At 73.1% G+C, this 56,149-nt stretch carries 56 protein-coding genes and 1 riboswitch (1 of these 57 cut by a window edge); of the genes, 28 read left to right on the top strand and 28 right to left on the bottom strand.

The features are described 5' to 3' along the window. Positions 1-354, top strand: the 3' portion of a protein-coding gene (locus GTY56_RS01510; protein ID WP_161361708.1) for an endonuclease/exonuclease/phosphatase family protein. 579 nt of this gene lie to the left of the window's left edge; 354 of the gene's 933 nt are visible here — the last part of the coding sequence; the start codon falls outside the window, past its left edge; the stop codon is at positions 352-354. Between the two features lie 69 nt (positions 355-423). After that, positions 424-1,098, top strand: coding sequence for a class I SAM-dependent methyltransferase (locus GTY56_RS01505; protein ID WP_161361706.1), 675 nt, complete (start codon positions 424-426; stop codon positions 1,096-1,098). Between the two features lies 1 nt (position 1,099). Here GTY56_RS01505 and GTY56_RS01500 read toward each other — a convergent pair whose 3' ends face one another. Together GTY56_RS01500 and GTY56_RS01495 are read right to left on the bottom strand one after the other, a co-directional pair. Next, on the bottom strand, positions 1,100-1,474 hold the full coding sequence (locus GTY56_RS01500; protein WP_161361716.1) for a fic family toxin-antitoxin system, toxin component: 375 nt from the start codon (positions 1,472-1,474) through the stop codon (positions 1,100-1,102). 4 nt (positions 1,475-1,478) lie between these two features. After that, on the bottom strand, positions 1,479-1,718 hold the full coding sequence (locus GTY56_RS01495; RefSeq protein WP_161361704.1) for a toxin-antitoxin system HicB family antitoxin: 240 nt from the start codon (positions 1,716-1,718) through the stop codon (positions 1,479-1,481). 134 nt (positions 1,719-1,852) lie between these two features. Between GTY56_RS01495 and GTY56_RS01490 the strand changes: the two genes are divergently transcribed. The 8 genes from GTY56_RS01490 to mug all read left to right on the top strand — a co-directional run bounded on the left by GTY56_RS01490 (position 1,853) and on the right by mug (position 11,198). Then, on the top strand, positions 1,853-2,674 hold the full coding sequence (locus tag GTY56_RS01490; RefSeq protein WP_161361702.1) for an ABC transporter ATP-binding protein: 822 nt from the start codon (positions 1,853-1,855) through the stop codon (positions 2,672-2,674). A gap of 4 nt (positions 2,675-2,678) precedes the next feature. Next, a complete protein-coding gene (locus GTY56_RS01485; protein WP_161361700.1) occupies positions 2,679-5,246 on the top strand; it encodes an FtsX-like permease family protein in 2,568 nt (855 codons plus the stop codon). A 54-nt stretch (positions 5,247-5,300) separates the two neighbouring features. Beyond that, on the top strand, positions 5,301-5,726 hold the full coding sequence (locus GTY56_RS01480) for a GNAT family N-acetyltransferase (RefSeq protein WP_161361698.1): 426 nt from the start codon (positions 5,301-5,303) through the stop codon (positions 5,724-5,726). Positions 5,727-5,902: 176 nt separating this feature from the next. Continuing rightward, positions 5,903-7,243, top strand: coding sequence for a hemolysin family protein (locus tag GTY56_RS01475; RefSeq protein WP_161361696.1), 1,341 nt, complete (start codon positions 5,903-5,905; stop codon positions 7,241-7,243). Beyond that, complete coding sequence (locus GTY56_RS01470; protein ID WP_161361694.1) at positions 7,240-8,253, top strand: CNNM domain-containing protein; 1,014 nt, start codon at positions 7,240-7,242, stop codon at positions 8,251-8,253. Before GTY56_RS01475 ends, GTY56_RS01470 begins: the two co-directional genes overlap by 4 nt. A 62-nt stretch (positions 8,254-8,315) precedes the next feature. After that, complete coding sequence (locus GTY56_RS01465) at positions 8,316-9,095, top strand: SGNH/GDSL hydrolase family protein (RefSeq protein ID WP_161361693.1); 780 nt, start codon at positions 8,316-8,318, stop codon at positions 9,093-9,095. Positions 9,096-9,187: 92 nt separating this feature from the next. Then, on the top strand, positions 9,188-10,630 hold the full coding sequence (purB, locus tag GTY56_RS01460) for an adenylosuccinate lyase (protein WP_107457300.1): 1,443 nt from the start codon (positions 9,188-9,190) through the stop codon (positions 10,628-10,630). A 22-nt stretch (positions 10,631-10,652) separates the two neighbouring features. Next, the gene (gene mug, locus GTY56_RS01455; RefSeq protein ID WP_161361692.1) at positions 10,653-11,198 is read left to right on the top strand and encodes a G/U mismatch-specific DNA glycosylase; all 546 of its coding nucleotides are present in this window, start codon (positions 10,653-10,655) and stop codon (positions 11,196-11,198) included. A gap of 27 nt (positions 11,199-11,225) precedes the next feature. Here mug and GTY56_RS01450 read toward each other — a convergent pair whose 3' ends face one another. The 3 genes from GTY56_RS01450 to GTY56_RS01440 are packed head-to-tail and all read right to left on the bottom strand — an operon-like array spanning position 11,226 to position 13,361. After that, the gene (locus GTY56_RS01450; RefSeq protein WP_161361690.1) at positions 11,226-11,657 is read right to left on the bottom strand and encodes a hypothetical protein; all 432 of its coding nucleotides are present in this window, start codon (positions 11,655-11,657) and stop codon (positions 11,226-11,228) included. Between the two features lie 55 nt (positions 11,658-11,712). Next, positions 11,713-12,438: an ABC transporter permease gene (locus tag GTY56_RS01445; RefSeq protein ID WP_161361688.1), complete on the bottom strand. Its 726-nt coding sequence runs from the start codon at positions 12,436-12,438 to the stop codon at positions 11,713-11,715. Positions 12,439-12,440: 2 nt separating this feature from the next. Next, positions 12,441-13,361: an ABC transporter ATP-binding protein gene (locus GTY56_RS01440; protein WP_161361686.1), complete on the bottom strand. Its 921-nt coding sequence runs from the start codon at positions 13,359-13,361 to the stop codon at positions 12,441-12,443. Between the two features lie 108 nt (positions 13,362-13,469). Here GTY56_RS01440 and GTY56_RS01435 point away from each other — a divergent pair, with 108 nt between their 5' ends. The 4 genes from GTY56_RS01435 (at position 13,470) to GTY56_RS01420 (ending at position 17,057) form a co-directional block, all read left to right on the top strand. Continuing rightward, entirely contained in the window at positions 13,470-14,639 is a 1,170-nt protein-coding gene (locus tag GTY56_RS01435; RefSeq protein ID WP_161361684.1) for a sensor histidine kinase, read from the top strand. A 14-nt stretch (positions 14,640-14,653) separates the two neighbouring features. Further along, positions 14,654-15,313, top strand: coding sequence for a response regulator (locus tag GTY56_RS01430; protein ID WP_161361683.1), 660 nt, complete (start codon positions 14,654-14,656; stop codon positions 15,311-15,313). 87 nt (positions 15,314-15,400) lie between these two features. Further along, positions 15,401-16,546, top strand: a complete 1,146-nt coding sequence (locus tag GTY56_RS01425) for an ROK family protein (RefSeq protein WP_161361681.1) — start codon at positions 15,401-15,403, stop codon at positions 16,544-16,546. 91 nt (positions 16,547-16,637) lie between these two features. After that, complete coding sequence (locus GTY56_RS01420; RefSeq protein WP_161361679.1) at positions 16,638-17,057, top strand: nuclear transport factor 2 family protein; 420 nt, start codon at positions 16,638-16,640, stop codon at positions 17,055-17,057. A 215-nt stretch (positions 17,058-17,272) separates the two neighbouring features. Here GTY56_RS01420 and GTY56_RS01415 read toward each other — a convergent pair whose 3' ends face one another. Further along, a complete protein-coding gene (locus tag GTY56_RS01415; RefSeq protein WP_161361678.1) occupies positions 17,273-18,034 on the bottom strand; it encodes a UTRA domain-containing protein in 762 nt (253 codons plus the stop codon). Positions 18,035-18,204: 170 nt separating this feature from the next. Then, positions 18,205-19,089 carry an RNA polymerase sigma-70 factor gene (locus GTY56_RS01410; RefSeq protein WP_161361676.1) on the bottom strand — a complete coding sequence of 295 codons (885 nt, stop codon included), beginning with the start codon at positions 19,087-19,089 and terminating at the stop codon, positions 18,205-18,207. A 157-nt stretch (positions 19,090-19,246) separates the two neighbouring features. On the opposite strand from GTY56_RS01410, the gene GTY56_RS01405 reads away from it, so the two are divergent. From GTY56_RS01405 to GTY56_RS01385, 5 genes are all read left to right on the top strand, one after another. Then, positions 19,247-19,411: a hypothetical protein gene (locus GTY56_RS01405; RefSeq protein ID WP_202509606.1), complete on the top strand. Its 165-nt coding sequence runs from the start codon at positions 19,247-19,249 to the stop codon at positions 19,409-19,411. Between the two features lie 107 nt (positions 19,412-19,518). After that, the gene (locus GTY56_RS01400; RefSeq protein WP_161361674.1) at positions 19,519-20,349 is read left to right on the top strand and encodes an alpha/beta fold hydrolase; all 831 of its coding nucleotides are present in this window, start codon (positions 19,519-19,521) and stop codon (positions 20,347-20,349) included. A 40-nt stretch (positions 20,350-20,389) separates the two neighbouring features. Next, complete coding sequence (pdxR, locus tag GTY56_RS01395; RefSeq protein WP_161361672.1) at positions 20,390-21,832, top strand: MocR-like pyridoxine biosynthesis transcription factor PdxR; 1,443 nt, start codon at positions 20,390-20,392, stop codon at positions 21,830-21,832. A gap of 127 nt (positions 21,833-21,959) precedes the next feature. Next, positions 21,960-23,510, top strand: coding sequence for an alkaline phosphatase D family protein (locus GTY56_RS01390; protein ID WP_161361670.1), 1,551 nt, complete (start codon positions 21,960-21,962; stop codon positions 23,508-23,510). Between the two features lie 109 nt (positions 23,511-23,619). Further along, entirely contained in the window at positions 23,620-24,873 is a 1,254-nt protein-coding gene (locus GTY56_RS01385) for a GNAT family N-acetyltransferase (RefSeq protein ID WP_161361668.1), read from the top strand. Positions 24,874-24,882: 9 nt separating this feature from the next. Here GTY56_RS01385 and GTY56_RS01380 read toward each other — a convergent pair whose 3' ends face one another. Then, on the bottom strand, positions 24,883-26,100 hold the full coding sequence (locus GTY56_RS01380) for a trans-sulfuration enzyme family protein (protein ID WP_161361714.1): 1,218 nt from the start codon (positions 26,098-26,100) through the stop codon (positions 24,883-24,885). Positions 26,101-26,167: 67 nt separating this feature from the next. On the opposite strand from GTY56_RS01380, the gene GTY56_RS01375 reads away from it, so the two are divergent. Both GTY56_RS01375 and GTY56_RS01370 read left to right on the top strand, forming a co-directional pair. Then, positions 26,168-26,659 (top strand): Lrp/AsnC family transcriptional regulator, encoded by a 492-nt coding sequence (locus tag GTY56_RS01375; protein WP_107457283.1) that lies wholly within the window; start codon positions 26,168-26,170, stop codon positions 26,657-26,659. 31 nt (positions 26,660-26,690) lie between these two features. After that, positions 26,691-28,382, top strand: a complete 1,692-nt coding sequence (locus tag GTY56_RS01370; protein WP_161361666.1) for a DUF885 domain-containing protein — start codon at positions 26,691-26,693, stop codon at positions 28,380-28,382. Here GTY56_RS01370 and GTY56_RS01365 read toward each other — a convergent pair whose 3' ends face one another. After that, positions 28,383-29,216: an SDR family oxidoreductase gene (locus GTY56_RS01365; RefSeq protein WP_161361664.1), complete on the bottom strand. Its 834-nt coding sequence runs from the start codon at positions 29,214-29,216 to the stop codon at positions 28,383-28,385. A 60-nt stretch (positions 29,217-29,276) separates the two neighbouring features. Next, on the bottom strand, positions 29,277-29,795 hold the full coding sequence (locus GTY56_RS01360; RefSeq protein ID WP_161361662.1) for an immunity 21 family protein: 519 nt from the start codon (positions 29,793-29,795) through the stop codon (positions 29,277-29,279). A gap of 431 nt (positions 29,796-30,226) precedes the next feature. On the opposite strand from GTY56_RS01360, the gene GTY56_RS01355 reads away from it, so the two are divergent. After that, the gene (locus tag GTY56_RS01355) at positions 30,227-31,138 is read left to right on the top strand and encodes a MerR family transcriptional regulator (protein ID WP_161361660.1); all 912 of its coding nucleotides are present in this window, start codon (positions 30,227-30,229) and stop codon (positions 31,136-31,138) included. A gap of 108 nt (positions 31,139-31,246) precedes the next feature. Here GTY56_RS01355 and GTY56_RS01350 read toward each other — a convergent pair whose 3' ends face one another. Both GTY56_RS01350 and GTY56_RS01345 read right to left on the bottom strand, forming a co-directional pair. Next, positions 31,247-32,683 carry an MFS transporter gene (locus tag GTY56_RS01350; protein ID WP_161361658.1) on the bottom strand — a complete coding sequence of 479 codons (1,437 nt, stop codon included), beginning with the start codon at positions 32,681-32,683 and terminating at the stop codon, positions 31,247-31,249. Next, positions 32,680-34,230 (bottom strand): DHA2 family efflux MFS transporter permease subunit, encoded by a 1,551-nt coding sequence (locus tag GTY56_RS01345; RefSeq protein WP_161361656.1) that lies wholly within the window; start codon positions 34,228-34,230, stop codon positions 32,680-32,682. The genes GTY56_RS01350 and GTY56_RS01345 overlap by 4 nt, the downstream gene beginning before the upstream one ends. A 133-nt stretch (positions 34,231-34,363) precedes the next feature. On the opposite strand from GTY56_RS01345, the gene GTY56_RS01340 reads away from it, so the two are divergent. After that, a complete protein-coding gene (locus tag GTY56_RS01340; RefSeq protein ID WP_161361655.1) occupies positions 34,364-35,011 on the top strand; it encodes a TetR/AcrR family transcriptional regulator in 648 nt (215 codons plus the stop codon). 160 nt (positions 35,012-35,171) lie between these two features. Here GTY56_RS01340 and GTY56_RS01335 read toward each other — a convergent pair whose 3' ends face one another. The 12 genes from GTY56_RS01335 to GTY56_RS01280 all read right to left on the bottom strand — a co-directional run bounded on the left by GTY56_RS01335 (position 35,172) and on the right by GTY56_RS01280 (position 48,741). Next, positions 35,172-36,473, bottom strand: coding sequence for an MFS transporter (locus GTY56_RS01335; RefSeq protein ID WP_161361652.1), 1,302 nt, complete (start codon positions 36,471-36,473; stop codon positions 35,172-35,174). Beyond that, on the bottom strand, positions 36,470-37,597 hold the full coding sequence (locus GTY56_RS01330; protein WP_161361651.1) for a PLP-dependent cysteine synthase family protein: 1,128 nt from the start codon (positions 37,595-37,597) through the stop codon (positions 36,470-36,472). Before GTY56_RS01330 ends, GTY56_RS01335 begins: the two co-directional genes overlap by 4 nt. A 137-nt stretch (positions 37,598-37,734) precedes the next feature. Next, a complete protein-coding gene (locus GTY56_RS01325; RefSeq protein WP_161361649.1) occupies positions 37,735-38,073 on the bottom strand; it encodes a hypothetical protein in 339 nt (112 codons plus the stop codon). Positions 38,074-38,899: 826 nt separating this feature from the next. Then, entirely contained in the window at positions 38,900-41,893 is a 2,994-nt protein-coding gene (locus GTY56_RS01320; protein ID WP_161361647.1) for an AAA family ATPase, read from the bottom strand. After that, complete coding sequence (locus GTY56_RS01315) at positions 41,890-43,053, bottom strand: exonuclease SbcCD subunit D (protein WP_161361645.1); 1,164 nt, start codon at positions 43,051-43,053, stop codon at positions 41,890-41,892. The genes GTY56_RS01320 and GTY56_RS01315 overlap by 4 nt, the downstream gene beginning before the upstream one ends. A 364-nt stretch (positions 43,054-43,417) precedes the next feature. Next, positions 43,418-44,044 carry a YigZ family protein gene (locus GTY56_RS01310; RefSeq protein ID WP_161361643.1) on the bottom strand — a complete coding sequence of 209 codons (627 nt, stop codon included), beginning with the start codon at positions 44,042-44,044 and terminating at the stop codon, positions 43,418-43,420. 68 nt (positions 44,045-44,112) lie between these two features. Beyond that, complete coding sequence (locus GTY56_RS01305) at positions 44,113-44,397, bottom strand: hypothetical protein (protein ID WP_161361641.1); 285 nt, start codon at positions 44,395-44,397, stop codon at positions 44,113-44,115. A 123-nt stretch (positions 44,398-44,520) separates the two neighbouring features. Further along, positions 44,521-45,063 carry a SixA phosphatase family protein gene (locus GTY56_RS01300; RefSeq protein ID WP_161361639.1) on the bottom strand — a complete coding sequence of 181 codons (543 nt, stop codon included), beginning with the start codon at positions 45,061-45,063 and terminating at the stop codon, positions 44,521-44,523. Continuing rightward, the gene (locus tag GTY56_RS01295) at positions 45,060-45,776 is read right to left on the bottom strand and encodes a hypothetical protein (protein WP_346345395.1); all 717 of its coding nucleotides are present in this window, start codon (positions 45,774-45,776) and stop codon (positions 45,060-45,062) included. Before GTY56_RS01295 ends, GTY56_RS01300 begins: the two co-directional genes overlap by 4 nt. A gap of 105 nt (positions 45,777-45,881) precedes the next feature. Next, the gene (locus GTY56_RS01290; protein WP_161361637.1) at positions 45,882-46,679 is read right to left on the bottom strand and encodes an ATP-binding cassette domain-containing protein; all 798 of its coding nucleotides are present in this window, start codon (positions 46,677-46,679) and stop codon (positions 45,882-45,884) included. Further along, positions 46,676-47,728 (bottom strand): iron chelate uptake ABC transporter family permease subunit, encoded by a 1,053-nt coding sequence (locus GTY56_RS01285; RefSeq protein WP_161361635.1) that lies wholly within the window; start codon positions 47,726-47,728, stop codon positions 46,676-46,678. Before GTY56_RS01285 ends, GTY56_RS01290 begins: the two co-directional genes overlap by 4 nt. Further along, the gene (locus GTY56_RS01280; protein ID WP_161361633.1) at positions 47,725-48,741 is read right to left on the bottom strand and encodes an ABC transporter substrate-binding protein; all 1,017 of its coding nucleotides are present in this window, start codon (positions 48,739-48,741) and stop codon (positions 47,725-47,727) included. The genes GTY56_RS01285 and GTY56_RS01280 overlap by 4 nt, the downstream gene beginning before the upstream one ends. Before the next feature lie 70 nt (positions 48,742-48,811). Continuing rightward, positions 48,812-49,001, bottom strand: a riboswitch (cobalamin riboswitch). A 79-nt stretch (positions 49,002-49,080) separates the two neighbouring features. On the opposite strand from GTY56_RS01280, the gene GTY56_RS01275 reads away from it, so the two are divergent. Next, entirely contained in the window at positions 49,081-49,509 is a 429-nt protein-coding gene (locus tag GTY56_RS01275) for a CoA-binding protein (protein WP_161361632.1), read from the top strand. Between the two features lie 128 nt (positions 49,510-49,637). After that, positions 49,638-50,861, top strand: a complete 1,224-nt coding sequence (locus tag GTY56_RS01270) for a 4-hydroxybenzoate 3-monooxygenase (protein WP_161361630.1) — start codon at positions 49,638-49,640, stop codon at positions 50,859-50,861. A 1-nt stretch (position 50,862) separates the two neighbouring features. Here the strand turns inward: GTY56_RS01270 and GTY56_RS01265 are convergent, their stop codons facing one another. Next, complete coding sequence (locus GTY56_RS01265; protein ID WP_161361628.1) at positions 50,863-51,222, bottom strand: ArsR/SmtB family transcription factor; 360 nt, start codon at positions 51,220-51,222, stop codon at positions 50,863-50,865. A gap of 63 nt (positions 51,223-51,285) precedes the next feature. Here GTY56_RS01265 and GTY56_RS01260 point away from each other — a divergent pair, with 63 nt between their 5' ends. Further along, positions 51,286-52,356 (top strand): cation diffusion facilitator family transporter, encoded by a 1,071-nt coding sequence (locus GTY56_RS01260; protein WP_161361626.1) that lies wholly within the window; start codon positions 51,286-51,288, stop codon positions 52,354-52,356. 164 nt (positions 52,357-52,520) lie between these two features. On the opposite strand, the gene GTY56_RS01255 is transcribed toward GTY56_RS01260, so the two are convergent. Then, on the bottom strand, positions 52,521-53,078 hold the full coding sequence (locus GTY56_RS01255) for a YbaK/EbsC family protein (RefSeq protein ID WP_161361624.1): 558 nt from the start codon (positions 53,076-53,078) through the stop codon (positions 52,521-52,523). Positions 53,079-53,121: 43 nt separating this feature from the next. Continuing rightward, a complete protein-coding gene (locus GTY56_RS01250) occupies positions 53,122-53,694 on the bottom strand; it encodes a cupin domain-containing protein (protein ID WP_161361622.1) in 573 nt (190 codons plus the stop codon). Between the two features lie 98 nt (positions 53,695-53,792). On the opposite strand from GTY56_RS01250, the gene GTY56_RS01245 reads away from it, so the two are divergent. After that, positions 53,793-54,650: a DMT family transporter gene (locus tag GTY56_RS01245; protein ID WP_161361620.1), complete on the top strand. Its 858-nt coding sequence runs from the start codon at positions 53,793-53,795 to the stop codon at positions 54,648-54,650. 8 nt (positions 54,651-54,658) lie between these two features. On the opposite strand, the gene GTY56_RS01240 is transcribed toward GTY56_RS01245, so the two are convergent. Beyond that, positions 54,659-55,456 (bottom strand): DapH/DapD/GlmU-related protein, encoded by a 798-nt coding sequence (locus GTY56_RS01240; RefSeq protein WP_161361618.1) that lies wholly within the window; start codon positions 55,454-55,456, stop codon positions 54,659-54,661. 110 nt (positions 55,457-55,566) lie between these two features. Here GTY56_RS01240 and GTY56_RS41050 point away from each other — a divergent pair, with 110 nt between their 5' ends. After that, the gene (locus GTY56_RS41050; protein WP_161361616.1) at positions 55,567-56,094 is read left to right on the top strand and encodes a gamma carbonic anhydrase family protein; all 528 of its coding nucleotides are present in this window, start codon (positions 55,567-55,569) and stop codon (positions 56,092-56,094) included. Positions 56,095-56,149 lie beyond the last annotated feature (55 nt).

Here is a 56,149-nt window from a genome sequence, read left to right as displayed (position 1 = left end):
GTCGCGGTGTACGTGGTCCATCTGCCCTCCGTGCGCCTGGGCCCGACGGGGCTCGCCTCGGCGGCCCGCGACGAGAGCGCGGCCCTCCTCGGGGCCCGGATCGCCGCCGACCCGGCCGGCCGGCTGCTGGTGGCGGGCGACCTCAACGGCACGGTGCAGGACCGCGGCCTCGCCCCGCTCACCTCCCGGCTGCACGCTCCTCCCACGGGGTTCGCGTTCAGCTGGCCGGCCGGCCTGCCGGTGGCGAGGATCGACCAGGTGCTGGGGCGAGGGGCCGAGGTGGCAGAGGTGTCGGCGCTGGAGGCGACCGGCAGCGACCACCTTCCGGTGCTGGGCCGCGTACTCCTGCGGTAGACGGCAGGGGTGCGCCGGGCCCGCAGCGGGGAGAATCCGGGTGAAGCCGGCCTCGCAAGGAGGTTTTCGATGCCACTCCGCTCCGGCAGGGTTCCCCGGGACGCCGTGCACCATCCGCTGTTCGCCCGCTGCTACGCCCGGGCCAGTGTGGCCGCCGAGACCCGGATGGGCATGGGCCGGATCCGCGACAGACTCCTCGGCGGGCTGTCCGGACGGGTGATCGAGATCGGCGCGGGCAACGGGCTGAACTTCGCGCACTACCCGGTCACCGTCGCGGAGGTCGTCGCCATCGAACCCGAGCGGCGGCTGCGGCACCTGGCCGTGGAGGCCGCGCTGCGCGCCGAGGTGCCGGTGGACGTCGTGCCGGGTGCGGCCGAGGCACTGCCGGTCAAGAGCGAGGGCTTCGACGCGGCGGTGCTGTCGCTGGTGCTGTGCAGTGTGCGGGACGTGCCCCGGGCGCTCGGGGAACTGCGGCGGGTGCTGCGGCCGGGCGGCGAGGTGCGGTTCTTCGAGCACGGCCGGGGCGGCGGCCGGGCGATGGGCTTCACGCAGCACGCGCTGGACCGGACGGTGTGGCCGCTGCTGAGCGGGGGCTGCCATGTGGCACGGGAGCCGGTCCGGGCGCTGCGGGACGCCGGGTTCGAGCTCGGCCCCTACCGGCGGGTGCTCATGCCCGAGCAGGGGCCGACGCTGCCCACCTCGTACTGCGTGCTCGGCACGGCGTGGCGCCCTGCCGAGGGGTGAGTCACAGGCTCCACCGGCGCAGCTCCTGCTCGATGTCCCGGACGGACGCCTCGCCGCTCTTGACCAGCCGGGCGAGGTCGCGGACCTGCTCGGGCGAGGTGACGACCTTGACACCGCCGGCGACGAGGTACGCGTAGGCGACGGCGGAGGCGAACAGGGCGTTGGAGCGCTCCAGCGCGGGGACGTGCAGCAGGAGCTGGAGCAGGGCGGCCGCGCGGGCGTACGGGCTGTCGTAGACGGGGACGTCGAACACGGCGGCCTTGTGGCGGGCGACGGCGGCGACGAGGGCTCCCCAGTCGGTGACCTGAGGGTCTCCGGGGGTCTTCTGCTCGGCGAGCATCAGCAGCCAGGCGAGGTCGATCTCGAGGTTGTCCAACGGTTCAGCGGCGACCTTCGCGCGTGCCCTCACGCTCTGCGCCGAACTCCTCGGCGAAGACGGACTCGTACTGCTTCATGAAGTCGGCGGCGGCCTCCACGAAGGTGTGGCCCACCTCGCCGGTGTCCTGCCTGACCAGCTCCTCGATGTAGCGGTTGACGCTCATCCCGCGGGCCAGGGCGCGTTCCCGGGCGGCGCGGGCGGTGCCCTCGTCGACGCGCACGTTCAGCTGGGTCTTCGCCATACCTCGAAGCTGGCGCGCAGGCGCTAGCACCGGCAAGGGCGTGTCCGACCCGCGGAGGATACCGACTGTGGGCCGGGTCACATTACCCTCGGGCAGGGCCAGGAGGTCCTGACGTCCACCCGGAGGAGGCGGCCTTGTCCACACCCGCTGCGGAGCACGCTCCCGGCCTCGCGCCGGCCGACGGGATCGCGGCCCGGGCCCGCGGTCTGACCAAGGCGTACGGCTCGGGCGAGACGACCGTGCTCGCACTCGACTCGGTGGACGTGGACGTCGCCCGGGGCCGGTTCACCGCCGTGATGGGCCCCTCGGGCTCCGGGAAGTCCACGCTGATGCACTGCCTGGCCGGGCTCGACACCGTCTCGGCCGGTCAGGTGTGGCTCGGCGACACGGAGATCACGGGGCTGAGGGAGCGTGAACTGACGCGACTGCGCCGCGACCGGATCGGGTTCATGTTCCAGTCGTTCAACCTCATCCCGACCCTGAACGCCCTGGAGAACATCACCCTGCCCATGGACATCGCCGGCCGGAAGCCCGACGAGGCGTGGCTGGACCGGGTGATCGACACCCTGGGCCTGCGGGACCGGCTCGGGCACCGGCCGTCGCAGCTCTCGGGCGGGCAGCAGCAACGGGTGGCCTGCGCCCGGGCGCTGGCCTCCCGTCCCGAGCTGATCTTCGCGGACGAGCCGACCGGCAACCTCGACTCGCGCGCCGGCCTGGAGGTGCTCGGCTTCCTGCGCGAGGCGGTGGACCAGCTCGGGCAGACCGTCGTCATGGTCACCCACGACCCGGGGGCGGCCGCCCACTCGGACCTGGTGCTCTTCCTCGGGGACGGCCGGATCGTCGACGAGATGCGGCGCCCCACGGCGGAGGCGGTCCTGGAGCGGATGAAGAGGTTCGACGTGATCCGCACCCGCTACGAGGACGCCGGCGCCCCGGTGTCGTCCGAGGAGAACTGAGCCCGTGCTCAAGGCGACCCTGCGGGGCTTCCTGGCGCACAAGGGACGGCTGCTGCTCTCCGCGCTCGCCGTCCTGCTGTCGGTCGCGTTCGTCACGGGGAGCCTGATCTTCTCGGACACCGTCAGCCGCACGTTCGACCGGCTGTTCGCCTCCACCGCGGCCGATGTCACGGTCAGCCCGAAGGAGGACCTCGACGAGGCGGTGCCCTCCGGCCGGACGGCCACCCTGCCGGCCGCGCTCGCCGAACGCGTCCGGCAGATCGACGGGGTCGCGGCGGCCCGGGCCGACGTGGAGGTGAGCGGCCTCACCGTCGTCGACGAGGCGAACGAGCCGGTCGGCCCGACCACCGGGGCGCCGACGCTCGGCAACGCCTGGAACCCGAACGAGCGCAGCCCCGTGAAGCTGACGTCGGGCCACGCACCGCGCGGTCCCGCCGAGGCGCTGCTCGACTCCGAGACCGCGGGCCGCAAGGACGTGCGCATCGGGGACACCCTCACCGTCATCGCGCCTCCCGGGTCGTTCCAGGTCCGGGTGGTCGGCATCGTCACCTTCACGACCACCAACCCCGGCTCGGCGCTGATCTACTTCGACACGCCCACCGCGCAGACGAAGCTGCTGGGCCGGCCGGGGACGGCCACCGCCATCGCGGTGGACGCGGCGGAGGGCGTCGGCGACGACCGGCTCAAACAGCGCGTGGCCGACGCGCTCGGCCCGCACACCTACGACTTCAGGACGGCCGGCGAGCAGGCGGAGTCCGATGTCGAGCAACTGGGCGGGTTCCTCGACGTGATCAAGTACGTGATGCTCGGCTTCGCCGGGATCGCCGTGCTGGTCGGCGTGTTCCTGATCGTCAACACCTTCTCCATGCTCATCGCCCAGCGCACCCGCGAGCTGGGCCTGCTGCGGGCGCTGGGCGCCGACCGGCGGCAGGTCCGGAACTCGGTGCTCACCGAGGCCCTGCTGCTCGGGCTGGTCGGCTCCACGCTGGGGCTCGCCGCGGGCATCGGGCTCGCGGCCGGGCTGATCGGGCTGATGGGCCTGCTCGGCATGAACATCGACGCCGACGAGATGGAGATCGGCTGGGTCACACCGGTGGCGGCCTACGTCGTCGGGCTCGGCGTCACCTTCGTCGCCGCGTACCTCCCGGCGCGGCGGGCCGCGGGCGTGTCGCCGATGGCCGCGCTCTCGGACGCCGAGGTCGCCGGGGTGGGCCGGCCGCTGCGGGTGCGCGCGGTGGCGGGCGCCGTCGTCGGGGTGGCCGGTGCGGCGGCGCTCGCGGGCTGCGCGGTGTCGCGGCAGACGTCGTCGGCTGCGTCCCTGCTGGGGCTCGGTGTGGTGCTCACCCTGATCGCGACCGTGATCGCCGGGCCGCTGCTGGTGCGCCCGGTGATCCGGGTGCTCGGCGGGGCCTTTCCCGCGCTGTTCGGGCCGGTCGGCCGGATGAGCCAGCGCAACGCCCTGCGCAATCCGCGCCGTACCGGGGCCACGGCCGCCGCCCTGATGGTGGGGATCGCCCTGGTGGGCGGGATGTCGGTGGCGAGCGAGTCGATGACCGCGTCGTTCGACCGGCAGATCGACAAGACGCTGGGCGCCGACTTCGTGGTCCAGAACTCCAACTTCCAGACGTTCCCGCGGGAGGTGACCGAGAAAGTGCGCGGCACCGAGGGCGTGGGCCTGGTGGTGCGCGGGCGGTTCACGCCGGTCGCGGTGCGGCTCCCGGACGGCGACCGGGTGGAGACCACGGCCGCGGGCTACGATCCGCGGCTCGACGAGGTCGCCAACATCACCTACGCGCGAGGGGACTCCGCGGCCGCGCTCGCGAGCGGGCACCTGGCCATGGACCGGGACTTCGCCCGCGACCACGGCGTGCGGGTCGGCAGCACCCTCCCGATCCGGTTCCCGGCCGGACGCTCGGCCGAGCTGACGGTCGGAGCGCTCACCGACCAGGACTCCGCCGAGGGGTTCGGCACCCAGGGCGGGCTGTTCTTCGGCATGGGCACCCTGGAGCGGTACGCGCCGGGCGGGCAGGACTCCGCGCTGTACGTCAACGCCGCCCCCGGCACCGGCGACGGCGAACTGCGCGCGAACCTGGAGGAGACCCTGGAGCCGTACCCGCAGGTGCAGGTGCGGGACCTGGCCGACTACAAGCAGCTGGTCCGGGACCAGATCGCCGTCCTGCTGTACCTCGTGTACGCGCTGCTCGGGCTGGCGATCATCATCGCCGTGCTCGGCGTGGTCAACACCCTCGCGCTGTCGGTCGTCGAACGCACCCGGGAGATCGGCCTGCTGCGGGCGATCGGGCTGGCCCGGCGGCAGCTGCGGCGGATGATCCGGCTGGAGTCGGTGGTCATCGCGGTGTTCGGAGCGGTCCTGGGGCTGGTGCTGGGGCTGGTGTGGGGGGTGTGCACCCAGCAGGTGCTGGCGCTCCAGGGCATGACGGCGCTGGCGATCCCGTGGCTGACGATCGTGCTGGTGGTGGTCGGCTCGGCGGTGGTCGGGGTCGTGGCGGCGCTGCTGCCGGCGTTGCGCGCGTCCCGCATGAACGTCCTGGCGGCCATCGCGCACGAGTGAGTCCGGATGGTGAAACGGTCTGCCGCGGGCCGGTGCGAGTGATGTGATCTTGCGATGACCGACTTGCGTATCCGGGCCGCGACGCCCGAGGACCTCGATGCCGTGCTGGCCTTCTGGAAGGCGGCCGCCGAGGGCACCAGCATCAGCGACGACCGCGCCGGTGTGGAGCGGCTGGTCGCGCGGGACCCCGAGGCACTGATCCTGGCCGAACGTCACGGCGAACTGGCCGGCACGGTGATCGCCGGGTTCGACGGCTGGCGCTGCCATCTGTACCGGCTGGCCGTGCATCCGGACCACCGTCGCCAGGGCATCGCGACCGCGCTGCTCGCCGCCGCCGAGGAGCGGTTCGTACGGCTCGGCGGGCGGCGCGCGGACGCGATGGTGCTCACGCGCAACGAAACCGCGCACCGGACGTGGGGTGCCGCCGGATACGGGGCAGAGGAGCAGTGGCGACGCTGGGTGAAGCCGCTCACCGCGTAGTCACGGCCGCGAGACCGTGATCACGACCGCAGGCGGACTTTGCCCATCCTTTACTCTTGAATGGCCACTCGGTCCTGCATGAAAGGTTGTGAGCCTCCGCCCATGGGCGAGCCTCCCCGTGCGCGACATCGCGCGTTCCGCCCCGTCCTGGAGAACCATGGATGGGGGGTGAACCGATGACCGAAGTGCTCCTCCTCCTGGCGGCGATCGCGCTCTCGCTCGCCTGCGGCGCCTTCGTGGCGGCCGAGTTCTCCCTCACCACGGTCGAGCGCGCCGAGCTGGAGCGGGCCGTCGAGCGTGGCGAGCGCGGTGCGCAGGGGGCGCTGAAGGCCGTACGGAGTCTGACGTTCCAGCTCTCCGGCGCGCAGCTCGGGATCACCGTCACGAACCTGGTGGTCGGGATGCTCGCCGAGCCGTCGATCGCCGCCCTGATCGCCGGGCCCCTGGAGGACCTCGGCGTCTCGCGCTCGGCGTCGCACAGCATCGCGCTGGTGATCGGCACCGCCTTGTCCACGGTGTTCCTGATGGTCGTCGGCGAGCTGGTGCCCAAGAACTGGGCGATCTCCTCGCCGCTGACCGTCGCCAAGACCGTGGGCAACGCCCAGCGCGGGTTCAGTGCCGCGTTCCGGCCGTTCATCACGCACCTCAACAACACGGCGAACCGGGTGGTGCGGCGGATCGGGGTGGAGCCCGCCGAGGAGCTCGCCTCGGCGCGCGGCCCGCAGGAGCTGGCGGCTCTCGCGCGGCACTCCGCGAAGGAGGGCGCCTTGGAGGCCGACACCGCCGAGTTGTTCGTCCGCACGCTGAACCTCGCCGACCTGACGGCGGAGAACGTGATGACGCCCCGGGTGCAGGTCGTCGCGCTGGAGGTGCAGGCCACCCTGGAGGACGTCGCGAACGCGACCCGGGCCACCGGCCTGTCCCGGTTCCCCGTCTACCGCGGCACCCTCGACTCGGTCGTCGGAACGGCCCACGTCAAGGACGTGCTGGCGGTACCGGCCGAGCGCCGGACCCGGATCTACGTCTCCGAGCTGATGCGCGAGCCGCTGCTGGTCCCCGAGTCGCTCACCGTCGACCGGCTCCTGGACCGGCTCTCCGGCAAGCGCACGATGGCCGTCGTGATCGACGAGTACGGCGGCACGGCGGGCGTCGCCACGCTGGAGGACATCGTCGAGGAGGTCGTCGGCGAGGTCCGCGACGAGCACGACCCGCACGAGATCCCCGACCTCGCCGCGGCCGGCACCGACGAGAGCGGGCACCCCCTGTACTCGGCCGACGGCTCCGCCCGCGTGGACCACCTCGAACGGATCGGGCTGCGCGCGCCGGAGGGCCCCTACGAGACGCTCGCCGGGCTGGTGGCGACGGTGCTCGGGCGGATACCTGCCGCCGGAGACACCCTGGAGGTCGCCGGCTGGCACCTGGAGGTCCTGGACGCCACGGGGCGCCGGGCCGCCCGCGTCCGGCTGCGCGCCCCGCTTCACGACCACAAGCCCGATGAGAAGGGGGTGGAGCTGTGACCGCCGTCCAGCTGCTGATCGGACTGGCGACACTCTTCGTCAACGCCTTCTTCGTCGGCGCCGAGTTCGCGCTGATCTCGGTGCGCCGCAGCCAGATCGAGCCCTACGCCGACCGGGGCGACCGGCGCGCGAAGAACGTGCTGTGGGGGCTGGAGCACGTGTCCGCGCTGATGGCGGCCGCTCAGCTCGGCATCACGCTGTGCACGCTGGTGCTGGGCGTGGTGGCCGAGCCGGCGATCGCCCATCTGCTGGAGCCGGCGTTCCACGCGGCGGGCGTGCCCGAGGGCGCGGGCCACGCGGTGTCCTTCGTGATCGCGCTGTCCCTCGCGACGTATCTGCACATGCTGCTCGGCGAGATGGTGCCGAAGAACATCGCGCTCGCCGAGCCGGTGCGCAGCGCGCTGGCGCTCGGACCGCCCCTGGTGGCGCTGTCCCGGGCGCTGCGGCCGGTGATCTTCACGGTGAACGCGTTCGCCAACGCGCTGCTGAAGCTGCTGCGCGTGGAGGCCCGGGAGGAGGTGGCCGCCTCCTACTCGGACGCGGAGATAGCGCAGATCGTGAAGGACTCCAGCGAGGCGGGCCTGATCGACGACCGCGCCCAGGAGCGGCTGCACGACGCCCTGGAGCTGGGCCGCCGTCCGGTGCGGGACGTGGTGCTGCCGCTGGAGCGCGTGGAGTACGCGAGCGTGGGCGTCACCCCGGAGGAACTGGAGCGGCTGTCGGCCGGGTCCGGGTTCTCCCGCTTCCCGGTGGTGGACGAGGGACGGCGGATCGTCGGATACCTGCATGTGAAGGACGCCCTGGACGCCGTCGGGCGCAACACGCCGTTCCGCCTGCGGGACATGCGCCCCATCGCCCGGGTGCGGGAGCACACCCCGCTGGACGACGTCCTCACGGCGATGCGGGGCAGCCGGACGCACCTCGCGGCCGTCCTCGGGGCGGACGGGCGGCTGGCGGGTCTTGTGACCATGGAGGACGTGCTGCGGGAGCTGTTCGGTCAGCGGGCGTGAGGACCGGGTTCCCGGGACCGACCGACCGCTGGGTATGTGCACGGGATAGCATTTCCGTCGCCATGCAGACGAACCCCACTCACAGCAGCCTGGTCGCGGTCGGCGACTCCTTCACCGAGGGCATGTCCGACCTGATGCCCGACGGCACCTACCGGGGCTGGGCGGACCTGCTCGCCGCACGGATGGCGGCGCGTACGCCCGGCTTCCGGTACGCCAACCTCGCGGTGCGCGGCAAGCTGATCCAGCAGATCGTCGACGAGCAGGTCGACGTCGCGGCGGCCATGGGAGCCGACGTGATCACCCTGGTCGGCGGCCTCAACGACACGCTGCGGCCCAAGTGCGACATGGGCCGGGTCCGCGGGCTCCTCACGGAGGCCGTGGAGAAGCTGGCCCCTGCCTGCCGGCAGCTTGTCCTGATGCGCAGCCCGGCCCGTCAGGGACCCGTCCAGGAGCGGTTCCGGCCGCGTATGGAGGAGCTGTTCGCCTGCGTCGACGAGCTGGCCGCCCGGCACGGCGCGCTCGTCGTCGACCTGTACGGCGCACCCTCCCTGAGCGACCCGCGGATGTGGGACGTGGACCGGCTGCATCTGACGGCCGAGGGCCACCGCCGGGTCGCGGAGGCGGTCTGGCAGACGCTGGGCCACGACCCCGAGGACGCCGCGTGGCACACGCCGATGCCGGCGACGCTGCCGCCGGGCTGGGTCATGCGGCGGGTGGCGGACGCCCGCTTCGCCCGGCAGCACCTGCTCCCCTGGATAGGCCGCCGCCTGACGGGCCGCTCCTCGGGCGACGGACGGCCCCCCAAGCGGCCCGAGCTGGCGCCCTACGAAGACCTGGCGTAGCCGCAGGTGGACGCGCCGGTCACACCGTCGTAGGTTCCGACAAAGACACCCGCGGCGCTGGCCTGCACGAATCGCCAGTAGAATCCGGTCACGTGACTTCCGCTCCCGCCAAGCCCCGCATCCCGAACGTCCTCGCCGGACGCTACGCCTCCGCCGAGCTCGCCACGCTCTGGTCGCCCGAGCAGAAGGTGAAGCTGGAGCGGCAGCTCTGGCTCGCCGTGCTGCGGGCTCAGAAGGACCTCGGGATCGAGGTGCCGGACGCGGCCCTGGCCGACTACGAGCGTGTCCTCGACACCGTCGACCTGGCCTCCATCGCCGAGCGCGAGAAGGTCACCCGGCACGACGTGAAGGCGCGGATCGAAGAGTTCAACGACCTCGCCGGGCACGAGCACGTGCACAAGGGCATGACCTCGCGCGACCTCACCGAGAACGTCGAGCAGCTGCAGATCCGCCTGTCGCTGGAGCTGATGCGCGACCGCACGGTCGCCGTCCTGGCCCGGCTCGGCAAGCTCGCCGGCGAGTACGGCGAGCTGGTCATGGCCGGCCGCTCGCACAACGTCGCCGCGCAGGCCACCACCCTCGGCAAGCGCTTCGCCACCGCCACCGACGAGCTGCTCGTCGCCCACGGCCGCATCGAGGAGCTGCTGGGCCGCTACCCGCTGCGCGGCATCAAGGGCCCGGTCGGCACTGCGCAGGACATGCTGGACCTGCTCGGCGGGGACGCCTCGAAGCTCGCGGACCTGGAGCAGCGCATCGCCGGGCACCTCGGCTTCTCGCAGGCGTTCACCTCGGTCGGCCAGGTCTACCCGCGCTCGCTGGACTACGAGGTCGTGACAGCCCTGGTGCAGCTGGCGGCGGCCCCGTCGTCGCTGGCGAAGACGATCCGGCTGATGGCCGGGCACGAGCTGGTCACCGAGGGCTTCAAGCCCGGCCAGGTCGGCTCCTCGGCGATGCCGCACAAGATGAACACCCGCTCCTGCGAGCGCGTCAACGGCCTGATGGTCATCCTGCGCGGCTACGCCTCGATGACCGGTGAGCTGGCGGGCGACCAGTGGAACGAGGGCGACGTGTCCTGCTCGGTGGTGCGCCGGGTCGCGCTGCCGGACGCGTTCTTCGCGCTGGACGGTCTGCTGGAGACCTTCCTGACGGTGCTCGACGAGTTCGGCGCGTTCCCGGCGGTCGTCGCCCGGGAGCTGGACCGCTACCTGCCGTTCCTCGCCACCACGAAGGTGCTGATGGGCGCCGTGCGCGCGGGCGTGGGCCGGGAGCTCGCGCACGAGGCGATCAAGGAGAACGCCGTGGCCTCCGCGCTCGCCATGCGCGAGCAGGGCGCCGAGCGCAACGAGCTGCTCGACAAGCTGGCCGCCGACGCGCGCATCCCGCTGGACCGTGACCAGCTGGACGCGCTGATGGCCGACAAGCTGTCCTTCACCGGTGCCGCGGGCGACCAGGTCGCCACCGTCGTCGCCCGGGTCGAGGAGATCGTCAAGCAGAACCCCCAGGCCGCGGGCTACACGCCCGGGGCGATCCTCTGACACGCCGGCCGGGTGGCCGACAGTGCCGCGTTTCACGCCCGAGGAGCTTCAGGCCGCCCGCGACCGCGTCGTGCCCGACGTGGTCGCGGAGGGTCTGCACGTCCTGTTCTGCGGCATCAACCCCGGTCTGATGACGGCCGCGACCGGCCATCACTTCGCCCGCCCGGGCAACCGGTTCTGGCCGGTGCTGCACCGCTCCGGGTTCACACCGCGCCTGCTGAAGCCGTCCGAGCAGCAGGAGTTGCTGTCGTACGGGCTCGGCATCACCAACGTCGTGGCACGGGCTTCCGCCCGGGCCGACGAGCTGAGCGCCGAGGAGTACCGGGAGGGCGGGCGGTTGCTCGCGGCGAAGGTGGAGCGGCTGCGACCGCGCTGGCTGGCCGTCGTGGGGGTGACCGCGTACCGGGTCGCGTTCGACGACCGCACGGCGCGGGTGGGGCCGCAGTCGCGGACGATCGGGGAGACGCGCGTGTGGGTGCTGCCCAACCCGAGCGGGCTGAACGCGCACTGGACGGCCGAGACGATGGCGGAGGAGTTCGGACGGCTGCGCGAGGCCGCCGGGGCCTGAGGGCGGGCGGGACTCTGCGGACTCCCCCTAGGGCGGGTCCGCCTCCGTGACCAGGGCCAGCAGCCGGACCTCCTGTGACACGTCACGGTCCCCGACCGCCACGGCGACCCAGCGGCCCGTGCCCTCCACCTCCCACAGGTGGGCCACGCCCGCGCACGCGCTCAACTCGGCCCAGGGCCGCGGTATCTCCTCCCGCTCGGTGCGCAGCAGGACGGTCTCCAGGTTGTAGGGGTCCGTGTCTCCCCAGCGGGAGGCGAGGAGCTCGTAGACCGCGTCGCGGTCCTTCTCGTACTGGTCGATCGTCACCGCCCGGGCGGCAGGGTCGGTTTGCGTCGCGGCCTCCAACACCGCGACGTGGTGACCCGGTCCCGAGAAGCCGACGTCCGACGGGCCGTGCTCCGCAGGAAAGGGGCGGTAGCACAGCTCGTCGATGACGGCGATGTGCTGTGCGATGTTCATGGGTCCAGTAAACCGGCCCCCACTGACAGTTGGCGGGGCATCACCCGGCTCGCCGTCAGGCGTCCCTGCGGCGCAGACGCCAGGCTCCCGCCAGCAGGGCGGCGGCCGTCCACAGCGCCGTCACGGCGAGCCCCGACCAGGGCCCCAGGGCGCCGTCGTAGGTCTCCCGGAGAACCAGTTGCCCGGCCTTGTCGGGCAGGAAGTCGGCGACGGTGCCGGTGGCGTCGCCGATCACGAACGACACCACGAGGATGAACGGCACCAGCAGGGAGAGGGTGGCCACGCCGCTGCGCAGCAGGGCGGCGGTCCCCGCGGCGAACAGCGCCATCAGCATGAGGTAGACACCGCAGCCCACGACAGCCCGCGTCTGCTCACCGGTGCTGAGCCCGTCGGCCGCCGCGCCGAGCCCGGCCCGCCCGGCGAGCAGGGCGGCGAGGGCCGTCACCAGCCCCACGAGGAACGCCGGTACGGCGATGACGGCCGCCTTGGCCGCGAACCACCGGCCGCGTCGCGGCACCGCGGCCAACGACAACCGGAGCACGCCCTGATGGAACTCCGACGACACGGCCATGGCCCCGAAGGAGATGGCCGCGATCTGGCCCGGTATGACGCCGGACAGGGACGCGAACAGCGGATCGAACCCCGGATCCGAGGTGTCGGAGGCACCGGCGAGCGCGGAGAACGCGACGGTGGCCGCGAACAGCGCCAGCAGCGCTCCCGGGAGCGAGCGCAGCGTGCGGATCTTCAGCCACTCGGAGCGCAGTACGGGGGTGAGTTCCATGGTCAGGCCTCCTGGTGGTGTGCGGTGAACTCGGTCTCGGCCTCGGTGAGGTCGAAGTAGGCCTGCTCCAACGTGCCCTCCTCGGCGGCCAGTTCAAGGACGGGCAGGCCCGCTGCCGAGGCGATGCGGCCGATGTCGTCCACTCGTGCACCGTGCACGGTCCAGTGCCCGTCCGCGTGCTCCTCCGCGTCGTGGCCGTGCCGGGCGAGGGCGGACGTGAGCGCGACGGGATCGGTCGTGCGGATGCGCACGCGGGGCTGCACGCGCGCGTGGATGAAGTCCCGCATCGGGGTGTCGGCGAGGAGCCGGCCCCGGCCGAGGACGACGAGGTGGTCGGCGAAGGACGCGGTCTCGTTCATCAGATGGCTGGAGACCAGGACCGTCCGGCCCTCCCCCGCCAGCCGGCGCAGCAACGTCCGTATCCACACGATGCCTTCGGGGTCGAGGCCGTTGGACGGCTCGTCCAGCATGACGACCTCGGGGTCGCCCAGCAGGGCGGCGGCGATGCCGAGCCGCTGGCGCATGCCCAGGGAGTACGTCCGCACGCGGCGCCGGGCCACCGGCGCCAGGCCCGTCTCCTGAAGGACCTCGTCGACCCGCCGGTCCGGGATGCGGTTGCTCGCCGCCAGGACCCGGAGGTGGTCGCGGGCGGTGCGGGAGCCGTGCGCGGCCTGCGCGTCGAGCAGGGCGCCCACGTGGCGCAGGGGTTCACGGAGCGCCGGATAGGGCCGGCCGCCGATCGAGGCGGAGCCGGCGGTCGGCCGGTCGAGGCCGAGCACCAGCCGCATGGTGGTGGACTTCCCGGCGCCGTTCGGGCCGAGGAAGCCGGTGACGCGGCCGGGGTGCACACGGAAGGTGAGCCGGTCCACGGCCCGCCGGCCGCCGAACTCCTTGGTGAGGTCCAGGACGTCGATGCTGGTCATGACAGCAGCGTGGCAACCGGACCGGAGTGCGGTCCTCCCCCGGCGGTGGAGATCGTCTCCCCCGTGCGGGGGAGGCTAGCGGTCGGTGCCGGCTGACACGATGACGCCATGGTCCGCATGCTGCGCCCCTTCACCAGGGCGGTGACGTACACGCGGTGGCTGCATCTCTCCATGGCCGTCGTGTGGCCCTCCCTGTGGCTGTTCATCGACGAGGCGTGGTGGACGGTGGCCACGGCGACCGTGCTGCTGGGCCTCGCGGGCCTGGTCCCCGCCATGCGGGTCGTGGAGGGGTTCCAGGCCAGGCTGTTGCTGACCGGCCACCGGGACGGTGGCCAGGGCCCGGAGATCGTCCTCGCCCCCTCGGTCACCTGGGGCGACCGCGGCCGGGTGGTGGTGTGGCTCCAGGCGAGGCTGTTCTTCGGCGCCCTGGTGTCGCATCTCGCCGTCCAGCTGCTCCTGCTCGGAGCGGACCTGGTGTCCACGGCGATCAGCGGCGAACGGGCCGGCGGCGCCTGGCTCGTCGTCACGGGCCACCACTGGTGGCACGCCCTGCTCGCGCCCTTGCCCCTGGTCGTGGCGGCCGCGGTCGTGGTCGGTTCGGGGCGCCTCATCACGGCGCTCGCCCTGCGCCTGCTCGGTCCTTCCCCCGCCGAGCGGCTCGCCGCACTGGAGGAGCGCACGGAACAGCTCCTGGAACGCACGCGCATCGCCCGCGAGTTGCACGACTCCATCGGGCACGCGCTGACGGTCGCGGTCGTGCAGGCGGGGGCGGCCCGGGCCGCGGGCGATCCCGCCTTCACCGACCGGGCCCTGGGCGCCATCGAGGAGACCGGCCGGGCCGCTCTGGAGGACCTGGAGCGGGTGCTCGGCGTCCTGCGCGAGTCGGGGAGACCGGTGAGCGGCAGACCGACCCTCGCGGACGCCGACCGCCTGCTGGAGTCGGCCCGGGCCTCCGGGGCGAAGGTCGACGCGGAGGTGACCGGCCCGGTGGAGACGGTGCCCGGGCCGGTGTCCCGCGAGGGCTACCGCATCCTCCAGGAGTCGCTGACCAACGTGCTGCGGCACGCGGGGGCGGTCCCGGTGCGCGTGCGGGTGCACGTCGCCGGCGGCACCCTCGTCCTCGCGATACGCAATCCGCTGCCGGCCGGGGCCCCCGGCTCCGGGCGCGGCAGCGGGCTGCGCGGAATACGCGAACGCGCGGCCCTGCTCGGCGGGCTGGCCCGGACCGGGCCCGACGAAGGTGACTGGCAGGTCCATGTCGAATTGCCACTGAGTTGATCTACGCTGGTCCGATGCCGGTCAGCGTTCTCCTCGTCGACGACGAACCCCTGGTGCGTGCGGGTCTGCGGGCCGTACTGGAGGCACAGCCCGACATCGAGGTCGTCGGGGAGGCGGCGGATGGGGCAGCGGTGATCCCGCTCGTGCGGCGGTTGCGGCCGGACGTGGTCGCCATGGACGTACGGATGCCGCTCCTGGACGGCATCGAGGCCACCCGGGCGCTGCTGCGGACGGTCGACGATCCGCCGCGGATCGTCGTGGTGACGACGTTCGAGAACGACGAGTACGTGTACGAGGCGCTGCGGGCGGGAGCCGACGGATTCCTGCTCAAGCGGGCCCGGCCGGCCGAGATCGTGCACGCGGTGCGGCTGATCGCCGCGGGCGAGTCGCTGCTGTTCCCGGCCTCGGTGCGGCAGCTCGCCGCCGAGTACGGCGACCGCGGCAACCGCGCGGCGCGGGCCGTGCTGGAGCGGGCCCAGCTGACCGAGCGCGAGTCCGAGGTGCTGCGGCTGATGGCGCGGGGCCTGTCGAACGCGGAGATCGCCGCCCACCTGGTCGTGGGGACGGAGACCGTGAAGTCGCACGTCAGCGCGGTGCTGGCGAAGCTGGGGGCGCGGGACCGCACCCAGGCGGTGATCGCGGCGTACGAGTCGGGGTTCGTTGCGCCCGGCTGATCACCGGGCCGGTGCCCGCCCCTCGCCGGGGTGTGCCGCGTCGAAGTACGATCCGGCCAACACGGGCACGACCTGGGAGGACGGACGGTGGGGCGGCTGACCGGCGGGGATCCCTCGCTGCTGCGAAGGATCAACTCCGCGGTGGTGCTGCACGCGCTGCGCGCCACGGACTGCGCGACGCTGACCGAGATCACCCGGGTGACGGGGTTGTCCCGGCCGACCGTGGAGGGCGTCGTCGAGGGGCTCATCGAGGCCGGGCTCGTCGTGGAGAAGGCGGCCGAGGAGGGCGCCGCCCGGCGGCAGGGGCGTCCGGCGCGGCGGTTCCGGTTCCGGGCGGAGGCCGGTCACCTGCTCGGGCTGGAGATCGGGGCGCGCCGGGTGGCCGCACTGCTGTCCGACCTGGACGGCCGGGTGATCGGCGCCCAGGCCAGGGAGGTCTCCGAGACGGCGGAGGCCGATGAGCGGCTGGAGCGCCTGCGCGGGGCCGTCGCCGACCTGTTGCGGAGGGCCGGGGTCGCCCGTGGCTCGCTGCGGGCCGTGGGCGTCGCGACGCCCGGGATCGTGGAGGCCGACGGCACGGTGGCGCTGGGCACGGCGCTGCCGGGGTGGACGGGGCTGCGGCTGGGCGAGCGGCTGAGCCGGTCGTTCAAGTGCCCGGTGCTGGTCGAGAACGACGCCAACGCGGCCGTCGTCGCCGAGCACTGGAAGGGCGCCGCCACCGAATCGGACGACGTGGTGTTCGTGCTGGCGGGGCTGAGCCCCGGCGCCGGTTCGCTGATCGGGGGCCGGCTGCACCGCGGGTACGGCGGAGCGGCCGGCGAGATCGGCGCGCTGCACCTGCTGGGCCGGGAGGTGACGCCCGAGACGCTGCTCTCCACCACGGACGAGCCCCTGCACCCCCTCGACGAGCAGGCGGTCGCCGGGGTCTTCGCGCAGGCCCGTGAGGGCGACCAGCGGGCCCGCGCCGCCGTCGACCGCTTCCTCCAGCGCCTGGTCCACGACGTGGCCGCACTCGTCCTCGCCCTGGACCCGGAGCTGGTCGTCGTCGGCGGCTGGGCGGCGGGCCTGGACGGCGTCCTGGACCCTCTCCGCCAGGAACTCGCCCGCTACTGCCTGCGCCCCCCGCAGGTCACCCTCTCCGGCCTCGGAGACGCGGCCGTGGCAACGGGCGCCCTGCGCCTGGCCCTGGACCACGTGGAGGCACAGCTCTTCGCGGTGGAGCAACGCTCCTAGACCAGGTGTACTGACCTGAAGCGTTGTGCACACAGCTGATCGGTGAGTGACCGTCGAGGACCTCCGGGCCGCGACCGGGCATCATGGCGCCATGATCCAGTACGACCGGCGCGCACCCGAGGCGCTCCCGCAGCACCCGGACGTCACCGAGGCCATCGTCCGGGAGCGACGCCTTCACACCCCCTCCGTCCGTCTCTCCGGCCCCGGCGCCGAAGAGCTCTTCGATCCCGATTTCACCGAGGTCGGCGCCTCCGGGCGGCGGTGGACGCATGCGGAGATGGTCGCCGCCCTCCCCACCCTCCACGGCGGCGCCGAGAGCAGCACCCCCATCACCGCAGAACACTTCGTGGGCACGGTCCTCGCCCCCGGGATCGTCCACCTCACCTACGAGACGCGCATCCAGGGCCGGCACGCCCGCCGTTCGTCGGTCTGGCGCCGCGACGCCGCCGGAGAGTTCCGGCTGTACTACCACCAGGCCACGCCGGTTCCTGACGGGACGGCCCGGCCGTAGGGTCCGTTCCCAGGCCGCTCTGCCCCTTCCCGTCGGGTCCGGCCGGCCAGGCCTGATCCAACGCGGTCTGCCCTACAGGCCCAGGGGGACAACGCCTTCGAGGGGCGCGAGTTCGAGGGGCGCGAGCTGTTTCGACATGTGGCTCCACCGCGTGGGCGCGACAAGCCACCGCGCGCCGGCAGCCTCGAACACACCGCTCCCCTACGGCGCCAGGTTCAGGACGCCTGCTTCTGCATCCCGGCGTGGATCTCCACACCCCCCGAGTCGCCGAAGGTCAACCGGCACGTGTCAGCGCGATACGTCGCCACCGACAGCGCGGCCGTACGCCCCCCGGCGAAGAACCGCGTCGTCACCACCAGCACCGGCGCCCCCGGCAGCCGGTCCAGCTCCTTCGCCTCGTCGGCACCGGCGGAGCCGAGCTCCACCGCGTTCTCCTGCCGCTCCGGCTCCAGCCGCTGCAGCTCGCGCAGCACCGCACGCGCGTGTGCCGCCCCGGACGGCGCGTCGATGCCGGAGAGTTCGGGCACCGAGGACTGCGGGATGTACAGCAGTTCCGCGGCCACGGGCCGGCCCTGCGAGACCCGGGAGCGCCGCACGATGTGCACGGGCTCGTCGCGGCCGGTCTCCAGCGCGTCGGCGACGGCAGCCGGCGGCACGGCCGCCGTGCAGTCGACGGGCTGCCAGGCGTCCTCGGAGCCGCCCGGCCAGGTGTGCGGGCCGGTGCCGAGGGAGACGCCCATGCGGGGCGGCGCGACGGTCGTGCCGACACCGCGGCGGCGTTGCAGCCTGCCTTCGAGTTCGAGCTGCTCCAGGGCCTGGCGGAGCGTGGCCCGGGCGACGCCGAAACGGGCTGCGAGGTCACGCTCGTTCGGCAGGATCTCCCCCACCGAGAACTCCGAGTCGAGCGCTTCACTGAGCACCGTCTTGAGATGCCAGTACTTCGGCTCCTGCACCGATTCCAGCTGCGTGGTCCCCACCCTGTCCTCCGCAATCGCCGTGGTCGGCGGCGTTTTAAGCGCCCTTGTTTATTAAAGGTTGTTGCACTTCTCTGCGACCATAGGGCGGCCCTGATCCTTGGTCAAGACCAATGGCCGGGAACGTTCACGGGGCACGCACACGGGGTCTCTGACCGGGCCCGCAGGGAGGTCTAGGCCGCTGTCAGGGACCGCAGCTTGTCGGGGTTGCGGATGATGTAGACCGACTGCACGCGGCCGTCGGCCACGTCGAGCTGGAGGACGGAGTCGGGCTCGCCGCCGGACAGGACCAGCACGGCCGGGCCGCCGTTGACCTCCAGGAAGCGCACGGTCAGGCCCGGGAGGCCCTTCTGCGCGGTGCCGATGAGGAAACGGCCGACCTTGTCGGCGCTCTCCATGACCCGCAGCGGCGCCCGCGACTTGCCGCCGCTGTCGCCGACGAGCCGGACCTCCGGGGCGAGCAGCGCCATCAGGCCTTCGAGGTCGCCGTCGGCCGCGGCGGCGAGGAACCGCTCGGTGAGGTCGCGGCGCTGGGCGGGGTCGACGTCGTAGCGCGGGCGCCGCTCCTCGACGTGCTTGCGGGCCCGTCCGGCGAGTTGGCGCACTGCCGGCTCGCCGCGGTCGAGCATGGCGGCGATGTCGGCGTAGGGGAAGCCGAAGGCCTCGCGCAGCACGAACACGGCCCGCTCCAGCGGTGACAGCGACTCCAGCACGACGAGGACGGCGAGGGAGACGGAGTCGGCGAGCACGGCCCGCTCGGCGGTGTCCGGCACGGTGTCGCCGAAGTCGGTGACGTACGGCTCGGGCAGCCAGGGGCCGACGTAGGTCTCGCCGCGGGCCTTGATCTGACGCAGCCGGTCGATGGCGAGGCGGGTGGTGATCCGCACCAGGTAGCCGCGCGGTTCGCGCACGTCTGCGCGGTCGCCGCCGGACCAGCGCAGCCAGGCCTCCTGGACCACGTCCTCCGCGTCGGCCACCCGGCCGAGCATGCGGTAGGCGACGCCCAGCAGGACGGGCCGGTGTGCTTCGAAGACGTCGGTCGCTGTCTCGGTGGTCACGGCTCCATCCCAGCCCACCGCTGCGGCCCTGTCCAGGCGGAATCGCCCCTTCCCGGACAGAATGGCCGACAGGGCGCCGGTGATCGGCGGCGTGGTCCTGGGAGGCGGACGAGCACAACGTCTTCGCCTGCGGGGACGACCCGGGCGCCGAGGAGCAGTGACGGCGCTGCTCGGGGAGTTCGGCCGGCCGGCGGACCGCGTGCTCGGCCTCGGCGGGATCCGGGCGGCCCGGGCCGTGGAGATGTGGCTGCGCCTGCGGGCCGGCCTGTTCCGGAAGTTCGGGCACGGCGAGTGCAACCTGGAGGCCTGCGGGCCCGTTTGAGCGGCCCGGCACGGTGAAGGCGGCGGCACCATGGGGCTACCGGCGGGTAGTAATTGCTGACAAGCTGTCTACAGCGTCCGTCAGCGAGTACAGCCGAGGAGCACCCCATGTCCGCCACCGTCTCCTTCAAAGTCGCCTCCGCGCATGGCGAGCAGAGCGTGACCCTGTCCTACACGCGCCGGGGCGGCGGCGAGCCACTCCTGCTGCTGCACGGCATCGGCCACCACCGCCAGGTGTGGGACCCGGTGATCCCGGCGCTGGCGGCCGAGCGCGACGTGATCGCCGTGGACCTGCCCGGCTGCGGCGAGTCGCCGGCGCTCCCGGACGGCATGGCGCACGACCTGCCCACGATGAGCACGGTTCTGACCGCGCTGTTCGGCGCCCTGGAGATCGAACGGCCGCACGTGGCGGGCAACTCACTCGGCGGCCTGCTGGCGCTGGACCTGGCCCGGGCACGGCTCGTCCGCTCCGTCACCGCCCTGTCCCCCGCCGGGTTCTGGAACGAGGCCGAGCGCCGCTACGCCTTCACGGTGCTGATGACCATGCGGCAGATCGCCCGCCGGATGCCGCCGCCGGTGGTCGAGCGGCTGGCCCGCCCGGCCATCGGCCGCACCCTGCTGACGAGCACCATCTACGCCCGCCCGGGCCGCCGTTCCCCCGAGGCCGTGGTCGCCGAGACGCTCGCACTGGCCCGGGCGCAGGGGTTCTCCGAGACGCTGCGCTCCGGCCGGACGGTGCAGTTCACCGACGACATCGTGGGCACGCCGGTCACCGTCGCATGGGGCAACCGGGACCGGCTGCTCATCCCGCGCCAGGGCGTGCGCGCCAAGGGCGTCATCCCGGGGGCGCGGCTGGTGCGCCTGCCCGGCTGCGGCCACGTCCCCATGAACGACGACCCGGCGCTGGTGGCCCGGGTGGTCCTCGACGGCAGCCGCTGACCTGCCCGGGGCGGCACGACGCCCTCTAAGGTTCTGCCTCATGAGGCCAACTCCGAGCGGGGAACCGGGTGAAGGTGCGGCGTCCGCCGCCTGGGAGCTGCTGCTCCCCGCCGCTTCGGCTCCGGCACGCACGCGTGGCCGCTCCCTGCAGGCGGCGCTGCGCGAGGCGGTCCGCTCGGGCCGGCTCGCCCCGGGCACCCGGCTGCCGTCGAGCCGGGATCTCGCGGCGGACCTGGGGGTGTCGCGCGGGCTGGTCACGGAGGCCTACGAGCAGCTGACCGCCGAGGGGTACCTGCGCAGCGGCCGGGGTTCGGGGACCTGGGTGGGCGCGGCCGTCCGGGCGGCGGAGCCGCGGGCGCACGATCTCGCTCCGCGCTCACCCGGCGCCCGCGCGGACTTCGTGCCCGGGACGCCGGACCTGGCGCTGTTCCCGCGTGCCGCGTGGGCCGCCGCGCACCGCGGTGTCCTGGCGGACCTGCCGCACCAGGAGCTGGGCTACCCCGACCCGCGCGGGCTGCCGCGGCTGCGTACCGCGCTGGCCGAACTGCTCGCCCGGCGGCGGGGCGTGGTGGCCGACCCGGAGCGGATCGTCGTCGTGTCGGGGGTGGCCCAGGCGACCACTCTGCTCGGTTTCGCGTTGCACGCGCGCGGGCTGCGCACGGTCGGCGTGGAGGACCCGGGCAGTCCGCAGCACGACGCGCTGTACGCGTCGGCCGGGATCGCCGTCGTGCCCGTGCCGGTGGACGACGAGGGCGTCGCCCCCGAGCCGCTGCGGGCCTCGGGCGTCCGGGCCGTGGTGACGACTCCGGCCCATCAGTTCCCCACCGGCATCGCCTACTCGGCCCGGCGCCGCGCGGAACTCCTGGACTGGGCGCGGTCGGTGGACGGCATCGTCCTGGAGGACGACTACGACGGCGACTTCCGTTACGACCGAGCGCCGGTCGGCGCGCTCCAGGGCCTCGACCCGGACCACGTGGCCTACACGGGTTCGGTCAGCAAGTCCCTCGCGCCGGGCCTGCGGCTGGGCTGGATGCTGGTGCCGGAGTCCTGGGCGGAGGAGGTCGTCGAACGCAAGCGCACCATGGATCTCGGCCACCCCTCCCTCGACCAGGCCCTGTTCGCCCGCTTCCTGGAGCGCGGCGACTACGACCGTCAGCTGCGCCGCTGCCAGCGCGCCTACCGAGACCGGCGCGACGCGCTGGTCGCCGCCCTGGACGCGCACTTCCCCGGTTCGCAGGTGTCCGGGATCGCCGCCGGCCTCCATGTGATCGCCACACTGCCGCAGCGGTACGGACCCGAGAAACGGTTCCTCGCGCGGGTGGCGGCGGCAGGGGTGGCGGTGCGCCCGCTGTCGGCCTACGCCCATGCACCGGCTGCGCCCGAGGGGGCCGAAGGGGTTCGGCTCGTCCTTGGCTACGCCCATGTTCCGCCCTCCCGGATCGCAGCGGGTGTGCGTCTGATGGCCGAGGCCGCAACCGGGTGAGCCGACCGGTTCGCCGGTTCCCTCACCCTGCGGGCAGTTGTTCACTTGGGGTTCGTGTGTGCGCTGCGACGTGCCAGTAGTTGTGGCTGTGCACACTTGGCCGGATCCCGTCCCTGGAGGCGCATCCATGTCACACCGTCCGTTGCCCGGGCGCCGAAGCGTCCTGCGTGGTTCCCTCGCGGCGTCGGCCGCCCTGTCCCTGCCCACGGCTCTCGGCGCGGCGCCCGCGTTCGCGCGCTCCGGGCGCCCGACGGCGGGCTGGGGTGTGCAGGCGGGAGACGTGACCTGCGACTCCGGTCTTGTGTGGGTGCGCTCCGACCGGCCCGCCCGGATGATCGTGGAGACCGCGGCGACCGAGTCGTTCCGCGACCCGCGCCGGTGGCACGGCCCGCTGCTGGGCCCGGGCAGCGACTTCACCGGCACGACCCGGCTGCGCGGCCTGCCGGCCGGTGAGCAGATCCACTACCGCGTGCTGCTCGCCGACCCGGACGACCCGCGCCGCACCGGCGAGCCGGTCACCGGCACCTTCCGCACGGCGTCCGCCAAGCGCCGCGACGGTGTGCGGTTCGTCTGGTCCGGCGACCTGGCCGGACAAGGGTGGGGCATCAACCCGGAGTTCGGCGGCTACCGCATCTACGACGCCATGGGCGCCCTCGACCCGGACTTCTTCCTGTGCAGCGGCGACAACATCTACGCCGACGGCCCGATCACCAGGACCGTGGCTCTGCCCGACGGCCGCACCTGGCGGAACATCACCACCGAGGAGAAGGCGAAGGTCGCCGAGACCCTGGCGGAGTTCCGCGGCAACTTCCGCTACAACCTGCTCGACGAGAACCTGCGGGCCTTCAACGCCCGGGTCCCGTCCATCGTCCAGTGGGACGACCACGAGGTCACCAACAACTGGTACCCGGGCGAGATCCTCACCGACGCCCGCTACACCGAGAAGCGCGTCGACGTGCTCGCCGCCCGCGCCCGCCAGGCCTTCTCCGAGTACTTCCCCATCTCCACGCTGCGCCGCCCCGACGGCCGGGTCTACCGCGTGCAGCACCACGGCCCGCTGCTGGACGTGTTCGTCCTGGACATGCGCACGTACCGCAACGCGAACTCGCCGGACGACCCGCAGGGCATCCTCGGCCGGAAGCAACTGGAGTGGCTCAAGCGCGAGCTGTCCCGCTCCCGGGCGGTGTGGAAGGTGATCGCCTCCGACATGCCGATCGGCCTCGTCGTCCCGGACGGGACGAACATCGAGGCCGTCGCCCAGGGCGACCCCGGCAAGCCGCTCGGCCGCGAGCTGCAGATCGCCGAACTGCTGCGGTTCGTCAAGCACCGGCGGATCACGGGCACGGTGTGGCTGACGGCCGATGTGCACCACACCTCGGCGCAGCACTACCTGCCGTCGAAGGCCGCCTTCACCGACTTCGAGCCGTTCTGGGAGTTCGTCTCGGGCCCCCTCAACGCCGGTGCCTTCCCGGCCAACGCGCTCGACGGCACCTTCGGCCCGGACCGCGTGTTCGTGAAGGCACCGACGACCGCCAACGTCTCCCCCGCCGATGGCTTCCAGTTCTTCGGCGAGGTCGACATCGACGGCCACAGCGGCGAGCTGACGGTACGTCTGCGGGAGCAGGACGGCACCGTGCTCTACACCAAGGTCCTCCAGCCGGGCCGGGTCGGCCAGTAGGTACGGAACGCAACGTTTGAAGCGGCGACAAAGGGGGGAAACTGGCTCCTTTACCCTCTGGTCACAGAGCGTTCTCGATCACGCAACACCGTTCCGTCACAGTGGGTGCATGACGCGAGAAGTGACTCAAGTGCCGCACCGGAACGACGACCACCGCCCCGCCACGCCGTGGCAGCGGTTCGCGGAGGCCTTCCGGGCCCGGCGAACACGACGCCTCGAACACGCGCCGCCGACGAGTGATACCGGGTCCCCGGCACCGGAAGCGGTGCCGGGGGCGAACACCCTGTGGCGGATGCGGACCACGGTTCAGGACGAGCCGGGGTCACTGGCAGCGCTGTGCGGTGCCCTGGCCGGGCAGCACGTCGACATCCTCAGCCTGCAGACACACCCGCTGGCCGAGGGCACGGTCGACGAGTTCCTGCTGCGGGGCCCTGCCGCCCTGTCGGCGTCCGCCATCACCACGGCCGTCGAGTCGGCCGGTGGCACCGACACCTGGATCGAGCGGGCCGACGCCCACGACCTCGTGGACGCGCCGACCCGGGTCCTCGGACTCGCCGCCCGCACGGCCCTGGACTCGGCGGAACTGCCGCTGACCCTGCGGCAGTTGCTGGGCAGGTGCACGATCCGGTCCCAGCCCGCTCCCGTCGGCGGCCGGGCGCCGGGCGGACTTCCGGTGGAGGGCGCCCTCGACGACACGGTGATGCGGCTGCGCGCCCCGGAAGGCGGAGTGATCACCGTGGAGCGGCCGTACCTGGCGTTCACCCCGACCGAGTTCGCCCGGGCCAGGGCTCTGGTGGAACTGGACGCCCGGCTCGGACCGCGCCTGCCGCACGGACGGGACGTGCTCACGCTCGCCGAGGGCAGCGACATCACCGTGCGGCGGGCCGACACCCGTGACCTCGAAGCGGCCAGGGCGATGCACGAGCGGTGCTCGCCGCGCACGCTGAAGCTGCGCTACCACGGGCCGGTCGGTGACGCCGACCGGTATCTCAACCACCTGCTCAGCCCGCGCTACGGCCGCACGCTCGCCGTGCAGACCGCGTCCGGGCGGGTGGTCGGGCTCGGGCATCTGCTGTGGGACGGGGACGAGACGGAGGTCGCGCTGCTCGTCGAGGACGCGTGGCAGCGGCGGGGGGTCGGGGCGGAATTGCTGTCGCGGCTGGTCGGGATGGCCGTCGAGGCCGGTTGCTCGAGTGTGTATGCCGTGACGCAGGCGTCCAACACGGGGATGGTCGCCGCCATGCGGGGACTGGGACTGCCTCTCGACTACCAGGTCGAGGAGGGGACGCTGGTGATCACTGCGCGGCTGGGTGAGGCGGTCGTGACGAGCGCGGAGGAGCTGGGGAGCGCCTCCGCGTCGTAGAGGCGTACGTCAGCGGGCGGGTGCGGGTTCTCTGTGGCTTGTCGCGCAGTTCCCCGCGCCGCCCCTGACAGGGCCCAGCGCCTGGTCGAGATCCGACCAGAGGTCGTCCACGTCCTCCAGGCCCACCGACATGCGCAGCAACTGGTCGCTCACTCCGGCTCCCCTGCGGTCGTCCGCGTCGACGATGCGGTGGCTGATGGAGGCCGGGTGCTGGATCAGGGTGTCCACGCTGCCGAGGCTCACCGCCGGCGTGATCAGGCGGACGCCGGCGATGACCTCGTGCGGGTCGCCGTACACCTCGAAGGCGACCATCGCGCCGCCGATGCGCGGGTAGTGCACACGCGCCACCCGGGGGTCGGCGGCGAGGCGCTGGGCCAGGTCGGCTGCCGTGGCGGAGGCCGCCCGGACCCGGACGGGCAGGGTGGACAGACCGCGCAGCAGCAGGTAGCCGGCCAGCGGGTGCAGGACGCCGCCCGTGGCGAAGCGCACCTGGCGCAGCCGGCCCGCGAGCTCCTCGTCGCAGGCGACCACGCCCGCCAGGACGTCGCCGTGGCCGCCGAGGTACTTGGTGGCACTGTGCAGCACCAGCCGCGCGCCGTGCTCGGCGGGGCGCTGGAGGACGGGTGTGGCGAAGGTGTTGTCCACGAGCAGCGGCACCGAGCCGCAGGCGTGCGCGACGGCTCGCAGGTCGACCTCGGCGAGGGTGGGATTGGCCGGGGACTCGACGATGACCAGGCCGGTGTCCGGGCGCAGCGCGTCGGCGACACCGGCGGGGTCGGTCCAGGTCACCTCCGAGCCCAGCAGCCCGGCGGTCAGCAGGTGGTCGCTACAGCCGTAGAGGGGGCGCACGGCGACGACATGGCGCAGGCCCATCGAGCCGCGGACCAGGAGGACGGCGCTCAGCGCCGCCATGCCGCTGGCGAACGCCACCGCCGCCTCGCTGCCTTCGAGACGGGCCAGGGCCGTCTCGAAGCGGGCGACGGTCGGGTTGCCCAGCCGCCCGTAGACGGGCGGGCCGTCCGGCTCGGCGCCGGTGGTGGCGAACGCGTCGATGCGGGCCGCCTCGCCACGGCTGTCGTACGACGGGTAGGTGGTGGACAGGTCGATCGGCGGGGCGTGCAGGCCTTGACGGGCGAGGTCGTCCCGCCCGGCGTGCACGGCCTCGGTGGCGAGGGCTCGCGGTGCGGTGCGGACGTCGTCGTGGGCGCGCGTGCTCGTTGTGTCCATGTCCATGGTGGGCAAGGGTGAACATCGGCCGGGCAGCCGTGTGCAGATCCCGTGCTACGTTCGGCCGATGGCTGAATCTGTCGTACTGGATCCGGTGGATCTCCATTTGTTGCGGCTGTTGCAGAACGACGCCCGGGCGACGTACCGGGATCTCGCCGCGCAGGTCGGGGTGGCGCCGTCGACCTGTCTGGACCGGGTGACGCGGCTGCGCCGCTCGGGCGTGATCCTCGGGCACCGGCTGGAGCTGGATCCGGCCAAGCTGGGGCGTGGGCTCGAAGCCCTGCTGTCGGTGCAGGTCAGGCCGCACCGACGGGAGCTGGTGGGGCCGTTCGTGGAGCGGATCCGGGCCCTGCCGGAGTCGCGGACGGTCTTCCACCTGACCGGCCCGGACGACTATCTGGTCCATGTCGCGGTCGCCGACATGGCCGATCTGCAGCGGCTGGTGCTGGACGAGTTCACCTCGCAGCGGGAGGTGGCGCGGGTGGAGACCCGGCTGATCTTCCAGCAGTGGGAGTGCGGGCCGCTGCTGCCGCCTTCGCCCTCGGCTCAATCCGCGTGACGTGTGCGGTCCCTCGTACGAGGATGGCCGCATGTCTGAGATCAAGAGCCAGCTGCCCCGCGAGGTCGCCGACGCGTATGTCGACGAGCTCGTCGCCCTCGACCCGATCACCGGCACCTTCCTCGGCGACAAGGAGAGTTCGAGCAGGCTGCCCGACACCTCGCCCGCGGGCCAGGAGGCGCTCGCGGAGCTGGCACGCCGGACGCTGGCCCGGCTGGACGAGGCCGAGCGGCTGCCCGGCGCGGACAGCGACATCGAGCGCCGGTGCGCGCGGCTCCTGCGCGAGCGGCTGGGCGCCGAACTGGCGGTGCACGAGGCCGACGAGAGCCTGCGTTCCGTCAGCAACCTGAGCTCGATCGCCCATGCGGTGCGGCAGGTGTTCACCGTGACGCCGGCGCAGTCGGAGGAGGACTGGACGGCGATCGCCGAGCGGCTGCGCGGCGTCCCGGCCGCGCTGGAGGGCTACCGGGAGTCCCTGGCGCTCGGTCTTGAGCGGAAGCTCTACGGCGGGCCGCGGGCCACGGCCACGTTCGTGCAGCAGCTCGGCGAGTGGGCCGACGCGGACGGCGAGGGCCACGGCTGGTTCGAGCAGTACGCCGCCGCCGGCCCCGAGGCGCTGCGGTCCGAGCTGGACGCCGCCGCCCGCTCGGCCACCGAGGCCGTCGTCCGGCTGCGCGACTGGATGCGGGACGTGTACGCCCCGGCGATCGAGGGCGCGCCGGACGTGGTGGGCCGGGAGCGGTACGCGCGCTGGGTGCGCTATTTCAACGGCACGGACCTCGACCTGGACGAGGCGTACGCCTACGGCTGGTCCGAGTACCACCGCCTCCTCGGCGAGATGAAGACCGAGGCCGAGAAGATCCTGCCCGGTGCCGGCACCCCGTGGGAGGCGCTGGCCCACCTCGACGCGCAGGGCACGCACATCGAGGGCGTCGACGAGGTCCGCGACTGGCTCCAGAGCCTCATGGACGAGGCGATGGACGCTCTCGACGGCACCCACTTCGACCTGGCCGAGCGGGTGCGCCGGGTGGAGTCCCGCATCGCCCCTCCGGGCAGTGCCGCGGCCCCCTACTACACGCCGCCGTCGGACGACTTCTCGCGGCCCGGCTGCACCTGGCTGCCCACCATGGGCGAGACGCGCTTCCCGGTCTACGACCTGGTGTCGACCTGGTACCACGAGGGCGTGCCCGGCCACCACCTCCAGCTGGCCCAGTGGAAGCACGTGGCGCAGAACCTCTCGCGCTACCAGGCGAGCGTCGGCATGGTCAGCGCCAACGCCGAGGGCTGGGCGCTCTACGCGGAGCGGCTGATGGACGAACTGGGCTTCCTGACCGACCCGGAGCGCCGCCTCGGCTACCTGGACGCGCAGATGATGCGGGCGGTGCGCGTCATCATCGACATCGGCATGCACCTGGAGCTGACGATCCCGGACGACTCGCCCTTCCATCCCGGCGAGCGCTGGACGGCCGAGCTGGCGCAGGAGTTCTTCGGCTCGCACAGCAGCCGGCCGGCCGACTTCGTGGAGAGCGAGCTGACCCGCTACCTGTCCATGCCGGGCCAGGCCATCGGCTACAAGCTCGGCGAACGGGCCTGGCTGCTGGGCCGCGAGAACGCCCGCGCCCGCCACGGCGACGCCTTTGACCCGAAGGCGTGGCACATGGCGGCGCTGTCGCAGGGGTCGCTCGGACTGGACGACCTGGTGGACGAGTTGTCGGCGCTGTGATCAGCGGCGGAAGCCGCCCTCGGAGTTGACGACCTCGCCGGTGATCCAGCCCGCCTCGTCGGTCGCGAGCCAGGCGATGAGGCGGGCCGGGTCGTCGGGCATGCCCCACCGGCCCGAGGGGAAGCGGGCGGCGACGGCGTCGTAGTGCTCGCCGGTCAGATAGTCCGTGTCCACGGGGCCCGGGTTGACGGTGTTGACCGTGATGCCCCGCTCGGCGAGCGTCGCCGACAGGGAGCGGGTGATCGAGGCGAGGGCGCCCTTCTGGAGGGCGTAGGCGATCTCGCCGGGCATGCCGCCCGCGATGTCCTGACCCGAGGTCATCATCATCACGCGGCCTCCCGGGCCCGGTGGCCGCGACCGGGCGTGCGCCTGGACGAGCAGCAGGACCGCGCGGGTGTCGACCGCCCAGTGCCGGTCGAGCATGGCCGCGTCGATCTCGTCCAGCGAGCCGTCGGACCCGCTCTGCGCGTGGTTGGCGACGAGGATGTCGAGACGTCCGCCGAGGGCTTCGGCCGCCCTGCCGACGAGTTCCGCGGGTACGGCGGGGTCGGCCAGGTCACCGGGGCCCGCGACGATCCGGGACCCGGGGTCGCCGGCCGCGCCGCGGACGGAGGCGAGGACGTCCTCGGGGCGGTCGGCGCCCCAGGGCTGGTCGGCGTCGTGCGGGACGTGGTGGTGCAGATAGACGCTCGCGCCGTAGGCGGCCAGACGGCGGGCCACGGCGTGCCCGATGCCGCCGCGGCGGCTGGCGCCGGTGACCAGCGCGGTACGGCCGCGCAGGGGCAGAGGGTCGCGGCGGAGTTCCTCGGGGGCGGGGTGGGGAAGACGTGGCATGAGTTCATCGTGATCGCGCCGGCCGCCCGGCGCACACGGTTTTTCGTGGGTGACGCCGGGTCATCTCCGCACGAGCAGCCGGAGCTGGACCAGCCCCAGCCAGGTCTCCGGGCCGGGCTGGACCCTTGCCGCGCGCGCGGCGTAGCGGCCCGGCTCCAGGGCCACCCGCACGTGCTCGGACCCCGACGGGTGCGGCCCGGGCCAGGCCGCGTCGAACAGGAGGACCGGGCCCGGCACCTCCCAGTGCACCTCCGGTTCCCACTCCGCGCCGTCGACGGCCGGCGGGACGCTCGCCAGCAGTTCGTCCTCCGAGTTGGCGGCGCACCACCGGACGAACACGCCGTGGTCGGGCAGGTAGGCGGTCGAGGCGGGCTCGTCCCCCAGGACCAGGGCGGTGCAGTCGCCGACCGGAAGGAGGCCGATGTGGCCGTCCACCTCGCAGGCCCGGTCGTAGTCCGAGGCCGTCTCTTCGCCGTCGGCGCCCGCCCAGAATGGCAGGACGGTCTCCGGTACCGCTATCAGCGGCCCGCCGCCCGACTCCACCCATTCGACTGCGCCCGGCTCCGCGTATCGCACCATGGCGCAAGAACCTACAGGGCCAACTCGCGGTAGAAGACCGCGGGTTCAGCAGCCGCAGTCAGCGGCGTCCACGAGCGCCGTCGGCGGGTCCGGGGCCCGGCGCCCGCGCCACGGCCAGGTCTCGAACGCCGGGCCCTAGGGGACCCGGTACTCGAAGCCGCCGAGCGGTATCGCTTTTCGCCTGAGTTCCGGTGAGACGACTGCCACCCGTACATCCGGAGGGGTAAGCCACGCTTCCGGGACAGCCACCGGCGTGCTCGTTAGCGGCACCCTCACGCCTGAGGCACGTCCCCTCCCATCCGCGATCCGGTTCGCGCTGCGCCTCCTGCTTTCGCTGCCCGACCGGGGCACGGTCATGGGGTTGCACCTTCCGTAGCGGCATGTGATCCGGTGGACTCACGTCCCGATGCCTTGAGGAGAGGTCCCGGCTCATGCATTCGTCTTTCATGCCACCCCGTCAGGTCAAGATCGGTGACGCGGCGGCCTTCGCCGGCAGCACACCACGGGCGATTCGCCACTACCACGAGATCGGGTTGCTCCCCGAGCCTGAGCGGGGCGGAGACGACCGCCGCCGCTACGGGTACGAGGACATGATCCGCCTGCTGTGGATTCGCAGGATGGCGGACGCCGGGATCGCCCTGGACGACATCCGTGACGCCTTCACCACCGGCACGGCTTCCGCAGGTGCGGACGGCGAAGACGGTATCGCGGGCATCCTGGAGCGGTTGGAGGAAACCCTCGCCGAGCAGGAGGCGGAACTGCGGCGGCAACGGACCGCCGTGCAGCGGATGCGCACCGAAGGCAGCCGGAGGGGCCTGCTCTCCGACTTCGTCAGCGAACGCCTCAAGAGCCTGCCCGAGGGCTCACTGCGTCAGGCGGACCTGGACAGTCTGCTCGTCACCGAGCGGATCTTCGGCCCGCTCGGCGCGGCCGTCCAGGCCACCCGCTTCGTCGTCCTGGCCACGCATCCCACGCTGCGGGAGGCTTCCGACCGCATCGATGCCGCCGAGGAGGCACTCGATGACAGTGTCGCCGTCGATGATCCGCGGGTGGCTCAAGTGGCCGTCGAACGGCACGCCTTCGAAAGCGCCTTGCAGGCCGTCATCGAGGAGTCCGGCCTGACTGAGGACGACGATGCCCTCTTCGACGCCTGGGACACCTTGCATCCTGCCACCGCCGATGACGACGAGGGCGAGGCCGACTCCGGCTCCGGCGGGCGGGAGGCTGACTCCATGAGCGTGTTCGAAGCCACCGGCAGGATGCCCTACGACTTCTCCCCGGCCCGCTTGCGCTGTATGGAACTGGCGGAAGAACTGTCCGCCCAGGACTCGCCCGCCGCCTGAGACACGGCGCAGCCGGTGGCCACGCCCTCACAAGAGTCGCCGGCCACCGTCACTGGCAGCTCGGAGAGGACTGCGCCTGCTGGTTGCCCGTGTCGCGGCCGGCTCTGGTCAGTGCACATGCGGGCCACCGGTCGACTGCGGTCTGCCCGGCGGGACGAGCCCCAGGGAGACGGCGGCGCCGACAGCGGCCGCCACGGCGCACACCGTGAACGCGTCGCCGAAGCCTTCCAGCGAGCCACGCTCGAAGCCGGAGGCTGCGACGCTCGAGACGACGGCGACGCCGACCGAGCCACCCACCTCGTGGAAAGTGTTGACGACTCCGGAAGCGAGCCCTGCCTCCTGGTGCCCGACCATGGCCAGAGCGGTCGTGGTGGCGGTGACGAAGACCGCGCCGAGGCCGAGGGAGGCGATGACGAAGCCCGGCAGAAGTGCACCGTACACACCGCCGGTCTCGGACAGCCGGGTCAGCGGGATGGTGCCGACGGCCGCGACGGCCATGCCGGCGACGGACGTCGGACGGCTGCCGATCCGGCCCACGAGCCGGGAGGCGAGGTGGGCGCCGATACCGGTGGCCACCGCGACGGGCAGGAAGACCACGCCGGTCTTCAGTGCACTGAAGCCGCGGATGTGCTGGAGATAGACCGACCCGAGGAAGAAGTACGCGATCAACAGGCCCGTGGCGATCAGCATCAGGAACGCTCCCGCCAGCACCGGCCGCCGGGTGAACATCCGCAGGTCCATCAGGGGGACGCGACTGGTTCGTTCGACCGCCGCGAAGGCCGCGTAGGCGACCGCCGCGCCTGCCAGCGGCAGCAGGGTCGAGGCGGCCGCCCAGCCGGCGTCCCCCGCTTTCACCAGGCCGTAGATCAGGGCGGCCGTACCCGTGGTGACGAGGAGCGCACCGGGTACGTCGAGCCGCGCGGGCTGCGGGGCCCGGGCCGGCACGAGAGCGGGCAGGGCGACCAACAGGAGCAGTCCGACCGGCACGTTGACGAAGAACACCCACTGCCAGCCCGGACCGTCGGTCAATGCCCCGCCGAGGAGCACGCCGGCCGCCGAACCGGTGCCGCCGATCGCCGCCCACACACCGAGGGCCTTGTTGCGTTCCGCACCGTGGAAAGTCGTGGTGACGACGGACAGCGCGGCCGGGGACAGCAAGGCTGCGCCGACGCCCTGGCCGATCCTGCCCCCGAGCAGTGCCGGGGCGTTGTGGGCCAGACCGGTGACCAGTGAGGCGGCGGTGAACAGAGCGAGTCCGACGAGCAGGGTCCGGCGGGCGCCGAGAGCGTCGGCGAGTCGGCCGCCCAGCAGCATCAGCCCGCCGAAGCAGAGGGTGTAGGCGGTGACCACCCAGGTCAGCGTCTCCCGGCCGAGGCCGAGGTCGGCCGCCATGTCGGGCAGGGCGACGTTCACGACGGTGACGTCGAGGATCAGCATGAACTGGGCGAGGCAGATCAGTGCGAGGGCCGCCCAGCGTCGCGGGTCGGCGGGCGGGTGGGGTTCGTGTCCGGCCGTGTGCAGGGCACCGGCCGCGGAGTGGGTCATGGCGAGTCCTTCCGGTCCGTTCCGGTCGTGTCCGCGCCTCGGGACGGCGCGAGGAGAAGGGCGAGGAGCACGCCTGCCGCCGTGACGCCTGCTGCGGCGGACATCGCCGGTCCCATGCCGTCGACGAAGGCACGGCGGGCAGCTTCGGCGAACGAGGCTCCGGCGTCGCCGGGCAGGCGTTCGGCGAGGGCGAGCGCGGTGCCGAGGGAGTCCTTGGCGGGTTCGAGGAGTCCATCGGGAGCAGGGACAGGGGTGGTGTCGAGTCCACTGCGGTAGCGGTCGGAGAGCAGGCTGCCCATGACCGCGACTCCGGTCGCCGCTCCCAGCTGGATGGCGGCGCTGTTGGTGGCCGAGCCCACGCCGAGGTCGGTTTCCGGAAGCGAGCCGACGATGGCGTCGCTGGTGGCGGTGATGACGAACCCTGCGCCCGCTCCCAGCAGCAGCATCGCCACAAGCGCCCGGCCGTAGCCGTCCGTTGCCTCGGTGGTGGCGAGCACCGCGGCGGAGGCGGCGAGCAGGGCGAGCCCTGCGGCCGACACCGTACGCATGCCGAGACGCGGCGCGAGGACGCCCGCCAGCGGGCCGGCGACCAGCAGGGCGAGCGCGGCGGGACCGAGCCGCAATCCGGTCTGTCCGGCGCTGTACCCGAGCACGAACTGGAAGTGCTGTACCGCCACGAACAGCGTGCCGATCAGTGCGAACGCTCCCAGCAGGACCAGCAGGTCACCGGCCGCGAGTGCACGGTGCCGGAAGATCCGAGGCGGCAGCATCGGAGAGGCGGCCTTGCGCTGCCAGGCGACGAAGGCGGCCGCCAGGAGGGCGCCCGCCGCGAGGGCGGCCTGCACGGCGGGGCTCGTCCAGCCGCGGTCGGGCCCCTCGATGACTGCCCACAGCACACTCGCCACGGCCGCGACGGACAGCAGGGCCCCGGCCGGGTCCAGCCGCCCGCTCTCGGGGGCGCGGGAGTCAGGCACCAGCAGTGCGGCGGCGATCAGGCCCGCGATGCCCAGGGGAAGGTTGATCAGGAACACCGAGCCCCACCAGTAGTGGCTCAGCAGCCAGCCACCCACCATCGGCCCGATCACCGTCCCGACGCCGACGGCCGCCGACCAGATGCCGATCGCCTTGGTGCGGTCGGCACCGCGCGGGAAGACGTTCCCGATGACGGCGAGAGTGGCCGGCATGATCAACGCCTCGCCGACACCCATGGCTCCACGCGCCAGCACGAGGGTGGTGACGGAGCCGGCATACGCGGCGACCACGGACGCCGCCGTGAACAGCGCCAGCCCCGACATGAAGATCCACTTGCGGCCGAGCCGGTCCGCCAGACTGCCGCAGAACAGCACCAGGCTGCCGGACATCAGCGCATAGCTGTCGACGATCCACTGCAACTGGCTGGTGGAGGCGCCGAGCTCACCTACGAGGGTCGGCAGGGCGACGTTCAGCACGGTGGTGTCGAGCCCGACGACCAGCAGGCTCACGCTCACAACGGCGAGGGTGAGCCATTGCCGGACCGGCGGGTCGCCGGTCCGGGGTGACACGGTCACCGGATGAGTCACAGCAGGCAACGGGGTCCCCTTTCGCGCGCACGGCCTTGCTCGACCGACACTCATCTGAACCGCACCGTTCAGTTCATGTGAACTCAACAGTTCAGTTAAGATGAATGCTAGGGTCGAGGTCATGAGCGTGGAGAGCGTCAAACGGCCCCCCAGCGGCCCCCGCGCAGAGCTCAAGCGGCAGGCCATCCTGCGGGCCGCCCGCGAGCTGTTCCTGCGGGAGGGCTTCGGCGTGGGAATGGACACCATCGCCGCCGAGGCAGGCGTGTCGAAGGTGACGGTCTACAACCACTTCGGCAGCAAGGAAGCCCTGTTCACCGCGGTGATCACGACCGCCCTCGACGAGCCGCTCGCCGGGGAGTCGTCCGCCGCCCTGGAGGGCCTGGCCGAAGCCGGGGACCTGCGGACCGCCCTCGTCGAGGCGGCCCGCACCTGGGTCCACGCCGTCCGCGCCAACGACGAGGTCACCGCCCTGCGCAACCTCGTCGCCGCCGAGCTCCACCGCTTCCCCGAGCTGGGCGAGGCCTGGAGACACCGCGGCACGGAAAGCCACCACCCCGCAGTCGCAGGCGCCCTGCGCACCCTTGCGGATCGGGGCCGACTCGTGATCCCCGACCTACAGGTGGCGATCATCCAGTTCTACGGGCTTCTGGTCTTTCCCCACATGGTCTTCAGCTCCTACGGCACACAGATCGACGAGGACCTGACCGACCGTCTCATCACCAGCGGCGTCGACATGTTCCTGGGCCACTACAGCCCACGCAGCACATAGCGGCACACCCCGGCGAGACCACCGAAACGGCGCTGTGACGAGCCCGGCACGCGCATCGCCGGACCGGCCGTCGGCTTGCGGCTCCTGGAAGAGAGCAGGCCCAGGGGCGCGGCACCGTGTGATGCCGCGCCCCTGGGCCCAAGGGCCGGAGGCCGGTGGGTCAGACGGTCGCGGCGCGCGGCTCGGAAGCCGACGGCGCCGCCAGTCGGCCGGTGCGGTGCAAGCCGTACAAGGCACCCGCACAGGCCAGGCCGAGCACACACAGCGTGATCCACGGCAGCGCGGGCATCCCGGCCGCGCGGGCGGCGTCGAGCGCGGCGCCCGTGCCGAGGTTCCCGACGGTGATGCCGATGCCGCAGATCGTGTTGTACAGCCCGTAGTGGGTGGCGACGAGGCGGTCACCGGAGAGGCGGACGATGGTGTCCATCTCGAACGGGTAGGCGATCATCGTGCCGATGGCCAGCAGCAGCGCGGCCAGCGTCGGCGGGACCGCCGCGAGCAGCCACAGCCCGATCCCGGACTCCGGTACCGGCACGACGGTGGCGAGCAGCAGGGGCACGAAGGCCAGCCCCATGGCTGTCAGTCCGCGCACGAGTGCCTGTCCCGGCTCGTACCGCGCCGTGCACCACGCCGTCACTCGCGTCTGACCGAGGATCGTGGTCAGCCCGGAGACGGCGAAGAGCATCGCCACCGCCGCGGTGCCGAACTCCCCGTCGCCGCCGAGCCGGCGCACCTCCAGCGGCAGCGCCAGGTAGACCTGGAAGGACAGGACGTACGAACCGATCATGGCGATGGAGAAGAGCAGGAAGGGCCGGTTGGCGAGAAGGCCGCGCCACTGGGCGAGCACTCCCTGGTCGGTGTGAGCGTCCTGCCGCCTGGCGTCCTGTGACCTCCTGGCGGGCAGGGCGCGGATCTGCACGACGCTCAGCAGCGCGAAGATCCCGGCAGACACCAGGCAGGTGATGCGGAAGTCCACCCCGGTCAGCACCATGCCGACCAGGGGGCCCAGCAGGATGCCCGCCTGGTAGAACACGTTGAACAGGGCGAACGCCTCCACCCTGCGCTCCCCCGCGTCGGCCGCGAGGTACGCCCGTACGGCCGGGTTGAACAGCGCCCCGGCCAGCCCGGTGGCCGCGGACGCCGCCAGCAGGGCCGGCAGGGAATCGACCAGTCCGAGCGTCGCGAAGCCGAGGGTGCGCAGCACGCACCCGGCGACGATCAGCGGCTTGTAGCCGAACCGGTCGGCAAGTGTGCCCCCGACCAGGAACATGCCCTGCTGGCTGAAGTTGCGTACGCCGAGGACGAGTCCGACCATCCAGCCGGCCAGTCCGAGCGTTCCGGAGAGGTGGGCGGCCAGATAGGGCATCAGCATGTAGAAGCCGAGGTTGATGGTGAACTGGTTGACCATCAACAGCTGGACGCTGCCCTCGTACGACCGGGCCTGGGTGTACAGCCCCTTCACCGGACCTCCTCCGAAGCGTCGGGCTCGACGTCCGATGCGCCCTGAGCGCCTTGCAGCGTGAGGGGATCGACGACGGTGGTGCAACGGGTCCAGCGGGTGACCTCCTTCTCGTCCAGGCGGCCGAGCAACTCCGGTTCGGGCGCCGGCGGCGACGCCGGCAGGCCGTGGGCGGCACAATAGTCGTCGTCGTAGACCGTCCCCAGGTAACGCTGCGGACCGTCGGGGAAGATCGCGACGATCCGTGCGTCCGCCGGCATCGTGCGGGCCAGCCAGCCGGACACCAGCGCGACCGCGCCGACGCTCCAGCCACCGGTGGCGTAGTGGGACGAGGCCAGTTGGCGGCAGGTCCACACGGCCTCGTGCGGGGCGACCCAGTGCACCTCGGAGAAGTTCTCGTACGCGACGTTGCGGGGGTAGATGCTGGAGCCGAGGCCTCGCATCACCCGGGGCCGGGCGGGCTGACCGAAGATCGTGGAGCCGATGGTGTCCACGCCGACGACGGTCAGCTCGGGGTAGAGCTGGCGCAGCACGCGGGAGACGCCGGCCGAGTGGCCGCCCGTGCCGACGCTGCACACCAGCACGTCGATGTGGCCCATCTCGGAGGCGAGTTCCAGCGCCAGCGGTGTGTAGGCGGCGACGTTGTCGGGGTTGCTGTACTGGTCCGGGCACCAGGAGCCGGGGTGCTGCTCCAGCAGCCGCTGTACACGGTCGCGGCGCGCCTGCTGCCAGCCACCCGTGGGGTGCGGCTCGGAGACGACGTTGACCTGGGCACCGTACGCGGTCAGCAGCCGGGTCATGGACAACTCAAGACCCGGATCGGTGACCAGGGTGACCGGATGACCGTGCACCATCCCGGCCAGCGCCAGCCCCAGTCCCAGGGTCCCGCTGGTGGACTCGATGATCCGCCCGCCGGGCCGCAGGTCGCCACGGGCCCGGGCCCGCTCCACCATGTGCAGCCCCGGACGGTCCTTGATACCACCGGGGTTGAAGCCTTCGAGCTTCGCCCAGAAACCGCGCCCGGCCGGCGCCAGCGGCTCCGACACCCGCAGCAGCGGGGTGTTGCCCACCAGCCCGGACAGGGCGGACCGGCCGGAAGGGGTCGCGGCCTTGGTCAATGACTGCATGTCTATGTGTTCACTCTCGCTCGATGAGAACCGGTGCGGTCATCTCGCGCGTCCCGGCCGTGGGGCGGACGATGCGTCCGCGCCCGGGCCGACGGGCACGCGGCAGCCGTGACGTCGGTCGGCTGCGAGCGAGAGGGCTAGATCCGCCACCGCGACGTGCGAGCGAGCGCCACGCGGCCGGTGCGTGCGCTGCGACGTCTACGGCGTTCACGCCGTACGAGCCGTACGAGGGGCCTCCCGGCCACCACGGACACGGCAAGGAGTACGACGGCCATCGCGCAGAGGGCCAGTTCCTCGGCCGGCTGGGCCGCGGTGCGCACGAGCACGTCCGCCGCACACCCCTCGGCCCCGTGGGGAGTGTGGGGGCCGTGCGGGTCCTTGTCCGCTGCCGTCGCCGAGAAGGCGGCAGGCACGGACACCGACTCGTGCCTCTCCTCGGGCACGCCGTGCAGGAAGGCGCAGAGCACGAGCGCCATTACGAGGGCGCCGCGGATCACCGAGAGCAATCGGCTGGACAACGATGTGCCGCATGGGACCCCTACGGGGTGCGCGGGCCTACGGGAGTGGGTCGACACAGGTCCTCCGTGCTGCTGCCACGTCTCCGGCAAGGACGGAGTGAGGCGCAGACATGGGTGGGGGCAGGACGGCTTCGACGGACGTGACGCCCCATCATGAGCAGGGGAAGGGACGCTCGTCGCGCGGACCAGCCGAACCGGTGACATCCGGCAGGCCGGTTGGAGGAACGGCGTGCCTCTAGACCTGCCGCACCACGGAGGCTGCTCTGAGAGCCAAGGGAGATCCGACGTCCACGGGGTCACCAGCGGCCGGCCCTCGGACGGTTGAGGCGTCGCGGGAACCGGTCGATTCGCGAACCGACGCCGCGGAGCAGGGCGATACCGGGGCAGAAGCCTGCTGAGGCTGTCCGGATGCGCAGTGCTCGCCGGGATGTGACGGGCCGGGGCTCCCATGGTGATCGCCGGCATCCGCGGCGGACAGCACCGTCGGCTCGACGCCCGCCTGGCGAACGCCGCCGTCCGGCGCTGCGGTGAAGGCCGTTGCGCTGGTGGAGAGGTGTCCCTTGACGCTTTCCGCAGGGACGCCGTGCGTCACGAGGACGCCGAACAGGAGCACGGCCATGGCCAGCACGCGCAGCAGCGGACCCGCATCGGAGCGGGTCCTGACGATGCGCCAGGGCGACCAAGCCGTAACCATGCCGTGATCCTAGCGGCTCGCTGGAGGTGATCGACCACCCGCCCCGAAACAATGGGGCAACGGTGTACGGGCGCAGCCGTCGGCCGGACCTCAGGCGCCGCGCTGCCGCAGGGCCGATCCGGACCGGCCCTTGACCACCTCCAGCTGGGCGTGGATCCGCCGCCGCAGGTCGGGGACGTGGCTGACGATGCCGACGCTGCGGTCGCGTTCGCGCAGGGAGTCGAGGACGTCGAGGACCTCGTCGAGGGTCTGGTCGTCGAGGCTGCCGAAGCCCTCGTCGATGAAGAGGGTGTCAAGCCGCACCCCGCCCGCCTCGTCCGTGACGACGTCCGCGAGGCCGAGGGCCAGGGCCAGTGAGGCGAAGAACGTCTCGCCGCCCGACAGGGTCGCCGTGTCGCGTTCGCGGCCGGTCCAGGCATCGACGACGTGCAGTCCGAGCCCGCTGCGGCCCCGTCCCGTGCGGTCGTCGGAGTGGACGAGGGTGTAGCGGCCGGACGACATGCGGCGCAGCCGTACGGTCGCGGCGGCGGCGACCTGCTCCAGCCGGGCCGCCAGGACGTAGGACTCCAGGCGCATCCGGCGTTCGTTGTCCGCCGAGGTGCCTGCGGCGAGACCGGCCATCCGGGCGACGCGGTCGTACTCCTCGCGCAACGGCGCCAGCCGGCGCACGGAGGCGGCCGCCCGGGCGGACAGCCGGTCGAGTTCGGCGCAGCGCCGGCGGGCGGCGTCGTGGGCGGAGGCGGCCTCGCGCAACCGCCGGTCCGCCTCCTCGGCCGTCCGCCGCGCCGCCTCGGGGTCGGCCCGCGGTTCACGGGCCGCGGCGGCCGTGTCGGCCTCGGCGAGGACCGCCCGGACGGTGGCCTCCTCGTGCTGCCGGGCGTCCAGGCGGCGTTGCAGCTCGCGGTGGGCGGCGTCGTCGAGGAGGGCGGCGGCCGCCGCCTGCGGCGTCTCGAAACCGGCACGGAAGGCGGCGTCGGCGAGCCGGGCGTCGGCGTCCTTGAGCCGCTGGGCGCTGTCCTCGGCGGCCCGGGCGGCGTCGGCGGCGTCCGTGAGCAGGGCGGTCCGCCGCTCCAGCTGTGCGGCCCGCGCGGCGACACTGTCCAGGGAGCCCCGTGCCCGCTCCAGCTCCTCCTCCAGAGCGGCCCGTTCGCGGTCCAGCCGCTCCCGGTGACCGACCCGGGAGGCGGTCCGTACGGCGGCCTCCTGCCGGGCGGCCAGGCGCCGTTCGTGTTCGTGCCCGGCCTGCCGCAGGCGCTCCTGTGCGGCGTGCAGTTCGGCTGCCGCTGCGCGGGCCCGCGTGTACTGCTCCTCCAACTCCTCTATTTCCTGGGCAAGTTGGTCGGTGGGGGTGTCCCCGGCCTCCGCGCTCGCGGCGGCCAGCGCCTCCCGTGCGAGCCCGAGGCGCCGCTCGTCCTCGGCGCGCTGTTCGTCGGCACGCTGGTAGGCGGTGAGGGCGTGCTCCTCCGCCTCGCGGTCGACGTGCCCGGCGACCTTGCGGGCGGGGGCGGGGTGTTCCGTGGCCCCGCAGACCGCGCACGGTTCGCCGTCGGTGAGGTTCGCGGCGAGCTCGGCGGCGATGCCGTTCAGGCGCTGTTCCTTGAGGTCGAGCCAGTGCTGCTTGGCCCGCAGTGCCGTGTCCTGTGCGCTGCGGACCCGTTGGACCGCCTGGTCCGTGTCCTGGGCGAGCTGGTCGCGCAGGCGGGCCGCCCGCAGCCGCTGCCGCGCGGGCTCGCGCCGTCCGGCGAGCTGCTCGGCGAGGGCGGCGTCCTTCTGGGCGGAGTCGACCCTCGCCTGGAGTGCCGTGCGCGTCTCCTCCCAGCCGTCGAGCCAGGCCTCCGCCTCCTGTAGGAGGTCGGCGTCGGCGTGCTCCTGGCGGTCCAGGCCGGCGCGCTCGTCGAGGAGTTCGGTCAGCCGCCGCTCGGCGCGGCGGGCCGAGTCGAGACCGCCCAGTTCCTCGGCGGCCCGGCGAGCGGCGGAGGCGAGCCCGGCCGCGCCCGCACCGGAGAAGGTCTCCGGCAGCAGGGCACGCGCGCGGGCCTCGGCTGCTGCCGTCCGGCGGTGTTCGGCTTCGGATGATTCCCGCAGGTCCAGAGCGGGGGCGACCGCTTCGGCCTTGCGGGCCCGCTCCATGAGGGCCTGCGCCTCCCGATAGGCCTCGGCTCCCTGTTCCAGGCTCGCCGCCCGTTCCCGTGCCTGGGCGAACCGCCGCTGGAGGCGGTCCCGTTCGCGGGCGTCGTCCAGGGCGCGGCCGGCGGCGGCCTGCGCGGACTCGGCGGCGGTGAGCCCGCACACGGCGGCGGTGAGCTGCTCGCGGGCCGTGCTGCGGGCGACGGCGGCTGCGCTCAGGACGGCATCGGCGAGTCCCGGTTCGCCCGGGGCGAGCGCCGGCAGCTCCATCGCGTCGCCCGCGGCCTGCTGCATGCGGTGGGCGTCGGCCAGCAGTTCCGCGTCGCCGTCCCGCACCTGCGCCTCGGTGGCGCGGCGGCGCTCGGCGAGGCGCTTCTCGACGTCGGCGAAGCGGCGGGTGTCGAACAGGCGGCCCAGCAGCTTGCCGCGGGCCTCGGCGTCGGCGCGCAGGAACCGGGCGAAGTCGCCCTGCGGCAGCAGCACGACCTGGCAGAACTGCTCCCGGCTCATGCCGAGGAGCTGGGTGATCTCCTCACCGATCTCCTGGTGGGAGCGGCTGAGGTCCTTCCAGGCCCCGGCCGTCGCGTCGTACTCGCGCAGCCACGTCTGGGCCTTGTCCAGAGTCGTGCCGGTGCCGCGCTTCTTGGGGCGCTCCCAGGGCGGCTGGCGGGTGACCTCCAGACGGCGTCCGGCGACGGTGAGGTCGAGGGTGACCTCGGTGCGGGTCGCGGGGGCGGCGTGGTCGCTGCGCAGGGTCGTGCCCTGCCCGCCGCCCTGCCGGGCGCCCGGAACCGAGCCGTAGAGGGCGTAGCAGACGGCGTCGAGGACGGACGTCTTGCCCGCGCCGGTGGGGCCGTGCAGCAGGAACAGCCCGGCGCTGGACAGGTCGTCGAAGTCGACGGTCTGGGTGCCTCCGAAGGGCCCGAAGGCGGTGACCGCGAGCCGGTGGAGCCTCACCGGGCCACCTCCCGCACGGTCTCGTCGGCCCGCACCGCGTCGAACGCGTCCCGCAGCACGCCCTGTTCACGCGGGTCGGGGCCGGCGCCGCGCACATGGGCGACGAAGTCCTCGGCGATCTCCTGGTCGCTGCGGCCGGCGAGGCGCCGGGCGTACGACACCTCGGACTCGTCCTCGGGGCGGTCGGGATCGAAGACGAGGCTGAGCGTGTGCGGGAAGCGGGCGGCCAGCCGGGCCATCGGGTCGGCCGGGCGGACGGGGTCGGTGAGGGTGGCCTCGACCCATGCGTCCTCGTGCCGGGTCAGTTCGGGATCGGCGAGGAGGTCGTCCAGCGTGCCGCGGATCCGGGCCAGGGCGCGGGGCACCGGGCAGTCGACGCGCTCGGCGTCGACGGAGCCGTCCGCTGCCAGGTCGACCAGCCACATGCTCTTGCGGTGGGCGGCCTCAGAGAAGGAGTAGGGCAGCGGTGAGCCGGAGTAGCGGACGCGGCCGGTGAGGGTCTGACAGCCGTGCAGGTGCCCGAGCGCCACGTAGTCGACGCCGTCGAACACCCCGGCCGGCACCGCGGCGACGCCGCCGACGGTGATGTCCCGCTCGCTGTCGCTGGCTTCGCCGCCGGTGACGAAGGCGTGCGCGAGGACGACGGAGCGGGTACCGGCCGGGCGGGCCGCGAGGTCGGCGCGGACCCGGTCCATGGCTGCGGCGAGCACGGCCTCGTGGCCGGCCTTCTCCACACCGAACTCGTCCTTCACCAGGGCCGGTTCCAGGTAGGGCAGCCCGTAGAAGGCGACCTTCCCGTCGGCGTCGGCGAGCACCACGGGGGTGCCGACCGCCGACGGCTCGGTCCGCAGATGGATGCCGGCCCGCCCGATCAGACCGGCGCCGACGCCCAGCCTGCGGGCCGAGTCGTGGTTGCCGGAGATCATCACCGTGGGCACGCCGAGAGCGGCGAGGCGGTGCAGGGCGTCGTCGAACAGCTCGACCGCGGCGAGCGGCGGCACGGCACGGTCGTAGACGTCTCCCGAGACGACCACCGCGTCCACGGCCCGCTCCCGCACGGTCGTGACGAGGTGGCCGATGAACTCGGCCTGGGCGCCGAGCATGTTCACCCGGTGGAAGGCCCGCCCGAGATGCCAGTCGGAGGTGTGCAGCAGCCTCAAGACGCCACCCCGGCCTGCATGGCTCCCCCTGCTGTCGTTCTCCACCGGCACGAGCCGGTCCGCTCGTCGTCAGACCCACCACGCTAACGCGTGCGGGCACCTCGTCCACCACGAACCCCGCACCGCCACGCCCGTCCGACGGCAATTCAGCGGAAATGTCGCAACTATGCTGTGCAAAAGGTCATTCCGGCGCGATGCCGTACTCCCGCCCCCACCGGCCGGTCCGGGTGGAAAGCCGTCGTCAGCCCGTTGCGGCGCGGCCGCGCGTCGAAGTGGCCCCGCGGGTGTTCGAGCGGCCGGGCGAGCGCGGCGGGCGTCGCGGCGGGCTGTCCGCGGGCGGCCCCGTCCTGCTCCGGGTGGTCCGTCAGGCGTCCCCGTACGCCTCCCCGCCCGGTTCGAAGCCGGCCGTCCCGGCGGTGGCGTCGGCGAGCCAGGACCGGAAGGCGTCCACGTCGGCGTCGGGGAGGGCGATCTCGATCGTCACCGCCTCCCCGTAGCGCACGTCGCGGACTTCGCGCCCGGTGGTGCGCAGGTCGTTCTCCAGCTTGCCGGCCCGCTGGTGGTCGACGGTGACCGTGGCCAGCCGGAACCGGCGGCGGGTGCGGGTGCCAAGGGTGTCCAGGGCCTCGCCGACCGCTCCGCCGTACGCCCGGATGAGGCCGCCGGCGCCGAGTTTGGCCCCGCCGAAGTAGCGGGTGACGACGGCGACGACGTACCGCATGTCGCGGCGCAGCAGCATCTGGAGCATCGGGACGCCGGCGGTGCCGCCCGGCTCGCCGTCGTCGCTCGCCTTCTGGACGGAGGCGTCCGCGCCGATCACATAGGCCCAGCAGTTGTGGGAGGCGTCGGCGTGCTGCTTGCGGACCGTGGCGATGAAGTCCTGTGCCTCCTGCTCGGTGGCCGCCGGAGCGAGGGCGCACAGGAAGCGGGAGCGGTTGACCTCGGTCTCGTGCACGCCGGTGCCGGCGACCGTGCGGTATTCGTCCTGCATCCGGCCAGCCTAATCGTGTGGCCGCCGGCGTCCCTGCGGGGCGGCCGGCCGGGAGGCCGGGACCTCGCCTACGAGCGGGCCACGACCTCGCCGGCCGTGACCTGGGGCGGGTTGGGCAGCAGCTCGGCGAGCCGGTCCCGGACGAATCCGCCCGCCCTCTCGGTCGACTCCTCGGCTCCGGCCCGGTCCTCGAAGAACCCGGTCGACACCATCACCCCGTCGCCGGCGTCGACGAAGCAGTAGGCCACGAACCCCTGGACCTGGCGGATGAGCGGCAGGAACTCCTCGTTCACCCTGCGTCCCGCCTCGGCCGGGTCCGTCACCCCTTCGTACCGCCGAATCACCGCGTGCATGGCTGCTCTCCTCCTGGCTGGGACGGCCGTTCTCCGCAGACGGCGTACCCGCCGCGGCAGGTGCGCGCAGCGCGAACCCGGCGCACATCACCGGAAAGGCCCAGGGCGGCCCGGGGGCCCGGGCTATTTCTTCCTGCCCCGGGGCACGGTCACGGACGTGAGCAGCGCGGCGTCGGGGGCGAGGTCCCGCCAGGCGGTGCCGCGCCACGTCAGGACGGCGAACGCCGAGGTGGGGAACTTCGTGCGGACCCGCTCCAGGGTGTCGTCGAGGCCGTCACCGGCGAGGGCCAGGACCAGTTCCTCCAGCCCGGGGTTGTGCCCGATCAGCAGCAGCGTCTCGACCTCGGCGGGCACCTCGTGGACGACGGCGAGCAGACCGGCCGGGCCGGCGGCGTACAGCCGCCGGTCGTGCCGGACCGGCGGGGGTGTGCCCCACTCGGCGGAGGCCAGGTCCCAGGTCCCGCGGGCGCGGACGGCGGTGGAGCACAGCGCGAGGTCCGGTAGGAGGTCGGCATCGGCCAGGGCCCGCCCGGCCGCGGGGGCGTCCCGGCGGCCGCGCGGGGCGAGGGGGCGTTCGTGGTCGGTGACGTCCACGGGCCAGGCGGACTTGGCGTGCCGCAGCACGACCAGACGGCGCAGCGGGCCTGCTCCGGCGCGTTCGATCATGACGGGGCTCCCAGATCGCTGGTGAGGTCGAGGCCGAGGAGCCGGTCGGCGTAGGCGTACGTCTCGAACCGGGCGCCGTCGGCCAGGTCCGGTTCGGTCTCGACATGACGCAGGACGTCCAGCACACCGGGGACGTCCAGGTCGTCCTCCCAGGCGTCGCGCAGCCTGCCCCGCACGGTGTCGGGGACCGGACGTGAGGGCTGCCGTGCCCAGCGGGCGACCGCGCCGCGCCAGCGGGCGAGGGTGGCACGGGCGTCGTCGAGCCCGGCCGCATCCAGCCGGATGGGGGCGCTGTGGTGACGGGAGAGCAGGGCGAGGCGCAGGGCTGCCGGGTCGCAGGGGGCCGGCGGATCCGGCTCCACGGACGCGACGGCGATCCGTACCCCGTCGGGCGCCCTGCGGCCCTCGGCGGTGACATGGACGACCTGGGCCTCGCCCAGACCGGCGCCGACGTCGGGGCTGTCCTCGAAGGGGCGGATGCCGAGCGTCGCGGCGCCGGCGCGCAGCTCGGCCTGCCGGCGGCCGCCGGTCAGCAGCGCCCACACCGGTGTGCCGCCGAGTTCCAGGGTCCTGACGAGCAGGTCCCCGACGAGCAGCACCCGCAGGTCCGTCGTGCCGGAGCCGGACGCGTGCACCTCGACACGGGTCAGACCCCGGCGGGCCGGGGCGGGGTCGACCGGCTCGCCGGTCCGGGCGTCGATGATGCGCAGCACGAGGTGAGCGTAGGCGGGCCGACGGCCCCACGCAGGCAGGCTCGGCGTTTTCCGGCCGCCGTGGCGCCACGGCCCGACCCGTGGCGGGCCCGGCCTCGCCATCTCTCAGGCCAGCGTGCCCAGGAACCGCACATGAGGCCGCCCCTCGGGCCCTTCGCGGCTGACGGCGGCCCGCACCCGGTACACCTCCGCGATGAGTTCCGCCGTGAGGACATCGCCCGGGGCGCCTCCCGCCACGACCCGCCCCGCGCACAGCACGACGACCCGATCGCAGTACGTCGCCGCGAGGTTGAGGTCGTGCAGGGCGACGACGGTGGTGACCGGCAGGCCCGCGACCAGGGTGAGCAGGTCGAGCTGGTGGTGGATGTCGAGGTGGTTGGTGGGCTCGTCGAGGAGAAGCTCGCGGGGCTCCTGGGCGAGCGCGCGGGCGATCTGCACCCGCTGGCGTTCGCCGCCGGAGAGGGTGTGCCAGAGCCGGCCGGAACGCTCGTCGAGGCCCGTGCGTTCGAGGGCGGCGCGCACCGCTCGCTCGTCGTCGTCGGTGGCGGGTGTCCAGGCGCGGCGGTGCGGGACGCGGCCGAGCCGCACGACGTCCTCGACCGTCAGCTCGACCTGGGTGTCCGACTGCTGCTCGACGACGGCGAGGCGGCGTGCGACCGTGCGGCGGGGCAGATCGCCGAGCGGTGTGCCGTCGAGAGTGACGACTCCGCAGGTCGGTGTGAGCAGCCCGGCCAGCAGCCGCAGCAGGGTGGACTTGCCGGAGCCGTTGGGGCCGAGGACGCCGACCGTGGAGCCGGTCTCGGGCGCGAGGGCGACGCCGTCCAGGATCAGATGCCCGTCGGCGCGGCGGCTGACCCGGTCGGCTCGCAGCCCCGCCCGCGCCGGTGCACCCGGGCCGCTCACCGTGCCCTCCGCGTCCGGTACAGCACCGCCACGAACGCCGGCACGCCGATCAGCGACGTCACGACCCCCACCGGAACCTCCTGCGGTTCGAGGACCGTCCGGGCGGCGGTGTCCACCCACACGAGGAACACCGCTCCGGCGAGGGCGGTGACCGGCAGCAGCCGCGCGTGCCCCGGGCCGGTCAGGGCCCGGGCGGCGTGCGGCAGGACCAGTCCCACGAAGCCGATCGCGCCCGCCGAGCTGACGAGCGCGGCCGTGAGCAGGGCCGTGACGCACAGCAGCACCAGGCGGGTGCGGGCGACGGACACCCCGAGCGCGGCCGCCGCGTCCTGCCCGAAGGCGAAGGCGTCGAGCGTACGGGCGTAGGACAGGCACACCACCAGCGCCACGGCCAGCACGGCCAGGCACAGCCACACGTCGGTCCAGCCGGCGCCGCCGAGCGAGCCGAGGAGCCAGAACAGCACGCCACGGGTCGTCTCGGCGTCGGCTGAGGTCATCACGACGAACGAGGTGAGCGCCGAGAAGAGCTGCATGGCGGCGACGCCCGCGAGGACGACCCGGTCGGTGGTGCCGCCGAGGGTGTGGCTGAGCAGCAGCACCAGCGCGAACGACAGCAGGGCGCCGAGGAAGGCGCCGGCGGACACCGACAGGGCGCCGCCGCCGGCGCCGAGCACGACCACGAGGACCGCTCCGGTGGAAGCTCCCGAGGACACACCGAGCACGAAGGGGTCGGCGAGCGGGTTGCGCAGCAGCGACTGCATCACCGCCCCGCAGACGGCGAGTCCGGCTCCGCACACGGCCGCGAGCAGGGTGCGGGGCAGCCGCAGCTGCCAGACGATCCCGTCCCGGATCGGTGCCAGCTCCGAACTGCCGAGGCCGAGCCGGGCGGCCACGACCGACCACACGTCGGCGACCCGGATGTCGGCGGGACCGATGGTGATGGCCACGGCGAGGGAGGCGACGAGAGCGACCGCCCCGGCCGCCCCGAGGGCGAGCCCGGTCCGCCGCCGGGGCCGGGCCGTGGCGCCCGTTGCACTCCCGGCGGTCACTTCACGAGCCCGAACCGGCGCAGCCCCGCGGCCACCTGCTCCACGCCCTCGACGGTGCGGATGGTCGGGTTCATGGCCTGCCCGCTGAGCAGCACGTACCGCTTGTGGCGGACGGCGTCCATGGTCCTGGTGACGGGGTTGGACTCCAGGAAGGCGATCTTCTTCGCGGCCGACTCGGCGGTCTGGGACTTGCGGGTCAGATCGCCGATGACGAGGACGTCGGGGTCGCGGTCGGCGACCGTCTCCCAGTTGATCTGCGGCCACTCCTCGTGCGTGTCGTCGAAGACGTTCTTCGCGCCGAGGGCCCTGGTGATGATGCCGGGTGCTCCGCAACAGCCCGCCATGTAGGGCGACTCGGAGTTCGCGAACCAGTAGAGGAGGGTGACGTCGGAGGCGTCGGTGCCCGCCGTGGCCTTCTTCAGGCGCTGCCGGAGGGAAGCCACGAGCGTGTCGCCGCGCTTCTCCACCCCGAACACCGTCGCGAGGTCGCGTACCTCGCCGTAGACGGTGTCGATGCCCAGGGCCTTGTCGCGGGCGCCGTCGCCGCCGCCCGAGTTGTCCTTGCCGGCGCAGTCGGACGGGGAGACGTAGGTGGGGACGCCGAGCTTCTCGAACTGCTCCCGGGTGGCGACGCCGCCCTTGCCGAGGGTGGAGACGAAGGACGCGGCGACGAAGTCGGGTTCGGTGTCCAGGACGCGTTCGAAGGACGGGTTGTTGTCGGCGATGCGCGGCACCTCGGCCTCGGACTTCTCCAGCCCCTTCATCACGGGGTCGGTCCAGGTGGCCGTGCCCGCGAGACGGTCGGCCAGGCCGAGGGAGAGCAGGATCTCGGTGGTTCCCTGGTTGAGGGAGACGGCGTGCCGCGGCGGGGCCGCCACCCGGACGTCGTGCCCGCAGTTGGTGAGGGTGACGGCGGCCTTGCCGTCGGTGGACGCGGCACCACCGCAGCCGGTCAGGAGCAGGGAGCCGGCCGCGAGCAGCGCGGCGGCACGGGCGGGTCGGGCGAGGGGCACGAAGAACCAGTCCTCAGGCGTCGAGGGCCCATGCGCGGAGCCCGGTCGTACGGTGCTCCCCCGCCGCACGTGGCCGCGGGGGCCGCCAGCAGGTCTTCGGACTCGGGTTCACCCGGGTCGGAGCGCCTTCCCGGACGTCCGCGTGGGAGTCCAGTGGCCGAGGCCCCGCCCGTCCCCCTCACCGCTGCGCGTCAGTTCCGGATTCGCACCGGATTCCCTGACCCACGTACATGGGTTCGACTGGCCTCGGCAAGCTATCACGGGGGCGCCCGGGAATCACCGCGCGTCGTGCATCGTTGCCCTCAGAGCAGTGCGTCCACGACTGACGAGGAGGCCGCCGTGTACGGCGACGAGGCAACGGTCCGCAGGATCCTCACCGAGCTCGGCGACACCTGGGCCGTGGTGGGCCTGTCGTCGAACCGGCAGCGGGCGGCGTACGGGGTGGCCGCCGTGCTCCAGCGCTTCGGCAAGCGCGTCGTGCCGGTGCATCCGAAGGCGGAGACGGTGCACGGGGAGCAGGGGTACGCGAGCCTGGCCGACATCCCCTTCGAGGTGGACGTCGTCGACGTGTTCGTGAACAGCGACCTCGCCGGTGCCGTCGCGGACGAGGCGGTCGCCAAGGGCGCGAAGGCCGTCTGGTTCCAGCTGGGTGTCGTCGACGAGGCGGCGTACGACCGGACCCGTGCGGCGGGCCTGGAGATGGTGATGGACCGCTGCCCGGCGATCGAGATCCCGCGGTTGTCTCCTCACCGGGTACAGGAATCCTGAAGCGTTCCCACCCGCAAGGGCTTGCCCGACGCTCCCCTGCCTCCGGGGCCGGGGAGATCGAGCGGAGCATCGAGGAGGTGGCGGTCGAGGCAGTGCCCGTCCACTGAGGCCGCCTCCATAATGTGCGCATGACGCGCCCCCTTCCGTCCGCCGAATCCGGCGCCCGGCAACGCTTCCCGGTCGTTGTCGTGGGCGCCGGTCCCGCCGGTCTGACCGTCGGCAACATCCTGCGGGCCGCGTCCGTGGACTGCCTGGTGCTGGAGACGGAGACCCGCGACTTCATCGAACACCGGCCCCGTGCCGGGGTCATCGAGGAATGGGCCGTGCGCGGGCTGGAGAAGCGGGGCCTCGCCCGCAACCTGCTGGACCGTGCGGAACTGCACACCGCGTGCGAGTTCCGCTTCGACGGCGAGCGGTACCGGTTCCCCTACGGCGAGCTGACGGGCAGTCATCACTTCGTCTATCCGCAGCCGTTGCTGGTGACGGACCTGGTACGCGAATATGCCGACGTCCGGGGCGGGCCCATCCGCTTCGGGGTCCGTGACGTGCGGATCCACGACCTCGACAGCGACCGGCCCTGGGTGTCGTACACCTGCCCCGAGACGGGCGAACCCGAGGTCGTGCACTGCGACTTCGTCGCCGGCTGTGACGGGGCGCGCGGGGTGAGCCGGGCCTCGCTCCCGCCCGAGCGGGTCCGGATCGCGCGGCACGACTACGGCATCGGCTGGCTGGCCCTGCTCGCCGAGGCACCGCCGTCCACCGACTGCGTGCTCTTCGGCTGCCATGCGCGCGGCTTCGCCGGCCAGATGCCCCGCAGCCCGGAGGTGACCCGCTACTACCTCCAGTGCCCGCCGGGCGACGACGTGGGGAACTGGCCGCACGAGCGCGTCTGGGCGGAGCTGCGGGAGCGGCTCGGGGCGGCCGGCGTGCCGCCACTGACCGAGGGCCGGCTGATCGAGAAGCGCGTGCTGGACATGCACGACTACGTGGTCGAGCCGATGGCGCACGGCCGGCTCTTCCTCGCCGGTGACGCGGCCCATCTGGTCGCCCCGATCGCCGCCAAGGGCATGAACCTCGCCCTGCACGACGCCTTCCTGCTCGGTGACGCCCTGGTCGCGCGGCTGACCACCGGTGACGGCAGCGGCCTCGACGGCTACGCGCAGGCGTGTCTGCGGCGGGTGTGGGACTACCAGGAGTTCTCGCAGTGGCTGTCCGAGGTGTACCACGGCACGGCGGCGGGCGATCCGTTCCGCGCGGGCACCACGCTCGCCCGGCTGCGCCGCCTGTTCACCTCGCCGGCGGCGGCCGCCGCCTTCGCCGAGCAGTACCTGGGGACGGCCCCGCGGTACTGACTCAGTCGTGCGGCGGGCGGTCACTGAGGCGGTGGTCGGCCACGTTCAGCGCCTCGTCGACGAGCCGGCGCAGATGGCCGTCGCGGAGCGAGTAGATCACCCGGCGACCTTCCTTGCGCGTGCTCACCAGACCGGCGAGACGCAGTCGCGCCAGGTGCTGGCTGACGGCCGGCCTGGCCGCCCCGCACGCCTCCGTGAGCGACGTGACGTCGGCCTCTCCTCCGGTCAGCGCGTGCAGCAGGGCGAGCCGGGTGCGGTCGCCGAGCAGGGCGAGGAGTTCCGCCGCGAGGACCAGCTGCTCCTCGCCGGGGCTGCGCGGATGCGCATCATGCGCAGATGACAGGTGCATGCGTGCGCTCATACGCACATAATGGCGCCCGGGCGCGGGTACGTCCACTCTCGCGCGCACCGGAAGGGGATCCACGTGAGCGACCGGCACGAGCACCCGCACGAGCACGACCACACCCACGGGCACGCACACGACCACACCCACGGGCGCGGGCACCGGCGCGGCCTGCGCCACCGGGTGGGTCACCTCCTCGCCCCGCACTCCCACGAGACGGCCGACAAGGTCGACTCCGCTCTGGAGTCCTCCGCCCGCGGCATGCGGGCGCTGTGGGTCTCGCTCACCGTCCTCGGCGTGACGGCGCTGGCCCAGGCCGCCGTGGTGGCCGTCTCCGGGTCCGTGGCGCTGCTCGGGGACACGGTGCACAACACCGCGGACGCGCTGACCGCCGTCCCGCTCGGGATCGCCTTCGTGCTGGGACGGCGCGCGGCCACGCGCCGTTTCACCTACGGCTACGGGCGGGCCGAGGACCTGGCCGGTCTCGTGATCGTGCTGACGATCGCGGCGTCCGCGGCCTTCGCGGGCTGGACGGCCGTGGACCGGCTGCTGGATCCGCGCCCCGTCCAGCACGTCCCGGCGGTCGCCGTGGCCGCCCTCGTCGGCTTCGCCGGCAACGAGTGGGTGGCCCGCTACCGCATGCGCGTCGGCCGCTCGATCGGCTCGGCGGCGCTGGTCGCCGACGGGCTGCACGCCCGTACCGACGGCTTCACCTCGCTGGCCGTGCTGCTGGGCGCCGGAGGCTCCGCCCTCGGGTGGCAACGGGCGGACCCGGTCGTCGGGCTGCTGATCACCGCGGCCATCGCACTGGTCCTGCGGGACGCGGCCCGGGAGGTGTTCCGCCGGGTGCTGGACGCCGTCGACCCGGCCCTGGTGGACCGGGCCGAGCGGGCGCTGACCGGGGTGCCCGGGGTGCGCGGGGTGGGTGAGCTGCGGCTGCGCTGGATCGGTCACCGGCTGCGTGCCGAGGTGGCGGTCGTGGTGGACGGTGACGCGACGGTGCGCGAGGCCCACCGCATCGCCGTGGACGCCGAACACGCGCTGCTGCACGCGGTACCGCGCCTGACCGCGGCCCTGGTGCACGCGGATCCGGAACCGGCCCCGGGCGAGAGCGACCCCCATCTCCCCCTGGCCCACCACAGCGCGACCTAGGGGTGCTTGGAGGTCCAGTGCGGTCCCCGCGGTGTTCGGTGCGTGCCCTCGGCGTGCGGGATGAAGGCCCTCGTAGCGGAGCTACCTGGGCCTTTGGCCGGTGCGGCGAGGGTGCGTGCCGGGCGCCGCGGGTGCTGTGCGGGACTTCCAAAACACCCCCTGGCTCAGGAGACCCCGAGCCCCTCCAGCACCACGGCGCCCGGCAGTTCCGCGAACGCTTTGCCCGGGACCAGCAGCTTGCCGCGTCGCCGGCCGCTGCCGACGAGCACGTACGGCAGGTCGACGACGGCCGCGTCCACCAGGACGGGCCAGCCGTCCGGCAGGCCGAGCGGGGTGATGCCGCCGTACTCCATGCCGGTCTCGCCGGTGGCCGTGTCCATGGAGGCGAAGGAGGCCTTGCGGGCACCGAGCTGCCGACGCACCACGCCGTTGACGTCGACCCGGGTGGTGGACAGTACGACGCACGCGGCGAGGGTGGACTCGCCACCCCGCTTGCCCGCGACGACCACGCAGTTCGCCGACCGCTCCAGGAGGTCCTGCCCGTAGTGCTCCACGAAGGTGGCGGTGTCGGCCCACTCCGGGTCGGTGTCGACGTAGACGATCTGCTCGGCCGGGACGCTGCCGGACCAGTGGCGTACGGCGTCGGCGACCGGGGTGGTGAGTTCGTCGAGGCAGACGGGGGCCGGGCGGGCGTTGTCGAAGTGTCCGATGGGTGAGCGCATGGCCGCACGCTAACAACGGCGCACCGGCGGCGTCCCGGGCGTCTCAGGCCACGGGCGGCACCGAGACGGCCATGACCATCTCCATGGGCTCCTCGCCGGTGTTGCCGTAGACGTGCGGGACGTTGGCCTCGAAGTGGACGCTGGCGCCCGCGGGCACCCGGTGCTCGACGCCGTCGACGGTGAGGGTCAGTTCGCCCGCCGTGACGTGCAGCAGTTCGGTCGTGCCGGCGGGGTGCGGGTCCGACGGACTGCTCTCGCCGGGCATGAGCCGCCAGTCCCACATCTCCAGCGGGCCGGGCGCCTCGGTGCCCGCCAGGAGCCGGTTGTAGCTGCCGGCGTCGGTGTGCCACAGCCGTACGGCCTGCTCGGCCGGGACGATGCGGACGTTCGGGCCCTGCTCGTAGTCGAGCAGGGTGGTGATGCTGACGCCGAGTGCGTCGCCGATCTTGACGACGGTGCCGAGGCTGGGGTTGGTACGGGCCTGCTCGATCTGGATGAGCATACCGCGGCTAACACCCGCCCGGGCGGCGAGCACGTCCAGGGTGAAGCCGCGCACCGCGCGCCAGTGCTTGACGCTCCGCGCCAGGGACTGGGTCAACAGGTCGAGGTCCGACACATTCCGTCCAATATTATGTATGACACAGTGCAGTCGACTGCACTATGGTGTGGTTGACCTGATCGTGCACTGAACTGTACTGCGAGGTATCCGCCACCATGACAGCGCTCTTCGCCCTGGCCACCAGCCTGTTGTGGGGACTGGCCGACTTCGGCGGCGGTCTGCTGACCCGGCGCACCCCCGCGCTCACGGTGGTCGTGGTCTCGCAGTCGATCGCGGTGGTGGTGCTCGGCGCCCTTGTGGTGGCGACCGGGGGCTGGAGCGAGGCCGGGCCGCAGCTGTGGTTCGCCGTGGCGGCCGGGCTGGTCGGGCCGGTGGCGATGCTCGCGTTCTACAAGGCGCTCGCGCTGGGCCCGATGGGCGTGGTCTCGCCGCTGGGATCCATCGGTGTGGCCGTGCCGGTCGGGGTGGGCCTCCTGCTGGGCGAGCGTCCGGGCCTGCTGCAGTTCGTCGGCATCCTGGTCGCCGTCGCGGGAGTCTGCCTCGCCGGCGGCCCCCATTTCCGCGGCGCCCCCGTCCAGCGCCAGGCGATCGTCCTGACCCTGCTCGCGGCGTTCGGCTTCGGCGCGGTGATGGCGTTGATCGCGGAGGCGTCGACGACGCTGACCGGCCTGTTCCTCGCCCTGTTCGTGCAGCGGGTGACGAACGTCGCCGCCGGCGGTCTCGCGCTGTTCGTGTCGGTGCGACGCGGCGGGCCGGCCCTCCCGGCGGACGGCTTCCCCTGGCGCACCCTGCCCGCCCTCGCCTTCGTCGGTCTCGCGGACGTCGCCGCGAACGGCACGTACTCGATCGCGGCGCAGCACGGCCCGGTGACGGTCGCCGCCGTGCTGGCCTCCCTGTACCCGGTGGTGACGGCCGTGGCCGCACGGGGTGTGCTGCGCGAACGGCTGCGGGCGGTGCAGGCCGCGGGGGCCGGACTGGCCCTGGTGGGGACGGTGCTGCTGGCGTCGGGCTGACCGGTCCGTCAGGAACCCGGCTCCAGCTCCGCGAGCCCGGCCGCCGCCTCCTCGTCCAGCTCGGCCAGCCGGGCCGCCGTCTCCTCGTCCAGGTCCGCCAGCGCGCTGAGCTGCTCGGGGGTGACGCCGTCCGGTATCGGCACCGGCGCCGGGGTGCGCAGCGGTGGCTGCCAGCCGTCGGCGGGTGTCCAGCGCCGTACGACGCGGGCCGGTGCGCCCGCCACCACGGCGTGGTCGGGCACCGCGCCCCGCACGACCGCGCCCGCGGCCACCACCACGTTCCGCCCGATCCGGGCGCCCGGCAGGATCACCGCTCCGGTACCGATCCAGCAGCCGGGGCCGATCTCCACCGGCTCCATCCGCGGCCACTGCTTGCCGATCGGCTGGTGCGGATCGTCGTAGGAGTGGTTCGTGGACGTGACGTAGACGTACGGGCCGAAGTAACAGTCGTTGCCGATCGTGACCGTCGTGTCGGCGATGACGTGGCTGCCGCGGCCGAGCACGACACCGTCGCCGATGCGCAGGATCGGGTCCGGGCCGAGGTCGAGGTCGGGCATGAGACCCGCGGTGAGGGTGACCTGCTCGGCGATGATGCAGTAGGAGCCGAGGTGGATCCAGGGCTCGCCGAAGACCGTGCCGAGCGGGAAGGCGAGTCTGGTACCTGTTCCCATCGTGCCGAACCGGTAGCGGCCGGGGTGCTCGGCGGTGACGGAGCCCGTGCGCTGCGCCCAGGCCCAGCCCGCATGGACGGCGCGCTGCGCGAGGCCCCGCCGCCAGGATGAGAACGTGTTCTTGCGCTTCGGCACGAGCTCACGGTACTCAGCGGTAGCTCCACCCGCTGGGTCGGAGGCCTGTGATCTTCGCCCCACCGGGTGGCGTACGGTTTGCGCGTTGTCTACGACGCTGGGAGGCGGCCATGGATCGGCGCGCGGTGATCACGGGGATCGGCGGCAGGGAGCCGGAGATCGACGGGACGGCTTTCGTGGCGCCGACGGCGTCGGTGATCGGCGGCGTGACGCTGGGCGCGGGGGCGAGCGTCTGGTACGGAGCCGTGGTGCGCGGCGACGTCGAGGCGATCTCCGTCGGGGCGAGCAGCAACGTCCAGGACAACTGCACCCTCCACGCGGATCCGGGGTTCCCGGTGCGCGTCGGCGAGCGGGTGAGCATCGGGCACAACGCGGTGGTGCACGGGGCGACGGTCGAGGACGACTGTCTGATCGGGATGGGCGCGACGGTGCTGAACGGGGCGGTGATCGGAGCCGGGTCGCTGGTCGCCGCGCAGGCACTGGTGCCGCAGGGGATGGTGGTGCCGGCCGGCTCGCTCGTCGCCGGGGTGCCGGCCAAGGTCAAGCGGCCCTTGACGGAGGAGGAGAAGCAGGGCGTCACCCTCAACGGCACGATGTACGCCGAGTTGGCGAAGGCGCACCACGAGGTGCACGCGTAGGCGGTTCGGCGGGTGCGGGTGGGTTGTGGCTGGTCGCGCAGTTCCCCGCGCCCCT

This window comes from Streptomyces sp. SID5643, from assembly GCF_009872555.1.
GTDB lineage: Bacteria > Actinomycetota > Actinomycetes > Streptomycetales > Streptomycetaceae > Streptomyces > Streptomyces iakyrus.
The sequence above is the reverse complement of the archived record's forward strand: the minus strand, read 5'-3'. Positions and strand labels throughout refer to the sequence as shown.

Coding starts and splice junctions, on each gene's coding strand:
- GTY56_RS01505 (WP_161361706.1), top strand. CDS start 424: ATGCCACTCCGCTCCGGCAGGGTTCCCCGGGACGCCGTGCACCATCCG.
- GTY56_RS01495 (WP_161361704.1), bottom strand. CDS start 1,718: ATGGCGAAGACCCAGCTGAACGTGCGCGTCGACGAGGGCACCGCCCGC.
- GTY56_RS01480 (WP_161361698.1), top strand. CDS start 5,301: ATGACCGACTTGCGTATCCGGGCCGCGACGCCCGAGGACCTCGATGCC.
- GTY56_RS01475 (WP_161361696.1), top strand. CDS start 5,903: ATGACCGAAGTGCTCCTCCTCCTGGCGGCGATCGCGCTCTCGCTCGCC.
- GTY56_RS01465 (WP_161361693.1), top strand. CDS start 8,316: ATGCAGACGAACCCCACTCACAGCAGCCTGGTCGCGGTCGGCGACTCC.
- GTY56_RS01450 (WP_161361690.1), bottom strand. CDS start 11,657: ATGAACATCGCACAGCACATCGCCGTCATCGACGAGCTGTGCTACCGC.
- GTY56_RS01445 (WP_161361688.1), bottom strand. CDS start 12,438: ATGGAACTCACCCCCGTACTGCGCTCCGAGTGGCTGAAGATCCGCACG.
- GTY56_RS01440 (WP_161361686.1), bottom strand. CDS start 13,361: ATGACCAGCATCGACGTCCTGGACCTCACCAAGGAGTTCGGCGGCCGG.
- GTY56_RS01435 (WP_161361684.1), top strand. CDS start 13,470: ATGGTCCGCATGCTGCGCCCCTTCACCAGGGCGGTGACGTACACGCGG.
- GTY56_RS01430 (WP_161361683.1), top strand. CDS start 14,654: ATGCCGGTCAGCGTTCTCCTCGTCGACGACGAACCCCTGGTGCGTGCG.
- GTY56_RS01420 (WP_161361679.1), top strand. CDS start 16,638: ATGATCCAGTACGACCGGCGCGCACCCGAGGCGCTCCCGCAGCACCCG.
- GTY56_RS01400 (WP_161361674.1), top strand. CDS start 19,519: ATGTCCGCCACCGTCTCCTTCAAAGTCGCCTCCGCGCATGGCGAGCAG.
- pdxR (WP_161361672.1), top strand. CDS start 20,390: ATGAGGCCAACTCCGAGCGGGGAACCGGGTGAAGGTGCGGCGTCCGCC.
- GTY56_RS01390 (WP_161361670.1), top strand. CDS start 21,960: ATGTCACACCGTCCGTTGCCCGGGCGCCGAAGCGTCCTGCGTGGTTCC.
- GTY56_RS01385 (WP_161361668.1), top strand. CDS start 23,620: ATGACGCGAGAAGTGACTCAAGTGCCGCACCGGAACGACGACCACCGC.
- GTY56_RS01380 (WP_161361714.1), bottom strand. CDS start 26,100: ATGGACACAACGAGCACGCGCGCCCACGACGACGTCCGCACCGCACCG.
- GTY56_RS01375 (WP_107457283.1), top strand. CDS start 26,168: ATGGCTGAATCTGTCGTACTGGATCCGGTGGATCTCCATTTGTTGCGG.
- GTY56_RS01370 (WP_161361666.1), top strand. CDS start 26,691: ATGTCTGAGATCAAGAGCCAGCTGCCCCGCGAGGTCGCCGACGCGTAT.
- GTY56_RS01365 (WP_161361664.1), bottom strand. CDS start 29,216: ATGCCACGTCTTCCCCACCCCGCCCCCGAGGAACTCCGCCGCGACCCT.
- GTY56_RS01360 (WP_161361662.1), bottom strand. CDS start 29,795: ATGGTGCGATACGCGGAGCCGGGCGCAGTCGAATGGGTGGAGTCGGGC.
- GTY56_RS01355 (WP_161361660.1), top strand. CDS start 30,227: ATGCATTCGTCTTTCATGCCACCCCGTCAGGTCAAGATCGGTGACGCG.
- GTY56_RS01350 (WP_161361658.1), bottom strand. CDS start 32,683: ATGACCCACTCCGCGGCCGGTGCCCTGCACACGGCCGGACACGAACCC.
- GTY56_RS01340 (WP_161361655.1), top strand. CDS start 34,364: ATGAGCGTGGAGAGCGTCAAACGGCCCCCCAGCGGCCCCCGCGCAGAG.
- GTY56_RS01330 (WP_161361651.1), bottom strand. CDS start 37,597: ATGCAGTCATTGACCAAGGCCGCGACCCCTTCCGGCCGGTCCGCCCTG.
- GTY56_RS01325 (WP_161361649.1), bottom strand. CDS start 38,073: ATGGCGCTCGTGCTCTGCGCCTTCCTGCACGGCGTGCCCGAGGAGAGG.
- GTY56_RS01310 (WP_161361643.1), bottom strand. CDS start 44,044: ATGCAGGACGAATACCGCACGGTCGCCGGCACCGGCGTGCACGAGACC.
- GTY56_RS01305 (WP_161361641.1), bottom strand. CDS start 44,397: ATGCACGCGGTGATTCGGCGGTACGAAGGGGTGACGGACCCGGCCGAG.
- GTY56_RS01300 (WP_161361639.1), bottom strand. CDS start 45,063: ATGATCGAACGCGCCGGAGCAGGCCCGCTGCGCCGTCTGGTCGTGCTG.
- GTY56_RS01270 (WP_161361630.1), top strand. CDS start 49,638: ATGACGCGCCCCCTTCCGTCCGCCGAATCCGGCGCCCGGCAACGCTTC.
- GTY56_RS01265 (WP_161361628.1), bottom strand. CDS start 51,222: ATGAGCGCACGCATGCACCTGTCATCTGCGCATGATGCGCATCCGCGC.
- GTY56_RS01255 (WP_161361624.1), bottom strand. CDS start 53,078: ATGCGCTCACCCATCGGACACTTCGACAACGCCCGCCCGGCCCCCGTC.
- GTY56_RS01245 (WP_161361620.1), top strand. CDS start 53,793: ATGACAGCGCTCTTCGCCCTGGCCACCAGCCTGTTGTGGGGACTGGCC.
- GTY56_RS41050 (WP_161361616.1), top strand. CDS start 55,567: ATGGATCGGCGCGCGGTGATCACGGGGATCGGCGGCAGGGAGCCGGAG.